Source organism: Streptomyces sp. NBC_00005 (genome assembly GCF_045160215.1).
Taxonomy (GTDB): domain Bacteria; phylum Actinomycetota; class Actinomycetes; order Streptomycetales; family Streptomycetaceae; genus Streptomyces.
Window position 1 is genome coordinate 6,094,136 of sequence record NZ_CP108316.1, and the last position, 56,550, is coordinate 6,150,685.

Genomic DNA, 56,550 nt, shown 5'->3' on the forward strand with positions numbered 1-56,550 from the left:
TGGGACGCGGCCGCCGAGGGCCGGCTGCTGATCCGCCGCTGCGGGGCCTGCGGGCGGGCCCACCACTACCCGCGCGAGTTCTGCCCGCACTGCTGGAGCGAGGACGTGGAGTGGGAGCGGGCGAGCGGGCGGGCCGTGCTCTACACGTGGTCCGTCGTCCACCGCAACGACCTGCCGCCCTTCGGGGAGCGGGTGCCGTACGTCGCCGCGGTCGTCGACCTCGCCGAGGGCCCGCGGATGATGACGGAGGTCGTGGGGTGCGGGGCGGGGGAGTTGCGGGCGGGGCTGGAGCTGGAGGTGGTGTTCCGGGAGAGGACGCCGGTGTTCCGGCCGCGCACCTGAGCCGTACGGACTTGAATGGGGCGATGGCCTCCGTCGACGAGCAGCACACCGCTTCTCCCTTTCCCGAACTGCACGGCCGCGGCATACGCCTGCGCCTGTGGGACGCCGACTCCGACGCCGACGTCGCGATCTGGCTGCGCGGTTTCACGGACCCGGAGTTCCGGCGCTGGAACACGCCGATCAGGCCGGTCGACGACCTCGCGACGGCGCGCAGGTCACTGCGCGCCAAGACGCTGGGTTCGGCGGAGGGGACCGCTGCCTCGTACTGCGTGGCCGACGCCGCCACCGGTACGCCCCTGGGGCACATCGGCGTCAACGCCATCAACCCCGTGCTGAGCAACGCGCGTGTGGGGTACTGGGTCCTGCCCGAGGCGCGGGGAAGGGGCGTCGCCACGCGGGCCCTGGCTGTGGCGTCGGGCTGGGCGCTGGGGGAGTTGGGGCTGCATCGCCTGGAGCTCGATCACGCGGTGGGGCACGAGGCGTCGTGCCGGATCGCCGAGCGATGCGGCTACCGGTACGAGGGGACGCTGCGCGGGGCGATGTTCGAGGCGGGGCGGCACGACGCGTTCCGGGACATGCATCTGCACGGGCGGTTGGGGACGGATCCGGAACCGCAACTCCCTTGATTCGACGGTGCTTGGAGCATCGTCGAGTGAAATTCGGAGGCGTCGGGGTCGCGGCGCGCGGGATCATGGAGCATGCATCCCGGAGACTGGCACCGCATCGACGACCTCGACCTCTTCCTCTCCCGTGCCGGGACCTTCCTGCACTCGCAACCCGCCCTGCACACCGTGCCGTTGACGGTGACCGAGGCGCTGCGGACGCGCGGTCCGCACGCGTACGGCGATGTGGCGCCCGTCTTCGGTGTGCTGGAGCGGGAGAGTGAGGTCCGGGCGGTCTACTTCCGCACCCCTCCGTTCCGTCTGAACCTCACTCGCCTCACTCCGGAGGAGGCCGACGCCCTGGCCGTCCACCTGGCCGCCGCCGACCACCCGCTGCCCGGTGTCTCCGGCGAGCGCGCCACCGCCGTCGCCTTCGCGGAGGCCTGGCAGCGGCACACCGGAGCGACGGCCGGGCTGCACGAGAGCCAGCGGCTGTACCGGCTCGGCACACTGACGGTTCCGGGCCCCGTTCCCGCGGGACGGCCGAGGATCGTCGAGAAGCGGGACCGTGACCAACTGGCTGGCTGGAAGGACGAGTTCTCGGTGGCGATCGGCGGGACGGCGGACTCGCGTGCGGGCGAGTGGGCCGACTTCCGCATCGCCTACGGCGGGATCACGTTCTGGGAGGACACCGACGGCAGCCCGGTCTCCATGGCCGGAGCGACCCCCATGGTGGCCGGTCAGGTGCGGGTCGCGCCCGTCTACACCCCGTCCCACCTGTGCGGCCGCGGCTACGCCGGGGCGGTGACGGCCGAGGTCAGCCGTGCCGCGCTCGCCTCCGGCGCGGACGAGGTCCTGCTGTTCACGGACCTCGCCAACCCGACGAGCAACGCGCTGTACCAACGGATCGGGTACCGGCCGGTGGCGGATTTCGCGGTGTACGACTTCACGGCGTGAACCTCTACGGCCACAGCAGTTCCGTCGACCAACCCCCTTCCCCGCGCCGGTAGTTCAGCCGCACATGCCGTCGCCGTTCGTCCCCCTGGAAGAACTCCACGGCGTCCGGCCGCAGGCGGTAGAGGGTCCAGGACGGGACCGGGGCGTCCGGCTCCTGCTGGGCACGGTCCCAGGCGGCCTGCGACCCCCGTGCCAACTCCTCGACGGATTCCAGGACTTCACTCTGCCTGCCGGTCAGGGCGGCAGCCAGCGCGCCGGTCGAGCGGGCGTGGAGGTCGCCCTGGGACTCGGCGGTCGGGGCGGCGGTGACCGGGCCGCGCACCCGGACCTGGCGGCCGAGGACCGGCCAGTAGAAGGCGAGCGCGGCATACGGGCGGGCCGCCAGCTGACCGCCCTTGCGGCTGGTGGAGTGCGTCGCGAAGGACCAGCCGTCGGCGTCGGCGCCGTGCAGCATCACGATCCGTACGTCCGGCAGGCCCGCCTCGTCCGACGTGGCCAGCGACATGGTGTGCGGCTCGGTCTGTCCCGCCGCCACCGCCTGGGCGAACCAGGTCGTGAAGAGGGGAAGGGGTTCGGCGGGGGCGGCCGCCGGGTCGAAGGGCGGCAGCTCGGTGACCGCCGGGTCCCATACGCGCAGTGACCTCAGCAGGTCGTGGAGATCGGTTCCCATACGCCGATTCTCACGTGCGGCACGGCTCAGACGGTACCGAGGTCCGACGACACCCACCGTTCGGGGCGCATCCGGACGATCACCTGCTCGCCGTGGTTCTTCCACGCGAAGTCGACGTAGCCGTCCACCTTCTCGGCAGGCAGGTAGCGCGCGGAGATCTCCCGGAGCTGCTCGATCGTGGCGGGCGTCGTCCCGATCACCGGGCCCTCCACCGACACGTACCGGATGGTGGGTTCGAGCCGGTCGATCATGAGGGAGAAGCGGCCCGCCGCAGCGATCAGTTCGTTCTTGCGGGAGTTCAGCCCGGTCATGATCCACACGGTGCCGTCGGACTCGTACTGGTACCAGATCGGCACGGTGAGCGGCGCGCGCCCCTCTCCCGCGTCCACCGCCAACGCGGCGACGTGCGGCTCGGCCAGGAACTGTTCGCGTTCTGCACGGGTCAGGGCCATACAGGTAGTAACGCCCGTTGCGCGGTGAGGTGTTCCCCCGTCCACGGGGCGGCCCGGGGCGGCGGTAGGTTGACCCACGTGTTGAGACGCTCGGTCTGCGCGGTGGTCACCGGTGTCGTGCTCGCGGCTCTCGCCTCCTGCAGTGTCGAGACCCCGAACCCGGCCCCGGCCACGCCCTCGATCACCGCGCCCCACACCTTCTACCTGCGCCCCGACGGCGACAAGTCCGGCCCGCACGACAAGGAGCCCTTCCACCTGCTCGCCGCCGACGATCCGGGAGAGGGCGTGCGCACGCTCACCGCGGACGTGCTGCCCGGTGCGGAAGGCGCCGTCCGTCTGCGCAGGAGCGGGGACTGCAAGGGCAGCTCCACGCATGTGGTCTGTGAGGTCGGGGCCGAGTACGACAACTGGTCCGACAGCCCCCGTGTCTCGCCGGTCGCCGCCAAGGGCAGCAAGGCCGGCGACAAGGGCACCGTCCGCTTCACGTACACCACGAAGAAGGGCCAGAAGCTCACCGCCCGCACCCGGGCCGTCGTGGGTGAGCCGGTGGTCGAGGTGCTGACCCCCACGTACCTCAAGGGCGTCCGCCCCGGCGCCGAGATGAGCGAGCCCGTCGTCGTCCGCAACACGGGTGAGGTACCGGTCAAGGGTCTCGGACTCGAACTCAGCGCCAACAACATGGAGTTCGTGGACGAGTACGCCAACTGCCGTTATCCGGGCTTCTCCCACGGTCACGTCGCGGTGTGCACCTTTCCTGACCTCCGGATCGGCCCGGGCGAGGCCGTCGTGCTCCGCCCCACCCTGAAGCTGCGCGCCTCGAAGACGGACATGTACACCTCGTTCGGTCATGACGTCTGGCCGCTGGACATGGGGCCGGGGCAGTACGGCAGCTACCAGAAGGGCGGCGACCACGGCGACGGCCCGACCCTCGTGGCCGAACCGGTCAAGGCCACGAAGGGCACCTACATCAAGGGCGGCGGAAGTACCTACGTGGTCCTGGACTCCCACGCCGACTACGAGGTCTTCGGCGTCGACCTGCACGGCTCCCCCGGCACCAAGCGCAGCTTCGACCTGACCGTCCGCAACAACGGCCCCGCCGACGGCGGCTCCTCCACACGGCTGATCTTCGAACCGCCGCTCGGCATGACGATGGTGAAGCAGCCGATGGACGAGTACGACGACGGCGTCTACGAGCCCTACTGCAAGAGCAACGGCTACACCTACACCTGCGACATCGGCGCGCTGAAGCCGGGCAGGTCCCGCACGTTCGAGTTCACCGTGCGACTGGGCGAACCGGGCAGGGGCAGGCTGAGCCTCCAGGACAAAGAGCCGACCAGCAGCGCCTGGTACGTCGGTCGCCAGGACCCGGATCCGGCCAACGACGAGGCCGTGATCACCGTCCGCAGGTGACGTCCGCGGCTCACCCCCGGCCCAGCACCACCGTCCCCGAGGAACAGAACCAGCCCCCGGTACCGGACGCCACCCCCAGCCGCGGCAACTCCCCGTCCCGTCCCCGCACTTGCCGTGCCCCGGCCTCCCCGCGCAACTGCCGCACCGCCTCCACGAGCAGGAACAGCCCCCGCATTCCCGGGTGTTGGGCCGACAGCCCGCCGCCGTCCGTGTTCACCGGCAGCTCCCCGCCCTCGACCCTGAGCCGCCCCTTCTCCACGAACGCCCCGCCCTCCCCCTTCCCGCAGAACCCGAGATCCTCCAGCGTCACCAGGGTCATGTACGTGAAGGCGTCGTAGATCTGCGCGAAGTCCATCTCCTCCGCCCGTACTCCCGCCCGCCCGAACGCCAGCCGCCCGCTCACCGCCGCCGGCGACACCGTGAAGTCCTCCCACTCCGACATCGCGGCGTGCGAGACGTGCTCCCCGGTGCCGAGCACCCAGACCGGAGCGGTACGGCAGTCCCGTACGAACTCCTCGGCCGCCAGGAGCACCGCCGCCCCGCCGTCGGAACGGATGCAGCAGTGCAGCTTGGTGAACGGGTCGGCGATCATTGGGCCGTCGAGCACGTCGTCCACCGTGATGGGGGTGCGGAACATCGCGTCCGGGTTCAGGGCCGCGTTCGCCCTGGCCTGTACGGCCACGGATGCCAACTGCTCGATCGTCGTGCCGTGTTCGACCATGTGGCGGCGGGCCGCCATCGCGTACTTGGCGATGAGCGTGTGGCCGTAGGGGACCTCGAACTGGAGCGGGCCGCGCGCGCCGAAGGAGAGGTTGCCGGTGCGGCGGCCCGCCCTGATGTCCGCGCGGGCGGTCGAGCCGTAGACCAGCAGCACCGCGTTCGCGTGCCCGGCGGCTATCGCGTCCGCCGCGTGGGCTGCCATCACCTCCCACGTCGAGCCCCCGACCGCCGTCGAGTCGACCCAGGTGGGGCGCAGGCCCAGATACTCGGCCACCTCGACGGGTGGCAGCGTGCCGAGCCCGGCGGACGCGAACCCGTCCACCACCTCGCGGCCGAGCCCCGCGTCGGACAGCGCGCGGCGGGCCGCCTGGGCGTGCAGGGCGTACGGGGTCGCGTCGTCCACGCGGCCGCAGTCGGAGAGGGCCACGCCGACCACGGCGACTTTCCGGCTCCCGGGAGTCATGAGAGGTCTCCTGCCTCTGTGCATATCGCTTCGACCCTCCTAATATGACGGACCGTCAGATCCCGAGGAAGAGGTAGCCAGGGAAGAGGTAGCCATGGATGCCGGCTTCACCGCGGAGCAGGACGAGATCCGCCGCACCCTGCGCGAACTGCTCCACAAACGCTGCGGCCCCGAGGAGTTGCGCGCCGCCCTCGACACCCCCGCCGGGTACGACCCGGTCCTGTGGAGCGCGCTCTCCGACCAGCTCGGCCTGCCCGGACTCGCCCTCCCGGAGGCGTACGGCGGGGTCGGCTGCTCGGTGACCGAACTCGCCCTGGCGGCTGAGGAGACGGGTCGTGCCCTCGCCCCTTCGCCCTTCCTCGCCACGGCTGTTCTCGCCGCACCCCTGATCCTCGCCCTCGGCACCGAGGCCCAGCGCGCCGCCCTGCTGCCCCGTATCGCCGCGGGCGCGCTCACCGCCGCGCTCGCGGTCCCGGGCACGGCCCTCGGCACCGCCCTCGCCCTCACCGGTACGGGTGACGGCGACTGGGCGGGCGGGGGCCGGGCGGGGGGCGTGCAGGCCAGGCGGGCGGGGGACGGCTGGCGGCTGTACGGGCAGGTCGACCAGGTGCTGGATGGGCACAGCGCCGAACTCCTGGTGGTCGCCGCGCACACCGGCGGTTTCGCCCGCTCGCGGACCCTCTTCTTCCTCGTGACGGGGGACGTGGCCGGGCTCGTCCGGGTACGGCAGACCGCGCTGGACGCGACCCGGCCGCAGGCGCGCGTCCAACTGCGGGACGTGGAGGCGCGGTTGCTGGGGGAGGAGGGGCCCGATGCGGCGGGTGCGCTCGCGGCTCTCGGTGATTCCGTGGCCGCCGTCCTCGCGTGCGAGGCCGTCGGGGCCGCCGGCCATGCGCTGGAACGGACCGTCGAACACGTCAAGCAGCGCGAGCAGTTCGGCCGGGCCATCGGGTCCTTCCAGGCCGTGAAGCACCGGCTGGCCGATGTGTACGTCCAGGTCCAGGCCGCGCGTTCGGCCGCCTACTTCGCGGCGTGGGGCGCCGCCCATGAATCAGGAGGTGCGGCGCGAAGCGCCTCCTTGGAAGGGCGGTGGCGGGAGACGGGCGGGCGGGTGGGCGGGCTCGCCCTCGCGCAGGGACTGGAGGCGTTGCGCGGTGCCGCCGCCGAGGGGATCCAGTTTCACGGCGGCATCGGGTTCACCTGGGAACACGAGGCCCATCTGTTCTTCAAGCGTGCCTCCGGCGACGAGTTGCTGTTCGGGCCGGTGCACCGGTTGCGGGCGCACGCGGCCGACGCGGCGCGGCTCTTCGAGGGCCGGGAGGTGGCGGTGTGATCGGCGAACGCGTGGTGCAGAAGGTGTCCTCGACCAGGGGCTTCGCCAAGGTGGCCCCGCATCTCGTGCCGGTGCTCGACCGTGCCGTCCACCGCCTCACCCGCGGCAGGGTCCTGCTCAGCGCGCAGATGCTGCCGGGCGTGATCCTGACCTCGATCGGTGCGAGGAGCGGGCAGGCCCGCCGTACTCCCCTCGCCTGCATGCCCGAGGACGGCGGACGCGGCTGGATCCTCATCGGCTCCAACTTCGGCCGTACCGACCACCCCGCCTGGACCCACAACCTTCTGGCCCACCCCGACGCCGAGGTCAACTGGAAGGGTGCGGACATCCCCGTCACGGCCCGGCTGCTGGAGGGTGAGGAACGGGCCGCGGTCTGGAGGGCGGCACTGGCCTTCTGGCCCCCGTACGCGACGTATCAGGCCCGGGTGGAGCGGGAGATACGGCTCTTCAGGATCGTACGGCGATAGTCCCTACAGCGTCCCCAGGCGCTGGACCAGCAAGAACGCACCGATCCCCAGCATCGCCGCCCCCGACGTGCGCGTCACCGCGCGGGCCGCGGTCGGGCGGGTGCCCAGGACGGCGCGGGCCGCGATGCCGACCGTGAGGTAGACGGCGGCGCAGCACGCCATGTGGAGCAGGCCCAGGGTGGCGGTCTGGACGGGAACGGACGGGCCGCCCCGGGTGGTCAGGAACTGCGGCAGGACCGAGAGGTAGAGCAGCAGGCCCTTGGGGTTCAGGCCGCTGATCGTCGCGCCCCGGAGAAAGACACGGCCCGCGGAGGTCTCGGCGGGCCCGTCCGTCTCGCCCGGGACGCCGGGGCGGCGCAGCACCCCCCACCCCAGCCACACCAGATACCCGGCGCCCGCCACCGTCAGCGCCGTGAGAAGTCGCGGCTCGCCCGCGACCAGCACCGCGAGCCCCGCCACCGCCAGCACCGTGTGCAGGGCGTACCCGGCCACCAGCCCTCCCACCGCCCACGCCACCGAGCGGCCGCGCAGGCCGGCCGAGATCGCGTACGCCCAGTCGGCGCCCGGTACGCACACCAGCAGCAGGTCGACGGCGAGGAAGGAAAGAAGGGTTCCCGAGTTCATGGTGGGGACATTAGGCGCGGATGGCCCGAAAGTGTTTCTGTATTTTGTCCATGATCGCGGATCTGGTGGAAGGATTTACCCCATGGACGACGTTGACCGGAAAATCCTTGCCGAGCTGCAGCAGGACGGGCGGCTGACCGTGACCGAGCTGGCCGCGCGGGTGCGGCTGAGCGTCTCGCCGTGCCACCGGCGGCTGCGGGAGCTGGAGCGGTCGGGGGCGATCAGCGGGTATCGCGCCGTGGTGGACCCGGCGGCCGTGGGGCTGACCTTCGAGGCGCTGGTCTTCGTGTCCATGCGGCAGGAGGACCGGGAGACGGTCGCCGAGTTCGAGCGGGCGCTCGGGGAGGTGGCGGAGGTGCTGGAGGCGCAGCGGCTGTTCGGGGAGCCCGACTATCTGCTGCGGGTCGTCGCCGCCGATCTCGCCGCCTACCAGCGGCTGTACGACGAGCGGCTCGCCACGCTGCCGGGCGTGCAGCGGCTGACCTCCACGCTGGTGATGAAGCACGTCGTCAAGGACCGGCCGCTGCCCGCACAGCACAGCAGGCGGTGACCCACGGGACTTGGCCGCGAACCACCGCCTGCGAGACAGGACTTGGGAGCTGGAAAGGTGTGTGCCGGCGCTCCGGCTACTTCGTCGGCTTCTTGCCGGTCACGCCCAGATGCACCAACAGTGCGAGATTCGGCTTGAGTTCAGCCTGCTTCACGCCCCACGTCTGGAACCCCTTCTGGTGCGAGGCGACGGCCGCGAGCATCGCGACCAGCGAACCGGCGACCGCCGCGGGGTTGACGTCCTTGTCGACCCTGCCCTTGGCCTGCAGTTCGGCGACCGAATCCACAAGGGAGTTGTTCACGGAGTTGAGGATCTTCATGCGGATCTTGTAGAAGCGCTTGTCGCCCTCGGCCGCACCGAGGTCGACGACGCGCAGGATCGCGTCGTTCCTGCGCCAGAACTCCAGGAATCCGTCCACGAGTTCCTGCGCGGTCTGCCAACCTGCCTTGCCGACCCACGACCGTCCCTCGAGCAGCTCGGTCAACCCGGCGCCCTCGGTGGCCATTTGCTCGGCGATCTCCAGGACGGCGCCTTCGACGTCCGGGAAGTACTGGTAGAAGGTGGCGGGCGAAGTGCCCGCCTTCCGGGCGACATCGATGACTTTGACGTCCCGGTAGGGGGAGGAGCTGAGCATCTCGCTGAGGCAGTCGAGCAGCTTCTGCCGGGTCGCCTGCCCACGCCGGCCGGCCACGCGGCCGTCGACGGTACGCACTTGTCCTGTCATGCCGTCAGCTTACCGAGGGGTGATCGGAGCGCGATTCGGCCGACTGCAAATGGGGTGCATGAGTGCCAGGAGGCGGGTGTGCAGGTCTGCGGGGTGCGTGCGACGCCGTTAGTTTGGCGTTATGGCCGAAAACAGGGCATCCGCGTACGGAGAGGGCGTCCCCTGCTGGGTGGACGCGCAGCTTTCCGATGTGGAGGCGGGCAAGCGGTTCTACGGTGAGCTCTTCGGGTGGACCTTCGAGGACGACCCGGAGAAGTACGGCGGCTACGCGTGGGCCCGCCTCCAGGGGGAGCCCGTCGCCGCGCTGGTGCGCAAGACGGACGGGCGGCTGCCCACCGTGTGGACCGTGTACTTCGCGACGCCGGACGCCGAGGCGCTGGCCGACCGGGTCTGGGCGGCCGGCGGACAGGTCGTGACGGCGCCGACGCCGGCCGCCGACCTGGGCACGGCCGCGCTGGTCACCGACCCGGAGGGCGCCGTCTTCGGCCTCTGGGAGCCGGGCCGCCACTCCGGCTTCGGCAGGCGGCACGAGACCGGCACCTTCGTCTGGGCCGAGCTGTACGCCCGCGACACCGTGGCCGCCGACGCCTTCTACGCCGACCTCTTCCACGACGCCCTGTTCGGGCCGGACGCCAGGCCCGACTTCGGCCGGGCGGCCGTCTCGGACGTCTTTCCGGCCGAGATGCCGCCCCACTTCCTCGTCCACTTCGGCGTCGACGACTGCGAGGCCGTGCTCGGGACGGTGAATCGTCTCGGCGGTCGGATCCAGGCGCCACCATTCGAGACGTCGTACGGAAGGGTGGCCGTCGTCACCGACAATCAAGGGGCGTCGTTCGCGCTTCTGGAGCGACGGAAACAGACCGAGCAGTGAAACGTACCGTTTTGGGGTGAGGCATCCCGACTTTCTCCCGGGTTCGCAACCAGTGCCCGGGACAGGAAGAATCGGGGTGCGTGCCGCCATGGCGGTGCGGTGGTGAGACGCTGCACGGGGTCGCGTACATATGTGGCTGGCGCGGCCCGTACGGGGAGGTGGCAGGCAAGTGGTGGATCAGCTGACACAGCACGATCCGCGGCGTATCGGTCCGTTCGAGGTGCTGGGACGGCTCGGTGCCGGCGGCATGGGGCTGGTCTATCTCGCGCGCTCGGCGTCCGGCCGGCGCGTGGCGATCAAGACGGTCCGTACGGAGCTCGCCGAGGACCAGCTGTTCCGCGTCCGCTTCTCGCGCGAGGTCGAGGCCGCTCGGGCGGTCTCCGGCTTCTACACGGCGGCCGTGGTCGACGCCGACGCGCGCGCCGCGGTGCCGTGGCTGGCCACCGCGTACGTCCCCGCGCCCTCCCTCGAAGAGATAGTGAACGAGTGCGGGCCGCTCCCGGCCCAGGCGGTGCGCTGGCTCGCGGCGGGTGTCGCGGAGGCGCTGCAGTCCATTCACGGCGCGGGTCTCGTTCACCGCGACCTGAAGCCCTCGAACGTCCTCGTCGTCGAGGACGGCCCCCGGGTCATCGACTTCGGTATCGCGTCCGGCGTCTCGAACACGCGTTTGACGATGACGAACGTGGCGGTGGGCACGCCCGCCTACATGTCGCCGGAGCAGGCGAAGGACTCCAGGAGCGTGACCGGCGCGAGCGACGTCTTCTCGCTCGGTTCGATGCTCGTCTTCGCCGCGACCGGCCACCCGCCCTTCCACGGCGCCAACCCGGTCGAGACGGTCTTCATGCTGCTGCGGGAGGGCCCGGACCTGGAGGGTCTCCCGGAAGAGCTGCGCCCGCTGATCGAATCCCTCATGCAGATGGAGGCCACCGGCCGCCCCAACCCGGCCGACCTCCAGGCCCAGCTGGCCCCCCACCTCTTCGGCTCGGGCTCCGACGACAGTGGTACGGCGTCGGCCTGGCTGCCCGAGCGTGCGGTGAGCCTGATCGAGGGGCGCCGCAACGGACGTCCGCCGGCGAAACCGGGGCAGGGCGGCGGCCGCAGCGGTGGCGGCGCGCGTCCTGCTCCTCTGCCGCCCCCGCCCTCGCACGACCCCGTGGTACCGGCGTCGCCGGTACCCGTCGGCGCCCCCGACACCGGCCCCGTCCGCCTCGCCGGCGCCCAGGTGCCCATCGGGCCCGGGCCGCGGGTCTCCGACGTCCGTGCCGCCGCCGTGAAGGCGCCCCCGCCGGAGGCCGCACTGGCCGCCTCCTGGTCCAAGGCGCGCCCCGGCGTCAACGGCGCCGACCCCGTCGTACCCCCGCCGCTGCCGGTGGCCCCGGAGGCCGCGGCGGGCTGGCGCCCCTGGCGTTTCCGCATGTCGAACGACGTGTGGGGCACCCCGTCCGTCGCCGGCGACCTCGTCTACGTCACTTCCTTCGAGGTCCACGCCCTGGACGTGGCCACCGGCCGCCGCCGCTTCAAGACGCGGGACGTCGCCTGGTCGATGGCGGTCGCGGACGGCCGTATCCACGCCTCCGACGGGCCGACGCTGTTCGCCCTGGACTGCCGTGAGGGCGCCGACCTGTGGCGGCTGTCCACGGACGCCTGGGTGTACTCGCTCCAGGCCGACCGCGGCACGGTCGTCACCGGCACGCGCGGCGGCGGCGTCCAGGCCTGGGAGGCGTCCGGCGGGCAGAAGCTGTGGGAGATCGGCGGGGCGCAGAGCGACTTCGAGTCCCCGGAGGCGGGGCCGGTCGTCCACGAGGGCACGGTGTACGTCTGGCAGGACGCCCGGCTGCGCGCCCTGGACGCCCGCACGGGCGACGAGCGCTGGTCGTACCCGATCGGCGACGCGGCCTCCTGCGGCGGGGTGCCGGTGCGGGTGACGCACGCGCCGGACGGCTACGCGTACGTGGCGGCGGGCACGCGGGTCCTGGCCATCGACGCGGCGAACGGCCACGTGAGGTGGCACTTCGAGGCCCCCGCCGTCTTCCTCTGTCCGCCCGCCTTCGTGCCGGGTCCCGCGGTGGCCGGCGGCGGGATCTACCTGGCCGACTACCTCGGCACGGTCTACGCCCTCGACGCGACCGACGGCCGCGACCGCTGGCGTATCGCCACCGAGTCCCGGGCGTCGATCGAGCCGGTCCTGGTGGCCGCCGGGCACGTCCACGTGGGCAGCGGCAAGGGGCTGTACACCCTGGACGCGGTCACCGGCACACCCAAGTGGCGCTTCCAGTCGGGCGGCGACATCGTGGGCTCCCCGGCGGTCGCGGACGGCCGTATCCACTTCGGGTCCACGGACCACCTGCTGTACACGCTGAAGGCCGACGACGGACGGCTGCGCTGGAAGCTCGCGACCGGCGGCGAGATCACCGGGTCGCCGGTGGTCAAGGACGGCGTCGTGTACGCGTGCAGCAAGGACCGGTGCGTGTATGCGCTGGACGCGGAGAAGGGCACGGGGACGGCCCGGACCGCGTAGGCGCGGCTTCCGCGGCTCCTTCGGGGTTCTTCGGCTTCCTCGGCTTCCTCGGTGTGACGGCCGTCGTACGGGTTCACGGAAAGGGCCGGACGGCGGCCGTCCCGGCCGACGCTACGCCGGGTACGCGGCGGTCGCTACGCAGTGACAGGGCCGTGACAGGTGATCGCTAGGGTGTCGGGCATGAAGACACGGGGGCGCAGTCTCAAGTTCACGGCTGTCATCGCGCTGGTGGTCCTGGCGCTGACCGGGTTCTCCACGGGACGGCATCACAGCAGCCGGCACGGGAGCAGCAGCGGCGGCGGGTGCAGCAGTTCCCGCCAGGATCACGACAGTTCGTCGTCGTCGACGACGTCCGGGGGCGGATCGTACGGCGGCAGCACGTACGACGACGATGACGACACCTATGGCAGCAGCGGGAGCAGCAGGAGCGGCGGGAGCTCGTACACCCGCCGGCCCACGCACCGCTCCACCTCCAGCGCGTCGAGCAGTGGTCTGCGGGACGGGACCGCGACGCTGGTGAGCTGTGCGACCGCGAAGAAGCCCTATGCGACGGTCGAGGTCGCGAACCCGAACGGCCGCGCGGGCACCTTCTCCGTCGACGTCACCTTCAAGGACGCCGGGGACAACGAGGTCGACTTCAACTACGAGGACGTCAAGGTCCCGGCGAACGGCAGGGCGACCGTCCGGGTGCCCGTGCTCGGCACCTCCACGGCGGTGGACCACTGCGAGGTCGACCCCCGGGCCACCCCCGCGGGCTGACCACCGTCCTCACCGCGTCCGGTGTCCGCCGCTCTTGCGGGCGGCGAACAGTTCGGCCTGCCGTTCGGCGGGCAGATTCCCCAGCGAGATGAGATGCGGCGCCTGCGCGTACGCCTGCGCGCGCGCCGCCTCTTTGACCGCCCACAGCGCTCGCACGGTGCCCTGGACGCCCTCGACCGGATACCCGGCGAGAACGGTCGCGCAGGCCACGGCCGCCGCCAACGCCCCGCCGGGCTCGGTGAGTTCGGAGACGAGTCCGATGTCGTACGCCCGTCGGGCCCCGATCCGTTCCGCCGTGCCCATGAGCATCATCCGGGCGGCCTCCCCGTACGGCATCCGCTGCGCCATGAGCACGGACTCGTAGGCGCTGACCATGCCGTAGGTGGTGTGCGGGTCGAAGAAGGAGGCGGTGGTGTCGGCGGTCAGGAAGTCGCTCTCGCCGAGCAGGTAGAAGGCGCCTCCGCAGGCCATGCCCCGCACGGCGGCGATCACCGGCTTCCAGAGGTCGTTGGACTTCGGGCCGACGTGCAGGAGCGGATCGTCCGCCATGTAGGGGGAGTTGGGCTGCGGAACGTCGGCGTCCCGGTCCAGGCCGGTGCTGAACGCCCGCTCGCCCGCGCCGGTCAGTACGACGGCGCGCACCGAGTCGTCGAACCGCAACTGCCGCCAGCACTCCCGCAGTTCGTCCCGCATGGCGAGGTCGATGGCGTTGAGCCGCTCGGGCCGGTCGAGGGTGACGACCGCGACGCCGGTGTCCTTGTCGGCCGTGAGGCGGACGGCGGTCGTCATGGGCGCTCCAGAACCCACTGCGGGAGACCCTCGCCGTCGAAGACCACCTGCACCTTGGCGCCGATCCGGATGCGCTCACGGGGGACGGAGTCGAGACGTGCGCCGGCCTCGGCGACCAGGTTGCCGACCATGCGGATGCGGGGCGCCTCGGTGAGCTCGACGACGATCACGTTGTACGGCGCCTGTTCCGCGTAGTCGGGCAGCAGGGGCGGGTGCGGGAGGACGTACGACCAGATGCGTCCGTGGCCGTCGACCCGGCGCCACTCGCTCTCGAAGGACTGGCAGTGGGGGCAGCACGGGCGGGGCGGGAAGCGGAGTTCGCCGCAGGCGGCGCAGGCCTGGACGCGCAGTTCGCCCTGGCGCGCGTAGCCCCAGAAGGGGGCGCCGTCGGTGTCGGTGACGGGGGTCAGCATGGTGGCTCAACTCCTGTTCGTCAGCAGCAGGGCGGACGTCGGGACTCCCTCGCCGGCGGTGACCAGGCAGGTGGCGGCGTCCGGGACCTGGGCGGTGCTGGTGCCCCGGAGCTGCTTCACGCCTTCGTTGATGAGGTTGAACCCGTGGACGTAGGCCTCACTGAGCCCGCCGCCACTGGTGTTCATGGGCAGCCGCCCGCCGATCTCCAGGGCCCCGTGTTCGGTGAACGCCCCGCCCTCGCCCCGGCCGCAGAAGCCGTAGCCCTCCAGGGAGAGCGGGATGAGCGCCGTGAACGCGTCGTAGATCTGGGCGACGTCCACGTCCTGGGGCGTGAAGTCCGCGTGTTTCCACAGGTGTCGGGCGGCGGTCCAGGCGGGACCGGTGAGCGGGTCGTCGTTCCAGTAGTTGACCATGCCGTGGTGCTGGGCGGGCAGGCCCTGGGCGGCGGAGTGGACGTAGACGGGCGGCCGCCGGCAGTCGCGCGCCCGCTCCCTGGACACGACCACACAGGCCAACGCCCCGTCCGTCTCCAGGCAGTTGTCGAAGAGGCACAGGGGCTCGCTGATCCAGCGGGAGGTCATGTACATCTCGCGGGTCAGGGGCCGCTCGTACATGACGGCGGCGGGATTCTGGTTGGCCCTGTTCCGGCAGGCGAGGGCGACGTGGAAGAGGTGGTCGCGGGTGGCGCCGTACTCGTGCATGTAGCGGCGGGTGAGCATGGCGATCTCGTCGGCGGGGCGGAGCAGGCCGAAGGGGCGGGTCCACTGGGCGGGGGTGGGGAGTTGGCGGGTGGTGTTCGTCCAGGGTCTGGCCCCCGAGCCGCGCTTGCGCGACCGCCAGGCGACGCCGACGGTGGCCTGACCGGCGGCGATGGCGGCGGCGAGATGCGCGACCGTGGCGCAGGAACCCCCGCCCCCGTAACCGACTTTGCTGAAGAAGGTCAGATCCCCGAAGCCGACGGCTTTCGCCAGCTCGACCTCGTCGGTCTCCTCCATGGTGTACGAGGCGAGGGCGTCGACCTCGCCGGGCGCGATGCCGGCGTCGTCGAGGGCGGCGAGGACGGCGCGGCAGGCCAGGGCCCGTTCGTCCTCGGGGAGTTGCTTGGCGAAGGCGGTCTGCCCTATGCCGACGATCGCGGTGGCGTCCTTGATTCCGGCCATGCTGGGGGACCTCCGCATGGTGACGGGGCGGCTGACAGGGCGTCAGGCTACAGCTAATCTGACGGTCAGTCAGCTATCGGTAGGGGGCTGTTGTGCGCGGTGACGTGGAGTGGGGCAGCATTCCGGGACTCGTCCGCTCGGCGGCCGAGCGGTACGCCGACGCCGAGGCGGTGGTGGAGGGCCGTACCCGGATCTCGTACGCCGAGTTGGGCGCCCGCGTCGAACGGTCGGCGGCGGCCTGCATCGCCACGGGCGTCTGTCCCGGCGACCGGGTCGCGATCTGGGCCCCGAACACGCTGGACTGGATCGTGGCGGCGCTCGGCGCGGTGTCGGCCGGGGCGGTGCTCGTGCCGATCAACACGCGCTTCAAGGGAGTTGAGGCGGCGGACGTGCTGCGCAGGAGCGGGGCCCGGCTGCTGTTCGTGACGGGGACGTTCCTGGGGACGTCGTACGTGGCCTCGCTGCGGCGGGCGGTCGCGGACGGGCCGGGGCTGCCCGCGCTGGAGCAGGTGGTGGTGCTGTCGGACGACGCGCCCGAGGACTACCGCACGTGGAAGGACTTCCTGGCGGGCGGGGACGCGGTGGGCGCGGCCGAGGTGCGGGCGCGCTCGGCGGCGGTGGACGGATCCTGGCCGTCGGACATCGTCTTCACGTCCGGCACGACGGGCCGTCCCAAGGGTGCCGTGATCACCCATGCGCAGACGCTCAGGGCGTACGAGATCTGGTGCGATCTCGCGGGATTGCGGCGGGGCGACCGCTATCTGATCGTCAACCCCTTCTTCCACACCTTCGGTTACAAGGCCGGGGTCCTGGCCTGTCTGATGCGCGGCGCGACGATGATTCCCCAGCCGGTGTTCAACATCGACACGGCCCTGGCCAACATCGCCGCGGAACGGGTGTCGGTGCTGCCGGGGCCGCCGACCCTCCACCAGTCCCTGCTGGACCACCCCTCCCGCGACCTGCACGACCTCTCGGAGCTGCGGCTGGTGGTGACGGGCGCGGCGGTGGTGCCGCTCAGGCTGGTGGAGCGGCTGCGCGGGGAGCTGGGCGTGGACACGGTCCTGACGGCGTACGGCCTCTCGGAGGCCAGCGGCATCGTGACGATGTGCCGGCGCGGCGACGACCCGACGGTGATCGCCGCGACGTCCGGGCGCGCGATACCGGGCACGCAGGTGCGGGTCGAGGCACCGCTCGGCGAGCCCGGCGAGGTCCTGGTCCGCGGCTTCAACGTCATGGGGGGCTACTACGAGGACCGGGCGGCCACCGCACAGACGCTGACCGCGGACGGCTGGCTGCGGACCGGGGACGTCGGCGTGCTGGACGAGGCGGGCAACCTGAGAATCACCGACCGCATCAAGGACATGTTCATCGTCGGCGGCTTCAACGCGTACCCGGCGGAGATAGAGCAACTCCTCGGCCTGCACCCCGATGTGGCCGACGTCGCGGTGATCGGCGTACCGGATCCACGGCTCGGTGAGGTCGGGAAGGCGTACGTGGTGCGGCGCGCGGGCGCGGTGCTCACGGGCGACGACCTGATCGCCTGGGCCCGGCGGGAGATGGCGAACTACAAGGTGCCGAGGGTGGTGGAGTTCGTCCGGGAGCTGCCGCGGAACGCGAGCGGGAAGGTGGTGAAGGGGGAGTTGCGGGGGTGAGCGGGCCCGGCTCCGGACACACATCGGCCGCGGTGGCTCCCCCTCCGAGCCACCGCGGCCGTTCCCCGTGCGTGGAGGCTTACGACTTCGTCGGCTTGAACGGCTCCGACGTGGCGTGCAGGTCCTTGGTCTCCAGGGGCTCGTCGGTGGCGTGCAGGTCGTCCGTCGTCACGGGCTCGTCGGTGGCGTGCAGGTCCTGCGTCGTCACCTCGCCGTCCGTGGTGGACGTGGCGTGCAGGTCCTCCGGCTTGAGCTCGTCGCTCATGGTCGTCAACTCCCCTTGGATGGATCACGTTGCTGGATCGGCAGGGCCCGCCCGGTCACTCCCCCGAGGGTGGCCGGACGGGCCCTTCTGGGGCGCTCACCCTAGTAAGTCGGTGCGAGAGCCTCGGCAGTGACCCGTCTGCCCCCCGACGCGACGGATCGACTGGGTTGAGCATGGCGCGAGGCGATAAACGAATGATGAACGCCTCGTCCCGGTCGGTCAGGCCGCGCGTACGGGCGTCAGCAGGGCCCGTACCTCCGCGGCCTCCGGGGAGCCCAACTCCTCGTAGATGGCCACGGCTTCCTGCCAGCAGACCTGCGCCCGGCCGGTCTGGCCGATGCCGCCGAGGGCGCGGCCCAGGACGGTGAGGACGTTGCCCCGCCGCCACTCCCCGCCGATGCCGCGCAACACGGTCAGCGCCATCTCGGCGTTGGTCGCGGCCCGCGCCGGGCGCCGGGCGGCGAGGTCGACCTCGGCCAGGCGGAACAGGCTCATGCCCTCCCAGAGGCGCTGGCGGCTGTCCCGGAACACGTCCAGGGCCTCGTGCAGCCGGGCGGTCGCGGAGTCCAGCTCGCCGCTCTGCGTGAGCGCCAGACCGAGCGCGTACCGGGCGTTCGCGCCACGCATGGAGTTGCCCATGGCGTCGTAGATGCCGATGCCCTCCTGGGCCAGCGCGACCGCGCTGTTCGTCCGGCCGGTGGCGAGGTGGATGCGGGACAGGTTGCACAGGGCGCTCGCCTCGCCGGGACGGTCTCCCAGCGTGCGGAAGTGCTCGATGGCCTGGGAGAGGTGCTCCTCGCCGTCCTCGTGGCGGTTCTGGTAGAGCGCGATGATGCCGCGTGCGTTTCGGGTCCAGCAGACCGGGAGGAGGTCGTCCGCCTCCTGTGCGAGGAGTGTGGCGCGCTCGGCCTCCTGATCCGCCTGCTCGAAACGGCCGCTCACGTGATGGACGTTCACCAAGGTCGTCAGGGCACGCGCCTCGGCCCGCGGAATGCCGAGCAGCCGGGACGACTCCAGCAGGGCTTCGGCGGTCGCCTCGTACCCCTTGGAGTTGGCCCCCGACTCGGACAGGTCGTGCGCGGCCCAGAGCAGGTCGATGGCCCGCGCGAGGGTCTCCGGGCGGCCCGCGGACTGCGTGACGCAGGCCAGGAGGCAGATCGCCTCCGCGTACAACCAGTCCTGAGCCGCATGCCGGTCGTCGAAGGTCAGGCCCGGGTAGCCGGTCGGTTCCAGGTGGTCGACCAGACGGTCGCCCGGGCGTTCGATCGCGTACACCCCGGCCGCCGTGGCCAGGTAGAAGTCCAGCAGGCGCGACAGGGCCGCATCCCGCTCGCTCGGCGGCCACTCGTCCCGTTCGGCGCAGGCACGCGCGTAGAGCCGGACCAGGTCGTGGTAGCGGTAGCGGCCGGGGGCCGCCGACTCCAGCAGGGAGGTGTCGACGAGGGACTCGAGCAGGTCCTCCGTCTCCTCCGTCGGAAGGTCCAGCATCGCGGCGGCCGCCGCCACGGACATGTCCGGGCCGTCCGCCAGGCCCAGCAGCCGGAACGCCCGTGCCTGGGCCGGCTCCAGCTGGCCGTAGCCCAGTTCGAAGGTCGCCTTGACCGCCAGGTCGCCGGCCTGCAGTTCGTCCAGGCGGCGGCGTTCGTCCGCCAGCTTGGCGGCGAGGACGGAGACGGTCCAGGTGCGGCGGGCCGCCAGGCGGGAGGCCGCGATGCGGATCGCGAGGGGCAGGAAGCCGCATGCCGCGACCACGTCCAGGGCCGCCTTGCGCTCGCTCGCCACCCTCTCCTCGCCCACGATCTTCGTGAACAGCGACAGCGCCTCGTCCGGCGACATCACGTCCAGGTCGACCAGGTGGGCCCCGGCCAGGTCCACCATGCGCACCCGCGAGGTCACCAGGGCCGCGCAGCCCTCCGTGCCGGGGAGCAGGGGCCGGATCTGGGCCGCGTCCCGGGCGTTGTCCAGCAGCACCAGCACCCGGCGGCCGTCCAGGACCGAGCGGTACAGCGCCGAGCGTTCCTCCAGGGAGTCCGGGATCGCCGAGTCCGCCGTGCCCAGCGCGCGCAGGAAGGACCCGAGGACCGTCTCCGGTTCCGCCGACCTCGCCCCCGCGCCCTGCAGGTCGACGTACAACTGCCCGTCCGGGAAGGCGGACCGGGCCCGGTGCGCGACGTGCACGGCGAGCGTCGTCTTGCCCACGCCCCCGATTCCGGCGAGCGCCGACACCGCCATCACCCGGCCCTCCGCCGAGGCCAGCACCTCGCCCAGCTCGGCCACGAAGGCCGTACGGCCCGTGAAGTCCGGGACGGTGGCCGGGAGTTGCGCCGGGCGGACCGGGACGGCGGCGGGCTCGGCGACCGGCGCCGACGGTTCCGCGAGGCCCGGGTCCGCCTGGAGGATCCGCTGCTGGAGCTCACGCAGTCCGGGCCGCGGGTCCACCCCCAGCTCGTCCGCCAGCAGCCGTCGCGTGTCCGCGTACACCGCGAGCGCTTCCGCCTGGCGGCCGCTGCGGTACAGCGCCAGCATCAGCAGCTCGCGCAGCCGCTCCCGCAGGGGGTGCGCGGCCGTCAGGGCGGTCAGTTCCGACACCGCCTCCGCGTGGCAGCCCTGTTCCAGGTCCATGTCCAGGCGGGACTCCAGCAGCGTCAGGCGCCACTCCTCGAGACGCACCCGCTGCGCCTCCGCGTACGGGCCCGGCACACCGGCCAGCACCTCGCCGTCCCACAGCGCCAGCGCCCGGCCCAGGACGTCCCGCGCATGGCACAGATCCCCGGCGGCCCGCGCCTTCTCCGCCTCGGCCGCCCACTCCTGCGCCACCGCCAGGTCCAGCGCGCCCTCGCCGAGCCCGCGCACCGCGTACCCGCCGGACTCGCTCACCAGGACCCCGGGGTCCAGCACCTTCCGCAGCCGGGAGGCGTACGTCCGCACCGCGGCGAGGGCCTGCGACGGCGGCTCCTCGCCCCATAGCGCGTCGATCAGCTCGGCGGCGGTCGCGGTGCGGCCCTCGCGCAGCAGCAGGGCGGCGAGCAGGGCACGTTGCTGCGGGGAGCCGGTGCTGAGCTGCTCCTCCCCACGTCGGGCCCGTACCGGACCGAGCACGCCGAAACTCAGCGCGGCAGGCTCCGCCGCGGAGCCGGCGCGCCTCTGCTCCGGCACTCGCGGTACACCGTCCATCGCCGTCCCCCTAGACACAGTGAGCAACTCCGTCAGTTTGCCTTGTTCATGGCGGATGCGTCAGCTGTGGAGAGCGCGCTCACAGCCAGACGCGCGGTATATCACAACGTCCTCACCTGGTCTTCGCACACTTCCGATCAGATCCGAGCGGTAAGAAGCCCCCAACCGCATAGCTGACGGACCGTCAGATCAGCGCTACCGTGGCGGCCATGGACACCCAACCCACCGCGCAGGCGGCGTTTCCGCTGATCATCTCCGTGGACGACCACACCGTCGAACCCCCGAACGTCTGGCAGGACCGCCTTCCGAAGAAGTACCTGGACACCGGACCGCGCACAGTGCGCGCACCGCTGAAGGAAATGTCCTTCCTGGGCGGCCGGTTCAAGCCAGTCATGGGCCGGCCCGGCGACGACGGCCCCCTCGGTGACTGGTGGATCTACGAGGACCTGCAGCGTCCCCTCACCAGGCTGGACACGGCGGTCGGCTACAGCAGGGACGAGATCAAGCTCGAGGTCATCACCTACGAGCAGATGCGGCCCGGTTCGTACGACGTGCCGCAGCGCCTCGCCGACATGGACGTCAACCACGTCCAGTCCGCCGTCTGTTTCCCGACCTTCCCCCGCTTCTGCGGCCAGACCTTCACCGAGGCCAAGGACCACGAGCTGGGCCTGCTCTGCGTGCAGGCCTACAACGACTGGATGGTGGAGGAATGGTGCGGTCGGCAGGCGCAGGGCCGGCTCATACCGCTGACCCTGATCCCCCTCTGGGACGCCGAGTTGGCGGCGGCGGAGGTGCGGCGCAACGCGGCCCGCGGCGTCCGCGCGGTCGCCTTCTCCGAGATACCCCCGCACCTCGGCCTCCCGTCCGTCCACACCGACGACTGGGACCCTTTCCTCGCCGCGTGCGACGAGACCGGCACCGTCATCGCCATGCACATCGGCTCCAGCAGCCGGATGCCGTCGACGTCGAAGGACGCCCCGCCCGCGGTCGGTTCGACCATCACCTTCGCCAACTGCTGTTTCTCGATGGTGGACTGGCTGATGAGCGGCAAGTTCGAGCGCTTCCCCCACCTGAAGGTGATGTACGCGGAAGGCCAGATCGGCTGGATCCCGTACATCCTCGAACGCGCCGACGTCGTCTGGGAGGAGAACCGCGGCTGGGGCGGCGTGGCCGACAAGGTGCACCGCCCGCCGTCCGAGCTGTTCGCCGAGCACGTCTACGGCTGCTTCTTCGACGACGCCTTCGGACTGAAGAACCTCGACGCGATCGGCGTCGGGAACGTCCTCTACGAGACCGACTACCCGCACTCCGACTCGACCTGGCCCAAGTCCCGCGAGGTCGGCGAGGCCCAGATGGGGCACCTGGAGGCGGACGTGGTGGAGCGGATCGTTCGGCGCAACGCCATCGAGTTGCTGGGTCTCACAGAGGACGGGCTGTGGCCGGGCGCGAAGTGAACTCGGGGCCTGCGAATTCCGAACCGGCGCATTCCCAACCGGCGAACTCCGGTCCGATGGACTCCGATCCGGTCAACTCCCGTCTGCTGTACGGGATGCAGCTGCCCGTCCAGTCCCAGAGCACGATCTACGCCGAGCCATGGGAGGCGGGTGCCGGTCCCGGGGACCTGGTGGAGATCGCCCGTACCGCCGACCGCGCGGGCTTCGACTACGTCGCGAGCTGCGACCACGTCGCCATCCCGCGCCGGCTGGCCTCCGCCATGAGCACGGTCTGGTACGACCCCGTCGCCACCCTCGCCTTTCTGGCGGGGGTGACCGAACGGGTCCGCCTGCTCAGCCACGTCGCCGTCGTGGGACTGCGGCACCCCCTTCTCACCGCCAAGCAGTACGCCACCCTCGATCACCTCAGCCAGGGGCGGCTGATCCTCGGGGTCGGGGCCGGGCACGTGCAGGAGGAGTTCGAGGCGCTCGGCGTCGACTTCGACCGGCGCGGGGCGGTGCTCGACGAGTCCGTCGACGCCCTGCGCGTAGCCCTCGGGCCGGACGAGTTCCCCGAACACCACGGCAAGCTCTACGACTTCGAGGGGCTCGGCCAGCGTCCGCGCCCCGCCCAGCCCCGCGTCCCCGTCTGGGTCGGCGGCTCCTCGCCCGCCGCCGTACGCCGGGCCGCGCTCAAGGGCGACGGCTGGCTGCCGCAGGGTGATCCGCGGGACCGGCTGCCCGCGCAGATCGGCCGGCTGAAACGGCTGCGCGCGGAGGCCGGCGTCGAGGAACCGCTCACCGTCGGGGCCATCGCGGAGCCCCTGTACATCGGCGCGAGCGCCTGGGACGTCGGGCGGCGGACCCTCACCGGCTCCCCGGACGCCCTCGCCGAATCCCTGCGGGCGTACCGCGCGATGGGGGTCCACCAGATCCAGGTGCGGTTCCGCAGCCGCAGCCGCACCGAACTCACCGACCAGATGGCCGCGTTCGGCGCCGACGTGGCGCCCCACCTCTGAGCCACCACCACTGACACTCCACCACCACTGACCTACCACCACCTCTGAGACTCCAAGACCTCCGAGACTCCAAGGAGAACGGAATGGGCAAGCTGGACGGACGCGTCGTGATCGTCACCGGAGCGGCGCGCGGGCAGGGGGAGCAGGAGGCCCGCCTCTTCAGAGCGGAGGGGGCCGAGGTCGTGGTCGCCGACGTCCTGGACGACCAGGGCGGGGCCCTCGCCAAGGAGCTGGGCGCGCGCTACGTCCACCTGGACGTGAGCCAGGAGGACCAGTGGCGGTCCGCCGTGAGCGCCGTCAAGAACGCGTTCGGCCGGATCGACGGCCTGGTCAACAACGCCGGCATCCTGCGCTTCAACTCCCTCCTCGACACGCCCCTCGACGAGTTCATGCAGGTCGTACAGGTCAACCAGGTCGGCTGCTTCCTCGGCATCAAGACCGTCGCGCCGGTGATGGAGGACGGCGGCACGATCGTCAACACCGCCTCCTATACGGCTGTGACCGGCATGGCGGCCGTGGGCACGTACGCCGCCACCAAGCACGCCATCCTCGGCCTCACCCGCGTCGCCGCCCTGGAGCTCGCGGACCGGCGCATACGGGTCAACGCGATGTGCCCCGGCGCCATCGACACGGCGATGTCCAACCCGGCCCAACTGGACCCGACGGCGGACGCGGAGGAGACCGGCCGGGCGCTGGACGAGCTGTACCGCAAGCTCGTGCCGCTCGGGCGGATCGGGAAGCCGGAGGAGGTGGCCCGCCTCGCCCTCTTCCTCACCTCCGACGACTCCTCCTACATCACCGGGCAGCCGTTCGTGATCGACGGGGGATGGCTGGCGGGGGTCTCCGTCTTCTGAATCGACGGAGCTCGTCGGGCTGTTCGCCGGACCTCCATATCTGACTGGCCGTCAGCTATTGACGGTGCATGCGGGCGGTGCAACAGTCGGGCGGCAGAGAATCTGACGGTTCGTCAGGAACGTAGGGATGGTGACCCGCCTTGGAATTCGGGCTCTTTGTACAGGGATACGTGGGCAAGCGCGCCGAGACCGACCCGCTCGCCGAGCACAAGGCACTGATGGAGGAGACCGAGTACGTCATCCAGGCGGACAAGTCGGGCTTCAAGTACGCCTGGGCGTCCGAGCACCACTTCCTGGAGGAGTACTCGCACCTCTCCGCCAACGACGTCTTCCTGGGCTATCTCGCCCACGCGACGGAGCGGATCCACCTGGGTTCGGGGATCTTCAATCCCCTCGCCCAGGTCAACCACCCCGTGAAGGTCGCCGAGAAGGTCGCCATGCTCGACCATCTCACCGGCAACCGCTTCGAGTTCGGCAGCGGGCGCGGGGCCGGCTCGCACGAGATCCTCGGCTTCCTCCCCGGCATCACCGACATGAACTACACGAAGGAGATCTGGGAGGAGACGATCGCCGAGTTCCCCAAGATGTGGCTGCAGGACGAGTACGTCGGCTTCCAGGGCAAGCACTGGCAGCTGCCGCCGAGGAAGATCCTGCCCAAGCCGTACGGGAAGTCGCACCCCGCGATGTGGTACGCCGCCGGGTCGCCGCCCTCGTACGCCATGGCCGCCCGCAAGGGACTCGGGGTGCTCGGGTTCAGCATCCAGAAGGTCTCCGACATGGAGTGGGTGCTGGAGCAGTACAAGACGGCGGTGGTGAACGCCGAGCCGGTCGGTGACTTCGTCAACGACAACGTGATGGTGACGACCACGGCGATCTGTGCGCCGACGCACGACGAGGCGATCCGGATCGCGACGAACGGCGGGCTGCACTATCTGCCGTCGCTGGTGTTCCGGTACCACGACACCTTCCCGCGGCCCGAGGGCTTCCCGGTGTGGCCGGAGACGCTGCCCGAGTACACCCCCGAGTTCGTCGAACTCCTCATCGAGGAGGAGCTGTTGATCTGCGGTGATCCGGACGAGGTGCTCACGCAGTGCAAGCGGTGGGAGCAGGCCGGGGCGGATCAGCTGAGCTTCGGGTTGCCGGTGGGGGTGCCGAAGGAGGAGACGTTGCAGACGATTCGGTTGATCGGGGAGCACGTGATTCCGAAGATCGATACGGATCCTGTGCATCGGACTTCCCGGTTCCGGGCTGCCGCGTAAGCGCCGCTGCGGGGTGCGGGGTGCGGGTTGACTGTGGCTGGTCGCGCCCACGCGGCGGAGCCGCATGTCGATACGGCCCCGCGCCCCCAGGGAGGTATGCCGCACGCATCTCAAGGAGTCACCGCATGCTTGATCACCTCATCAAAGGCGCGACCGTTGTCGACGGGACGGGAGCGCCTGCGCGCACTGCCGACGTGGGGATACGGGACGGTCGGATAGCCGTGATCGGCCTGATCACCGAGGAATCCCGGACCAGCGAGGATGCCACCGGTCTCGTCCTTGCCCCCGGGTTCGTCGATCCGCACACGCACTACGACGCCCAGTTGTTCTGGGATCCGTATGCGACCCCGTCTCTCAATCACGGAGTCACTACCGTCGCGGCGGGCAACTGTGGGTTCACGCTGGCCCCTTTGAACCCGTCGCGTCCCGACGACGCCGACTACACGCGCCGCATGATGTCCAAGGTCGAGGGCATGTCGCTGGTCGCGCTGGAGGAAGGGGCGCCCTGGAGTTGGAGTGGCTTCGGGGAGTATCTGGATGCCCTTGAGGGGCGTATCGCGGTCAACGCGGGGTTCATGGTGGGGCACTGTGCCCTGCGGCGTTACGTCATGGGGGCGGACGCGGTGGGCGGGCAGCCCAGTGAGGAGCAACTGGCCGAGATCGTACGGCTGTTGCACGCGGCCATGGACGCCGGTGCCTGGGGGTTCTCCACCACCCAGTCGTCCACCCACTCCGACGGCGACGGACAGCCCGTCGCCTCCCGGCACGCGAAGCCGGCCGAGCTGCTGGCCCTCTCGCGTGCCGTCGGCGAGCACGAGGGGACGCAGATCGAGGCGATCGTGGCCGGGTGCCTCGATCAGTTCAGCGATGCCGAGATCGATCTGTTCGTGGAGATGAGCGCGGCGGCCGGACGGCCCCTGAACTGGAACGTCCTGACCATCGACGCCTCCGTCCCCGAACGCGTGCCCCGGCAGCTGTTCGCGAGCGAGCAGGCGCGCAAGGCGGGCGGCCGGGTCGTCGCGCTGACCATGCCGATCCTCACGCCGATGAACATGTCCCTGGGCACCTTCTGCGCGCTGAACCTGATACCCGGGTGGGGCCCGATCCTGGGGCTGCCGGTCCCGGAGCGCATCGCGAAGCTGCGGGACGCGGACGTCCGGGCCGAGATGCTGCGCCGGGCCCGGTCCAAGGAGGCGGGCGTCTTCCGGCGGCTCGCGCACTTCGGGCGGTACGTCATCGGCGACACGTACAGCGAGGCGAACCGGGGGCTGCAGGGGCGGGTCGTCGACGACATCGCCGAGGAGCGCGGCCAGGACCCCTTCCACTGCCTGGTCGAGATCTGCGCCGCCGACGACCTGCGTACGGTCCTGTGGCCCATGCCGACGGACAACGACCCCGCCTCCTGGGCCCTGCGCGCGGAGACCTGGCAGCACGAGGACGTCATGCTCGGCGGGTCCGACGCCGGTGCGCACCTGGACCGCATGTGCGGAGCCCCGTACACGACCCGGTTCCTCGGCGACTGTCTGCGCCGCCGGAAGCTGGTCGGCCTGGAGCAGGCGGTGAAGATGCTGACCGACGACCCGGCCCGGCTCTTCGGGCTGCGTGAGCGGGGGCGGGTGGAGGAGGGCTTCCATGCGGACCTGGTGCTCTTCGACCCGGAACGGATCGACGCGGGCACGGCCACCCTGGTGCACGACCTGCCGGGTGACAGCCCGCGGCTCGACGCCAAGGCGATCGGGGTGCGGGCCGTGTGGGTCAACGGGGTCGAGGCGATGCGGGACGACGTGGTGAGCGGTGCGGTGCCCGGGAAGGTGCTGCGGTCCGGGCGGGACACGAGGACGGTGAGCACCAGGTGAGTCAAGTGGCCGACGGTCAGCGGCTGTTCGTCGGCGGTTCGTGGGTCGAGCCGGACGGGGGTCACTACGCCGTCGTCGACCCGGCGACCGAGGAGACCATCGGGTGGGCTCCGGAGGCCTCGCGGGATCAGGTGCACGCGGCTTGTGCCGCGGCCCGCGAGGCCTTCGGGCCGTGGTCGAGGACCTCGCCCGAGGAGCGCGCGGCGGTGCTCGGGCGGGCGGCCGACATCATCGCGAGCCGGTTCGCGCCGTACACCGAGCTGGCACAGGCGGAGACCGGGGCCACGACGGGGACGGCGCGGGCGATGCAGGTCGGGGTGGGCGTGGCCCGTTTCCGCCGGTACGCGCGCGTGGAGCCCGCCGAGTGGGCGATCCCGCCGCAGATCAACGAGGCGGGACCGATGGGGAAGGCGGCCGTGATGGGCGCGCTGGCCGTGCGCCAGCCCGTCGGCGTCGTCACCTGCATCACGTCGTACAACAACCCGTGGGCGAACCCGGTGGGCAAGATCGCCCCCGCGCTCGCGATGGGCAACACGGTGGTCGTGAAGCCCGCCCCGCAGGATCCGCTGTCGGTCTACCGGATGGCTCAGGCGCTGGAGGCGGCGGGTGCGCCGCCGGGCGTGATGAACGTGGTCACCGGCCGGTCGGTGGAGGTCGGCGAGGCGGCCGTCGCCTCCCCGGACGTCGACATGGTGAGCTTCACCGGCTCCACCGCGGTCGGGCAGCGGATCGCCGAGGTGTGCGGGCGGGACATGAAGCGGCAGTTGATGGAGCTGGGCGGGAAGGGGGCCGCGGTCGTCTTCGACGACGCCGACGTCGGCTCGGCGGTGGCCGGGATCGGCACCACCTTCTCCTTCTACAGCGGCCAGATCTGCACGGCACCGACGCGGGTACTGGCGCAGCGGGGCGTGTACGACCGGCTGGTCGAGCAACTGGCGGCCTACGCACGCCGGTTGAAGGTGGGCGACCCGAGGGAGCCGGACACGGTGGTCGGACCGGTGATCTCCGCGGCCCACCGGGAGCGCGTGGAGTCGTACGTCGAACTCGGCCGCAAGGAAGGCGCGGTGGTCGTGACGGGCGGTCGACGTCCGTCGCTGGAGCGCGGCTTCCACATCGCCCCGACCCTCCTCGCCGACTGCACCAACGACATGCGCGTGGCCCGGGAGGAGATCTTCGGCCCGGTGGTCACGGTCATCCCCTTCGAGGAGGAGGAAGAGGGGATCGCCCTGGCCAACGACAGCGACTACGGGCTCATCGACTACGTGTGGTCGGGGGACGTCGCCAGGGCGTTCCGGGTGGCGCGACAGCTGCGGGCCGGCGGGGTGGGCGTGAACACCGTCGGGCGCAACATGGAGGCGCCGTTCGGGGGGTTCAAGAAGAGCGGGGTCGGCCGGGACGTGGGGTCGTACGCGCTGCACGCGTACAGCGAGGTGCAGGCGATCGTCTGGCCGGGGTGACGTCACCCCTCACCCCTCACACCCTTCACCCCTGGCCCTCTCACTCCTGGCCCCTCACCCGTCCAGATCCACCCGCACCGTCAGCAGACTCGTCCCCAGTAGCCGTACCGCCGTGCTGTTGCCGCGGGGCAGGGTGCGCAGGCGGGCCACCGGGTCGTCGTCGGGCAGCAGGTGGGCCGTGCCCGTGTGCCAGCGGCCGCGGATCCGCACGCGTACCTTCGCGTCGGCCTTGATGTTGCGGACGTACTGCGAGCGCTCCCCGAACTCCGAGACCAGCCAGAAGGAGCCGTCGGTCCGGCGACCGCCCACCGGGGTGCGGCGGGGCAGGCCGGAGACGCGCCCGGTGGTCTCCAGCAGGGTCTGCAGGGGCATCCGGCGCATGAGCGGGTTGGCGACATGGCGCTGGAAGGCGGTGGTGGCGCGGAAACGGGGGTCGGTGGGGCGGGGCATCGTCGGTGCGGCTCCTTCAGGTCTCTGGTTTGTGTCTGTGGTTCATGTCCGTGCTTCATGTGTCCGGCTCGAACTGTTGCTTCAATGGTCTCCGACGCACGCGCGACGAAGGCGGGTGGCTGCGGATGCGGGTCGTGACCTGGAACGTGTGGTGGCGCTTCGGTCCCTGGGCCGAGCGGCAGAAGGCCGTCCTCGCCGTGCTGCGGGAGCTGCGCCCCGATGTCGTGGGGCTGCAGGAGGTGTGGGCCGCCGACGGCGAGAACCTCGCCGGATGGCTCGCCGGTGAGCTCGGGCTGCACTGGACGTGGGCCGCCTCGCCCGCCTCCGAACGGTGGCAGCGGCGGATCGGGGAGCCGGGCGTGGAGATCGGCAACGCGGTGCTCAGCCGGTGGCCGGTCGTCGAGCAGGACGTGCTGCGGCTGCCCGCTCCGGAGGACGTCGACGACGGACGGCTCGCCCTCTACGCGCGGCTCGACGCGCCCGGTGGTCAAGTGCCCTTCTTCACCGCCCACTTGACCTCGCACCTCCAGGCGTCCGCAATCCGCTGCGAGCAGGTCACCGCCCTCGCCGGGTTCGTCGCCGCCCGCCGCGACGGCACCGACTTCCCGCCCGTCGTCACCGGCGACTTCAACGCCTGGCCGGACTCGGACGAGATCCGGCTGTTCGGCGGGACCAGGACGTCGCCCGCCGCACCCGGACTGGTCTTCTTCGACGCCTGGGAGTACGCCGATCCGGCCGCCCCGTCGGCCACTTGGGACCATGCGAACCCGTATGTGCATCCCGGCCTGGGCCCGAGCACCCGCATCGACTACATCCACGTCGGCGCACCGGCCGGCCCCGGCGGGGCCGGCACCGTCCTGCATGTGCGGCGGGCCGGTGACGGCCCGGTCGGCGGGGTCTGGCCGTCCGACCACTCCGCGGTCGTGGCCGACCTGCAGTCCCTCACCGACGCCCCAGGAACACCGGGTTCGTGAACGCCGCCATGACCCCCGGAAGCGGGCCGAGCGCCGTCTCGTGCCGCAACTCCGCCCGTACGTAGGCCGCGTACGAGGCGGTCGTACGCCACTGCACCGTGCCCGAGCCCGTGACCGGCAGCGGGTCGCCGGTGAACAGGACGCCCTGGTCGGTGACGAGGCGGACGGTGCAGCGCGGGGCGCCCGAGGCCTCCACGCGGACGGTGACCGGGTCGTCGCCGTCGACCTCCAGCCGTTCCCCGATGCCGGCGCGCAGGCCCTGGTCGCCGGTGGCCGTCAAGGACAGCGAGACGCTCTTGGACTCGGCGACGTACGACCTCCCCGCCCGGATGCCGTCCTGGATCGCCTCCCGGGTCAGGTCGTCGGCGAGGACGACGGTCTGGGGAAGTCCGACCACGTCCGGATCGCGGTGCGCGTCACTGTTGCCCATGGCCGGAAGCCACCCCTGGTCCCGGTCCTGGCCCTCCCGCAGGGCCGCGACGAGCAGGTTGTCCCACTCCGCCAGCGTCACCTCGTCGTCGGGCGTCCAGGGCCCGTTCCACACCTCCACGGCGTCCGCCTCGGCGAAGCCGAACTTCCAGCCGCAGCCGATGCAGGTGGCGTGCGGGTGGGCCGGGACGACCAGGCCGCCGGCGCCGCGGATCCGGCGGGCGTACCTGCCGAAGCGGTGGTCGCGGGCCCGGTAGCGCCAGTCGACGAAGGTGCCGGGCTCGGTGCCGAGGGCGAGCACATGGCCGTTCCTCGTCGTCACCTCCTCGCCCAGCATGATCAGCAGGTCGTCGCCCGCCTCGGAGGCCCAGTGCGGGTGCGCGGAGTGCGTGTTGTGGTCCGAGGAGTTGATGAAGTCCAGGCCGGCCGCCCGCGCGAGCGCCGCGATCTCGGCCGGGGTGCGGCGGCCGTCGGAGTACCAGGAGTGCAGATGGCAGTCGCCGCGGTACCAGGCGCGGCCCCGGCCCCCCGCCCGCTCGGGCGGATGCACCGGCTCGGGCGTCGTGCCGGGCTCCCCGTACGTCAGCGTGACCGTGACCTCGTACGACAGACCCTGCGGGGCGACCGTGTACGGGCCCAGCGCGAGGTGCCAGGTGCCCTCGCGGACCGGACCGGGGAGGTACCCCGGCGTCGCGTCGTCCGCCCGCACGAAGAACTCCGTGCGCGCCCCGCCCGACCACCCCCGAAACCCCTCCCCGCCCGGCTCGGTGCCGCGCTCGTCGAAGAGACCGATGTCGAGGGCGTTGCCGGGGGTGCCGGGCGGGACGGACGGCTTGTCGTAGCGGTAGGAGACCCTCAACTCGCTTACGCCGGAGGGGACTTCGACGGGTACGTACACGTAGTCCGGGGAGCCCGGAGGCAGGGTGCCGCGGATCGTCGTCACGTTTCCAACGTAGGCCGACCGCCTCCGCGTGTCATGCCCCCGCCTGACGACCGACCAGTCGGTATGGACAGTTGGCGCTCGTACCGGTACAGATGGGGCATGCGAATCGCCGTCACGATCTTCCTCACCGACGAGACCATCGCGCCCGTCCGGCTCGCCCGTGAGCTGGAGCAGCGCGGTTTCGCCGGCCTGTACCTGCCCGAGCACACGCACATCCCGGTGGAGCGTGTGACGCCGTACCCGGCGGGCGGCGAGCTGCCGCCCGAGTACGGCCGCACCCTCGACCCCTTCGTCGCGCTCGGCCAGGCGGCCGCGGTGACCGAGCGGCTCGCCCTCGGCACCGGCATCACGCTGGTCGCCCAGCACGACCCGATCGACCTCGCCAAGCAGATCGCGACCCTCGACCACCTCTCCGGCGGCCGCTTCACCCTCGGCCTCGGTTTCGGCTGGAACGTCGAGGAGGCCGCCGACCACGGTGTGCAGTGGCGTACGCGGCGCGAGCTGGTCCGGGACCGGATGGCGTTGATGCGGGCGCTGTGGAGCGAGGAACCGACCGCGTACGACGGGCAGTTCGGGAGTGTGCGGGCCTCCTCCGCCCACCCCAAGCCCGTACAGAAGCCGCGCGGTCCGGTGGTCGGCCCCCGCACTCTCGTGGGTGGAGCGGCGGGCCCGAAGCTCTTCTCGCACATCTCCGAGTACGCGGACGGCTGGATGCCGATCGGCGGGCGCGGGCTGTCGGAGTCGCTGCCGGTGCTGCGCGCCGCCTGGGCCGACGCGGGCCGCGACCCGGCCACCCTCCAGGTCGTCCCGTACGCCGTGTACCCCACCCCCGGCAAGCTGGCGCACTACGCGGAGCTGGGCATCGAGGAGGTCGTGGTCCAGCTGCCGCCGGCGGGGGAGGCGGAGGTGCTGCGCGTCCTGGACTCCTATGCGGCCCATCTCCCGGCCACCAGTGACACCGTGTAACGGGGGGCGAGCGGGGACGAATGGGGCGGCGCCTGACTGCCCTGATCACCTCGCTCGTATGCTCGAAGGATGACGACTTCCGCGACCTCCGGAACCGGCCCGACCGAGAACTCCATGCGTCGCGCCCTCAAACGCGCTCGTGACGGTGTCGCCCTCGACGTCACCGAGGCGGCCGTCCTTCTGCAGGCCCGCGGCGAGGCCCTCGACGACCTCACCGCGTCCGCCGCCCGGGTCCGCGACGCGGGCCTGGAGGCGGCCGGCCGCTCCGGCGTCATCACGTACTCGAAGAGCGTCTTCATCCCCCTCACCCGGCTGTGCCGGGACAAGTGCCACTACTGCACCTTCGTCACCGTCCCCGGCAAGCTGCGCCGTGCGGGCCACGGGATGTTCATGTCCCCGGACGAGGTGCTCGACATCGCGCGCAAGGGTGCCGCCCTCGGCTGCAAGGAAGCCCTGATCACCCTGGGCGACAAGCCCGAGGACCGCTGGCCCGAGGCGCGCGAATGGCTCGACGCGCACGGCTACGACGACACGATCGCCTACGTCCGCGCCATCTCCATCCGCATCCTGGAGGAGACGGGCCTGCTGCCCCACCTGAACCCGGGCGTGATGTCCTGGACGGACTTCCAGCGCCTCAAGCCCGTGGCCCCCTCCATGGGCATGATGCTGGAGACGACGGCGACCCGCCTGTGGTCCGAGCCGGGCGGCCCGCACCACGGCTCCCCGGACAAGGAACCGGCCGTCCGCCTGCGCGTCCTGGAGGACGCGGGCCGCTCCTCGGTCCCCTTCACGTCCGGCGTCCTGATCGGAATCGGCGAGACGTACGAGGAGCGCGCGGAGTCCCTCTTCGCGCTGCGGAAGATCTCGAGGGCCTACCACGGCATCCAGGAACTGATCATCCAGAACTTCCGCGCCAAGCCGGACACCGCGATGCGCGGCATGCCGGACGCGGAGCTGGACGAGCTGGTGGCGACGGTGGCCGTCGCCCGGCACATCATGGGCCCGAGCGCCTGCCTCCAGGCCCCGCCCAACCTGGTCGACTCCGAGTACGAGCGGTTGATCGGCGCAGGCATCGACGACTGGGGCGGGGTCTCCCCGCTGACCATCGACCACGTCAACCCCGAGCGCCCCTGGCCGCAGATCGAGGAGCTCACCCAGCGCTCGCGCGCCGCCGGCTTCGAGCTGCGGGAACGGCTCTGCGTCTACCCGGAGTTCGTGGGGCGCGGCGAGCCCTGGCTGGACCCGCGCCTGCTCCCGCACGTACGCGCCCTGGCCGACCCGGAGACGGGCCTCGCCCGCCCGGACGCGGTGGTCGAGGGCCACGCCTGGCAGGAACCGGAGGAGGCGTTCGTCTCCTTCGGCCGTACGGATCTGCACGCGTCCATCGACACCGAGGGCCGTACGTCCGACCGCCGCGACGACTTCGACGAGGTGTACGGCGACTGGGCCGAACTGCGCGAGGCGGCGGCCCCCGGGATGGTGCCGCAGCGCATCGACACGGACGTACGGGCGGCGCTGGCGACGGCGGCCGACGACCCGACGCGTCTCACGGACGAGGAGGCCCTCGCCCTGCTGCACGCGGACGGCCCGGCGCTGGACGCGCTGACGCGGATCGCGGACGACGTACGCAAGTCGGTGGTCGGCGACGACGTGACCTACATCGTCACGCGCAACATCAACTTCACCAACGTCTGCTACACGGGCTGCCGCTTCTGCGCCTTCGCCCAGCGCCGCACGGACGCGGACGCCTACACCTTGTCGCTGGACCAGGTCGCCGACCGCGCCCAACAGGCCTGGGAGGTGGGCGCGGTGGAGGTCTGCATGCAGGGCGGCATCCATCCCGACCTGCCCGGGACGGCGTACTTCGACATCGCGAAGGCGGTCAAGGAGCGCGTCCCCGGGATGCACGTGCACGCCTTCTCCCCGATGGAGGTGGTCAACGGCGCGACCCGCACCGGCATGTCGATCAGGGAATGGCTGAGCGCCGCCAAGGAGGCGGGCCTCGACTCCATGCCCGGCACGGCCGCCGAGATCCTCGACGACGAGGTCCGCTGGATCCTGACCAAGGGCAAGCTGCCGGCGGCGACCTGGATCGAGGTGATCACGACGGCGCACGAGCTGGGCATCCGCTCGTCGTCGACGATGATGTACGGCCACGTGGACCAGCCGCGGCACTGGCTCGGGCACCTGCGAACCCTGGCCGGCATCCAGCAACGCACCGGCGGCTTCACGGAGTTCGTGACCCTGCCCTTCATCCACACGAACGCGCCCGTGTACCTGGCGGGCATCGCGCGCCCCGGCCCGACGATCCGCGACAACCGTGCGGTGACGGCGATGGCAAGGCTGCTGCTGCACCCGTGGATCCCCAACATCCAGACCAGCTGGGTGAAGCTGGGCACGGAGGGCGCGGCCGAGATGCTCCGCTCCGGCGCGAACGACCTGGGCGGCACGCTGATGGAGGAGACGATCTCCCGCATGGCGGGCTCCTCCTACGGCTCGTACAAGTCCGTCAAGGACCTGATCGCGGTCGCGGAGACGGCCGGCCGCCCGGCCAAGCCGCGCACGACGCTCTACGGCGAGGTGCCGCAGGAGCGGCAGCGGGCGGCGGCGGTGTCGGACGGGCATCTGCCGGAACTTCTGCCGGTGCTGGACTGAGTACGATGATCCGACCCCTGTTCGACGGGGATGGGGAGCTCGGGTAGCTGAGGAGATGCGTGCCGTGTCAGCCGCGAAGGTCTGGGTGACCGGTCTGACGGTAGGAGCGATCGCCGCCGTGGTCGTCCTCGCCGTACAGGCCGACAAGGGGCCGAAGCCCCACGCGGTCGCCGCCCGGCCCAGCGCCTCCGCGTCGGCGGGCGCGCATCCCACGCCCACGAAGTCCAAGGCACCGTCCGCGGTGCTGGACGGCTCCGGCACCGGGCGGCGCATCGTCTACTCCCTCGGGCGGAAGACGGTGTGGCTGGTCGACGCGAGCGACGCGGCCCGCCGTACGTTCGCGGTGTGGCCGGGGACGGTGAGCCCGGACCCGGGCACGTACACCGTGGGCGCGCGCACCGAGGGTCCCATCACCGGCTCGGACGGCGTGAAGATCGAGAACATCGTGTACTTCTCCACCAAGTCCGGCGCCAACATCGCCTTCTCGAACGCGGTCGACGGCGCCTCGCCGCCGCCGGTGTCGGGCGTGACGACGGGCGGCATCCGCATGCGGGTCGCCGACGGGACGGCGCTGTGGACGTTCGGATCGACGGGGACGAAGGTGACGGTGGTCAAGTAGCGTCCGGCCGGGCCGCGGGCGTCAGTCCAGCTCGTCGAGGATCGAGTCCTTGGGCCCGGTCGTGTCGACCGGGCCTGTCAACCGGCCGTGTCGGCCCGCCTGTCGGTCAGCTGGACGACGAGCAGCACGACCCCGCTCAGCACGAACACCCGCAGCGCCGCGTCGAGTCCGTTCCAGGTCTTCGACTGCCACATGGAGAACCACTCACCGCCGATGGCGATGAACCCGGCGCCGAAGAGAAGCATCAGCATGAGCAGGCCGTAGGTGGAGGTGGCGGCTGCGCGGCGGTCGTCGCGGCGGGCCCAGAGCCAGGTGCCGTAGATGAGGACGAGGGCCGCGACGGTCTCCCAGACGATGATCGCGACGTACGCGGTGTTCTGAAGTCCCTTGCTGGTGACGGCTCTCCACATCAGATCGTCGTCCTTGAACGTCGTGTCCATCGCCAGGACGTGCTGCACGAACGACTGGTTGGTACCGAAATCGGTGATGTTGCCGAAGGCTACGAGGGCTATGTAGAGGCCGACGGTCGCGGTGAGCAGGGTGCTGGTGAGGTGCAGAGCGCTTCGTGGGGGTGTCGATGCCATGACCGCCATCTTCCCTGCCCGGTGCTGCGGGTTCCAGATCGATTGAGCCAGAATGGTCGGCGGACGGGCCGCGACGAGGGGACTGACGTACACATGGCGCAGCCGGAGCCGTCGATGCAGCAGCTGAACGAGCAGCACACACGGGCCGGGTTCGTGGGACGCGAGTCCGAACGGACCGCGTTCCTGCGGAACTTCGACATCCCGCTCGGGGACAGCCGGCACCACTTCCGCTTCCACGTGCACGGCCCTTCCGGCGTGGGAAAGACCTTCCTGGTACGGGAGTTGCGGCATCTGGCGCGCGAGCGCGGCGCGTTGACGGTGTACGTCGGCGAGGGCGCCGGAAGCGTGCCGGACGCACTGGACGTGATGTGCCGTCAGTTCGCCGATCAGGGGCACCGGTTCAAGGGCCTGGAGCGGCGGCTCGCCACCTACCGTGACCGGCGCCGCGAGGCGGAGGCGGCCGCCCTCGCCGCGTTGTCCCCCGAGCCGCAGACGCCGTCGGCCGGCAGCAGGTTCGCGGTGGAGGTGGGCATCGGCGTGGCGGAAGCCGCCGTCCCGGGCTTCGGCATGTTCACGAGAGCCATCCCCGCGGACCAGCTCGCCCAGGTCGCGGACCGCGTGCGGGCCGGTCTCAGTGTCCGCTTCCACAACCAGGACGACGTGGACCTGGTGCTGACACCGGAGAAGGTGCTCACCCCGCTCCTGCTCCGGGAGCTGGGGGACGCCGCCTCCGCCGCCCCGTGGATCGTCCTGTTCTTCGACACGTACGAGCGGACCGGACCGTATCTCGAACCATGGCTGCACGAGATGCTCACGGGTGACGAGGCGGACCGTCGGCTGCCCGCCAACCTCGTCGTGGTCACGGCAGGGCAGCGCCCCCTGGACTTCGCCCGCCGCAGCGGCCTGCACTCCGTGGCGGAGGTGCCGCTCGAGCCCTTCACCGAGGCCGAGGCACGGCAACTGCTGGCCGGGCGGGGAGTCGTGGACGAGCCGGTCGTCGAGGAGGTGCTGCGGCTCACGGGCGGCCTGCCCGTTCTCGTCTCGACGCTCGCGCAGAACCCCCAAGCCGACGGGGAGAAGGTGCGGGACCTGAGCACCACCGCCGTGAGCCGGTTCCTGGACCGGGAACCCAAGGTCCGTCGGGACGTCGCCAAGGTCTGCGCGCTGCCCCGGTGGCTGGACATGGACGTGTTCCGGGTCCTGGTCGACCGCCCGGACGACGATCGGGACGAGCTGTACGAGTGGCTGACGGGGCTGCCGTTCGTCGACATGAGCGGGGAGCGGACGCAGTACCACGACGTCGTACGGGCGCAGATGCTGCGGCTGGAGCGACGCGAGTCCCCACGCACGTGGGTGGGCCGGCACCGGCGGCTGGCGCAGGCCTACGACGAGTGGCGCGCCGAAGCCGAGGACGGTCGGGAGGAGGGGGGCTCGTGGGCGGACGAGGAGTGGCGCGCACTGCTCCTGGAGGAGACCTACCACCTGCTCTGCGCCCGCCCTCCCGCGGCGCTCGCCGACGCGCTGCGGCGACTCGTCGAGGCCTGCCATGAGGACCAGGTCGTCGGCCGCCGCTGGGCGCGGATGCTGGAGGACGCGGGGTCCGCGACGGACCACCCGGTCCTGCGCGAGTGGGGCCGGGAGCTGGGCGAGATGCTCGCGGACGACGAAGCCGGAGTGACCAGGGCGATGGACCTGCTCCTGGCCCGCCCTGGGCTCGACACCGGCGGCCGGGCGCTGGCCCACACGATGCGGGGCAGGGAACTGCGCCGCATCGGGGAGTACGCACGGGCCCTGACGGAGTGCGACCAGGCGGTCGAGTTCGACCCGCAGCTGGACGTGGCCCACTACGGCCGCGGTCTCACCCTCCAGCTGATGGACGACTTCCCGTCCGCGCTCGCCGCCTTCGACCGGGCGGACGAACTGGCCCCCGATTGCGGGTGGATCATCGCCGAGCGCGGGGAGACGTACCGGCTGGCGGGCCGTTTCGAGGAGGCCGTCGCCGATTTCGACCGTGCCATCGCCCTCGATCCGACCGACGCCGGCGCGTTGACCGGGCGAGCCGTGAGCCGGCACAGCCTCGGGCAGCACGCCGCCGCGCTCGCCGACTTCAACCGGTCACTGAGCATCGACGAGGACGACCTGTGGACGCTGGTGCGCCGGGCTCGCCTGCGTCGTTCCATGGGTGAACTGGACGAGGCGTTCGCCGAGTTCGACCGGATCGTCTCGCTCGCGCCCGACCTGGCCTGGATCGCGTCGGAACGGGGCGACTGCTACCGGCTTGCGGGGCGGTACGAGGAAGCCGTCGCCGAACTCGGCCGGGCGGTCTCCCTCGACCCCGACTACGCCTCCGCCCTGGCGAGCCGTGGTGCGGCCCTCCATGAACTCGGCCGGGACGAGGAGGCACTGGCCGACCTCGACCGCGCCGTCGAGCTGAAGCCCGACTACGCCTGGGCGCTGGTGATGCGGGCCCGGGCGAAGAGGCAACTGGGCGACGAGACAGGCGTGTTCGCGGATCTGCACCGAGCCGTCGAGGCGGAACCGGACGCCGACTGGGTCCAGCTCGAACTGGCGGTGGACTACCGGGTCGCGGGGCGCTACGAGGAGTCGATCGCCATCCACCAGCGCGTCCTGGAACGCAATCCGGACAACGAGGAGGCGCTGGCCGGTATCGGATCGAACCACAGGTACCGGAAGGCCTACGGGGAGGCCCGCCAGTACCTGGACCGAGCCCTCGCACTGGCCCCGGACTACGGCTGGGCCTACGCCGACCGCGCCCGACTGTGGCTGGCGACCGGCCGGACCGAGCAGGCTCTGGCCGACCTGGACCGGTGCGTCGCCCTGGAGACCGAGACGGACTGGGCCCGCAGTACGGCCATCGACCTGCTGATGTTGTGCGAGCGCTGGGACGAGGCGTCCGTACGGCTGGCCGACGCGGAGCGGGCGGCGGCGACGCCCGACGACGACCTGGACTACGAGCGCAGCGCGATGCACCGGCACGACGGGCAGTGGGCGCAGGCCCGGCGGATCGCGGAGCGACTGCGCGAGACGAACCCGGTCGGCGGGCTCTTCCAGCTGGTGATGACCGTCACCCGCTCCGAGGGCCTGCGGGCCGCGGAACCCCTCTGGCGTGAGCTGCGCCCCCTCCTGGACGAGGACGGCGAACTGGCGGAGGGCGAACGCGCGGGGGGCCGGTGCTTCGCCAACTGCGCCCTCGCCGACTGGACGGAGGCCGACCGAGGACTGGCCGAACTCCTGGCCATGGACCCGGAGTGGGACGACCTGGCCGAGCTCGTCGGCATCCTCACCGAACTGCTCGAAAGCCCCGACTCGGACCGCTCGGCCCTCGCTCCCCGCCTGGCAGCGGCCACCGAGGCCCGCGACGCCGTACAGGCCCGCTACGCGGAATGACCCGCGAAGGCCACGAACTCGGTCCACGAGGCGTCCGCGACCCGTCGAGGAGCCCGGTTCGCCTGTGCACTCGTGTGCACCTGGTACGGGTGATAGCTGACCATTCGGGATCACTCCCACCACACCTGGCATACCAAGCCACCCCCTGAACCCACCGTTCCTGTTCGATTACAGTGCTGAGCTGTCATGCGTCGGGCGGTGTCATCAGGGAGGTCTTGGTGAGTGCGACAGCCGGGGCCATATGGGGCCGGGTCGAGCAGCAGGATTTTCGGAGTCGGGTGCGGGGGACGTTGCTCGGGGCCGCCCTCGGGGACGCGCTGGGAGCGCCCGTCGATCCGTTGGATCTCGACGGGATCCGGGAGGCGTACGGCGCCGAGGGCGTCGTGGATCTCGGCTTCGCGTACGGCAGACGCGGCGCCGTCACCCACCTCACGCAGCTCACCCTGTTCACCGTGGACGGGCTGATACGCGCCCAGGTGCGCCGTGACACCGGCGCCTGGCATCCGCCGACCGATCTGCACCGCGCGTATCTGCGCTGGGCGGCCACCCAGCACGACTGGGGGCCCGACGAGCGTCGCAAGGATGACGGCTGGCTGGCCCGGGAGGAGTGGCTGTACGCCCGGCGGGATCCCGCCCGCTCGCTGCTGCTCGGCTTCGGCGACGAGAACATGGGGACCCTGGACGCGCCCAAGAACCCCGGCGAGGTCGGGCCCGAGGCGACCGTCCGTTCCGCGCCCTTCGGGCTGCTGGTCGGCTGGGAGCCGCAACTGGTCCTCCAGCTGGCGGTGGAGTGCGCGGCGCAGACCCACGGGCACCCGATGGGCTACGTCCCGGCGGGCGCGTACGCCGTGATCGTGCACGCTCTGGCCCGCGGCGAGAGCCTCGACGGAGCCGTGCAGCGGGCGCTCGCGCTGCTCGCCGCGCGGCCGGGCCACCAGTCGGTCTCGGACGCGCTCCAGCACGCGCTGGGCGCGGTACGGCAGGGGATGCCCACGCCCGCCCGGGTCGCCGAGCTGGCGGGTGACGGTACGGCCGAGGGGGCGCTGGCCGCCGCCGTGTACTGCGCGCTGGTGGGCGAGGACGTCCGGCACGGGCTGTGCCTGGCCGTGAACCACGACGGGCCGTCGGGGGCGACCGGCGCCCTGACCGGCGGCCTCCTCGGCGCCCTGCACGGCGAAACGGCCCTCCCGCCGGCCTGGCTGGCCGAACTGGAAGGCCGCCCCACCCTCCTGGAACTCGCGGACGACTTCGCCATGGAGATGACCCAGGGCCCGGCCCTGCACGGGCCGGCGGGGTCCGCACCGGGGTGGCTGGCGCGGTATCCGCGCGGCTAGGCCGGCCCGCCCTACCGCGCCTTGCGGGCCGCCTCCTCGGCCACCTGCTCGAGCCGCTCCCGGTGCTCCGCCCACCACGCCGGATCGCTCGACGGCACGCTCGTGTTGTCCTCGCGCATGCCCACCGCGCCGTCGAGGCCTTCCCGGAGGATGTCGGCGTGCCCGGCGTGGCGGTGGGTGTCGGCGATCACCCGTACCAGCGCGTGGTGCAGCGTGATCTCGTCGGAGTCGGCGGGCCACCAGGGCACTCTGGCGACCGTGTCGAGGGGCAGCGCTTCGACGGTCGCGTCCGCGTGGGTCCATGCCCCGCGGTAGAGGGTGACGATGTCGTCCCGCGATTCCTCGGCGGTGGCCCACATGTCGGCGTTGGGATCGCCACCGTCCGCGCCCCACGGGGCCGGTCTGCCGGAGGGCCGGCCGAACGTGTCGCCCAGGTAGCCCAGTTCGACGAAGGCCACGTGCTTGACCAGGCCCAGGAGGTTGGTGCCGGTCGGCGTCAGCGGGCGGCGGATGTCGTACTCCGAGAGGCCCTCGAGCTTCCACAGCAGGGCGTCACGGGCGTCCTGCAGATAGCGGTGGAGGTCGGCCTTGGGGTCGGAAGGCGTGGGTGGGGTCATACGGCCAGTCTGCCGCTGGGGCGATCTTCGGGCACGGCCTTTTCGGCGCCGTGGAAAACGCCTAGGGAGGACCCGGGCCCGGGTGCGGGCCCGAATCCTCCCAAGGTCGGTCAATGGCACTCAATGGTCAGTCAATGGGCAATGAGTGATGGGTAGTTGAGTCGGCGGGTCGGTGAGTCGGTGAGTTGAAGGGTCAGTCCTTCACCGCGGTCCGTCCCACCACGTCATCGACGTCGCCCGCCGGGGCCGGCACCGCGACCGCCGCACTGTCGTCGTCCGTGTTGATCTTTTCGATGATCGCCAGCCGGCCTGCGGTGTCCTCCGGCTTCAGGTAGCCGATGGCGATGTAGAGGGTCAGGGAGACGGCCAGCGGGATCGAGACCTGGTACTCGAGCGGGACTCCGCCGTCGACGTTCCAGTTGATCGGGTAGTTGACCAGCCAGAAGGCCAGCAGACCCATCGACCAGCTGGTGAGCGCCGCCGTCGGGCCGGAGCGGCGGAACGGGCGCAGCAGGCCCAGCATCATCGGGATGGCGATCGGGCCCATCAGACCGGCGACCCACTTGATGACGACGGTGATGATGTCCTTGAAGGCGGGGGAGTTGACCTGCGTCGCCACCGCCATGGACAGGCCGAGGAAGACGACCGTGGTCACCCGCGCAGCGATCAGGCCGGAGCGTTCGCCCCAGGACCGGGCCCGCTGCGAGAGCACCGGAGCCACGTCCCGGGTGAAGACGGCCGCGATCGCGTTGGCGTCGGAGGAGCACATGGCCATGGTGTGCGAGAAGAAGCCGACGATGACCAGGCCCAACAGGCCGTGCGGCAGCAGCTGTTCGGTCATCAGGCCGTACGAGTCGGAGCCGTCCGGCTTCTGGGCGTGGACCAGGAGCGGGGACATCCACATGGGGAAGAACAGCACGACCGGCCAGACCAGCCACAGCGCCGCCGACAGGCGCGCCGAGCGCTCGGCCTCCCGGGGGCTTGCCGTCGCCATGTAGCGCTGGGCCTGGTTGAGCATGCCGCCGTTGTACTCGAAGAGCTTGATGAAGAGGAAGGCCAGCAGGAAGACCGTGCCGTAGGGGCTGATCAGGGGCTTTCCATGGCCGTGCAGGGCCGGCTCGTCCCAGGCTCCGAGGAAGCCGATGCCCTTGTCGTTCAGCTTCAGTACGACGGCGACGAACATCGAGATGCCCGCCAGCAACTGGATGATGAACTGGCCCAGTTCGGTCAGCGCGTCCGCCCACAGACCGCCGATGGTGCAGTAGACGGCGGTGATCGCGCCGGTGATGAGGATGCCCTGGTTGAGCGAGATGCCGGTGAACACCGACAGCAGCGTGGCGATCGCCGCCCACTTCGCGCCCACGTCCACGATCTTCAGCAGCATGCCCGACCAGGCCAGCGCCTGCTGGGTCTTCAGGTCGTAACGGTTCTTCAAGTACTCGAGGGGCGAGGCCACATGGAGCCGGGAGCGCAGCCGGTTGATGCGCGGCGCGAACAGTTTCGAGCCGATGGCGATGCCCAGCGCGATCGGGAAGGACCAGGTGACGAAGGACGTCACGCCGTAGGTGTAGGCGATGCCCGCGTAACCCGTGAACATCACCGCGCTGTAGCCCGACATGTGGTGGGAGATGCCGGACAGCCACCACGGCATCTTCCCGCCTGCCGTGAAGAAGTCGCTGACGTCGTCCACACGCTTGTGCGACCAGACGCCGATCGCGACCATCACGCCGAAGTACCCGATGAGTACGACCCAGTCGAGACTGTTCATGTGCCCCCTTCCAGGGTCCGCCTTGTGAACTCCGCTCAGTTGGTTGGCACTTCGCCTGAGCGGGGTAGGGGCGAGGGAAGCCGGGAGAGGCCGCGAAGTGCCCGCTCATCGTGGGTGTGATTGCGCGGACACGACAAGCGGACGTAAGGTCAAGAGCGAGTAAAGATGTTCGACTTACTGACCTCGGTTCATGGACATGAACAAGTGGGCGTGGCTGAAACGGACCCTTCAGCGCATCAGCTCCCCGGCGTTGACCAGCAGCGACTGTCCCGTGATCGCCCGCGCCCGGTCCGAGGCCAGGAACACCGCCGCGTCGGCCACGTCCCCGTCCGTCGCCAGGTCCGGCAGCGCCATCCGCTCCGTGAGCCGCTTCAGTACGTCGGCCTCCGGTACACCCTCCGTGTGCGCCGTGAACTGGACGTACGCCTGCACCGGCGGCCCCCACATCCAGCCCGGCAGCACGGTGTTGACCCGGATGCGATGGGGTCCGAGCTCCCGCGCCAGCGAGTACATCGCGCTCGTCAGTGCCCCCTTCGAGGCCGCGTACGCCGCCTGCTTCACCTGCGTGGGGGCCCCCACCGAGGACTGCGTGCCGATGAACACCACCGAGCCCCCGCACGTCTTCAGCGCCGGCAGGCACGCCCGCGTCATCCGCAGCGACCCCAGCAGGTTCACGTCGATCACCGACTGCCAGGTCGCGAAGTCGGCGTCCTCCAAGCCGCCGAAGTAGCTGTCCCAGGCGGCCACATGGACGACCGCGTCGATCCGTCCGAAGCGCTGCTGTGCGAGCGCCGCGAGCGCGTCGCACTGCGCCTCGTCGGTGATGTCGGTCGGACGGTACGCGGTGTGCGCCCCGTCCGGATCGATCTCGCCGGCGCTCTTGGCGAGGTTGGCCTCCGTGCGCGCCCCGAGCACGGCGTTGCCGCCGTCGCGCACGACCGCCGCCGCGACCTGATGGCCGAGCCCGGCGCCGACCCCCGACACGACGACCGTCTTGCCCGTGAGCAGTGACATGGCAACCTCCCCGGATCAGGCGCCTCCCGGCCCTGGCGGTTTATCTGACGGGGCGTCAGAGTATGGGCGACCGCAGGAGGAAGGAAGGGGAGCGCCATGTCCGAAGAAACAGACACGCGCAGTGACGTGTACGCCGAGCTCGCCGCCGTCGGGCCGTACGGGGTCCGTCCCGGCCACGCGCTCATCACCATGGTCGAACCCCACCCCGGCCACGAGTACGCGTACAACCGCTGGTACGAGGACGACCACTACTACGCCGGCGCGATGGCCATGCCCTGGATGTACTCCGGGCGCCGCTGGGTGGCGACCCGCGACCTCCAACTCCTGCGCTATCCCGAGAAGTCGGCGATCGCCCAGCCGGTCACCGCCGGCTGCTACCTCTCGACGTACTGGATCACGGACGGCCGCTATGACGACCACATGAAGTGGACCGTCGCGATCAACAAGCGCCTCAACCGCGATGCGCGGGTCTACCAGGACCGTACGCACGTCTTCACGGCGTTCCAGGACCACGAGGCGACGGTCTACCGGGACGGGGCCGCCGGGCCCCGCGACTTCCACGCCCTCGACCACCCGTACGCGGGCCTGGTCGTCGAGGTGATCGACGCCGAATCGGCGGAGCAGCGTGCCGAGTTGCTGGAGTGGCTGCGCTCGCGCCACCTGCCGAAGCGGGTGGCGGGCTCGCCGGCCGCGATGGTGACCGTCTTTAGGCCGACCCCGCTGCCCGGCGACCGCATGACGTACGTCAAGCAGGTCGAGGGTGTCGATACGAGGCTGACCCTGCTGTGGTTCCTTCAGGCGGATCCGCGGGAGTGCTGGGAGGCGTATTACGCGGACCTGGATGCGCCGGTGCGCGAGGCCGGGCTGGGGAGGGTGGAGCTGGTGGCGCCGTTCGTCCCCACGGTGCCGGGGACGGACAAGTACGTCGACCGGCTGCGGTAGGGCGGTTGTCGGCATTTCACGGCAGTTGATGCCGGGGCACAAGCCGAGCCCCCTCGGCAAGGACGGCGGGCTGGTCGAGAGGGCTCTTCCTGTGCTGCTTGTGAAATTGTTGAAGGTGAACGTGGTCGAGGATCAGAAAGATCCTCCCCCTTACGCCTTGATCGAGCCGACGAAGGTGTTCCACGCGTTGGCCGGGAAGGCCAGAACCGGACCCTCGGGGACCTTGGAGTCCCGGACGGCCATTGCCGCGCGGACAGGTGACTTGATCTCGACGCACGCGCCGTTGCCCGTGGAGTACGAGGACTTGGTCCACGTGTCCGTGGCGCCCTGACGAATTGCCATTTTTGCTCCGGAATGCCAGTTGTGGAGTTGCTGTCACCACACGGCGAGTTCGACTCCGAACCCACAGCGCGGTTTGCGCCAACCCTTGGTGTGTGGTGGCGTGATCGACGCTACTCGCCAACCTCGATGCACGAAGCGACTATTCACTCGACCGGATGGCATATTCCAGGTGGGTCTTCCACTCCGCCCCCGGGAAGGTGTACGGTGCGGCACTTTCGTGGCGAAGGTGGTCCCGTGGGGCGGCCGGAGGCCGTTTTCAGCGCGCGTACTCCTTCGCGATGTCCGCGATGAACTGCCGTGACTGGTCCGGATTGAGGGCCTGTGCCCGCAGGTGCTCGTACATCACGCTGTACTTCTGGACGTCGTTCGCCTTCTCCAGGTACAGGTCGCTGGTGACGCCCTCGATGTAGACGACGCTGGAGTCCGCCGCGTCGGGGAACTCCAGGATCGCGTACTGACCGTTGAGACCGGGGTGCGCGCCCATGTCGAAGGGGATCACCTGCACGGTGACGTGCGGCAGTTGGGACTGCTCGACGAGGTACTCCAACTGGTCGCGCATGAGGGAACGGTTGCCCACCACCCGGCGCACCGCCGCCTCGTCCATCACCGTCCACAGCCGGAGCGGGTTCTCCGGGGCGGTGATTCGTTCCTGCCGGCGCAGGCGCACCTGGACGCGCTTCTCGACGTCGGCGGCGGCCGTCTCCGGCAACGCCCCCGCGATCAGGGCCTCCGCGTACTGCCGGGTCTGGAGCAGGCCGGGGACGACCTGGGGGTCGTACACCCGCAGGCTCGCCGCATCCGTCTCCAGCCCGATGTACACGCTGTAGGGAATGTCGCCGAAGGAATGCCACCAGCCTTGCTGGCGCGAGTCCTTGGCCATCTGCATCAGGGAGTCGACGATCCGGTGGTCCTCCACCTCGTACACCCCGCACAGGTCGCGGACGTCGCGCTGGCTGATACTGCGCCGTCCGTTCTCCAGCCGGCTGATCTTCGACTGCGAGACCAGCAGCCGCTCCGCCACTTCCTCGGCCGTCATGCCCTTGAGCTCGCGGAGCCGACGCAGCTCCTGGCCCAGCCGGCGTCGCCTGACGGTGGGATTGACATTGGACGCCACGGGACGTGCACCTCCGGCTGCGTGACTTAATTTGCCACTTTGCGTATCTGCTGTTGAGCAGACTGCCACCAAGGTGCTTACTACCGCTGGGAAACGGTGGATATGCGCTGCATACGCGCCAGATCGCGAAAAGCGGCCGCGCGGGGCGGCGGAACCGTTACGGCATCCGAATCGACGGATGGCGCGACGGCCCCGCCGCCCCGCGCGGACCAGCGGCTCCCGTACCGGGTCTTGGGGACTGCCTCTTCAGGCTCGGTGCGGCGGTGCTGCGGTGCGTGGTGCTGCGGTTCGTGTCGCTTGTCGCTCGTCGTGGTGCTGCGGCTCAGTGGGCCACGACGCGCGCCATCGAACCGCGGCGCGGCTGCATCGGAACGCCACGAGCGGGTTCCGGTGCGGACCTGGCCGGCCCGGGTCCTGGTCCGGCGGCCTGGCGGCCGACCGGGGCCGGGCTGCGGCGTGGCTGTGCCGCCACACCGTTCTGGACGTCCATCACGGCGTGTGCCACGAGGCCGCCCATCGGGTCGTGCCTGATCAGATCCCGCAACCGGGAACGCGAGGACCGGCCCTCGTTCCCTGGGTACAGGTGCTTGCCGAGGCCGACAGCGTGTGCCAGGGCGGCGAGCGCCGCGGTCCGCGGGTCCGGCGGTACGCCGGTGCGGATCGCTGAATCCAGCCGGGCCCTGATCTCCCGGCTGATTTCGGTGTCCGTCGCCTGGTAACGAGTCGTCGGCAGCACTCCGCACATCTGGCCCGCCACGGCATGCACCATGCCGCACCGCTCCAGATGCGAGAGATAGGTCTGGCGCAGCCCCAGCCGGGGTCCGCCAATCCAGTTGACCGCCCGCACGGGAGCGCCACGCCTTCGCAGCAACTCCAACGCGCAGTCCAATGTTGGATCTCCAGTCGGCCGTGGGGCTACCACGGCGATACGATCCCCGTCTGGGGCTATCCGTCCGGCCAGCGCCAGCTCCACTAGCTGTGCTCCGGCCAGACCGAGGTCGAGCGACTGCGGCTGTGCAGTGGTACCCGTGGTCGGGTCCAATGCCAGCAGCAGAAGCTCCTCCGGAAGTGTTCTGCGGCTCCTGCCCATCCATGCCTCCCCGCGTGGATGAAAGACAGGGTGACCCCTCTCACATTGGTCTGTCGAGGGTGCGTGACCTCTTTGTGAGGGAACCGGTAGGTATGTCGTTCTCGTCTACCGCAGAGGTTAAGCCCGCACACAGGACACTGGTACACGGTTCGGACAGCGCGTCGAGCGGTGTCCCGGGCGGCGATTCACGGTTCGGTTGACGGTTCGGCAGCCGCATGCGGGGCATGCGGCGGCACATGGAGGAGGCATCGGTGGCGGGCGAGTCCCCCGACAGGTCGAAGCAGCGTGAGTCGTCGGCAGAACCGACGTCGGGGAGCACGGGCCCGGTTCCCGAGGCCCGCACCGAGGAACGCGGATCACGCGATCCCCGCCTGGCCGTGGCACGGGATGCCGCGGAGGCGGGCGGGTCGTCGAGCGACTCGTCCGCCGATACGTCCGGTACGTCCAGTGCCTCCGGGGAGAGCGAGGCACGCGGCGGCGTGGACACGGCGACGCGGGTGTTCTCGGTACGGGATCTGAAGGTGGAGGCCGAGGGGTCCGGGGACGCCGGGGGCTCTGGAGCCGACGAGTCCGGGGCCGGCGGGTCGAAGTCCGACCGGTCCGAGGCGGTCGCCGCCACCGGCGACAGCGCCGACACCGCGGACGGTGACGATGCCGTCACGACCGGTGATGAAGCCGCTGTGGCAGCTGGGGGTAACGCTTCAGCAGACGGCGCGGCGACGAGTGACGGCGACGGTGCGACCGACAGTGGCGACGGCGACGCGCGCCTGCGGGCGGCTGTGGCGGCGTGGGTGCGGTCGGGGGACTCCAAGGGCCCCGGGGACTCCGGAGGCGAGGAGACGGCCGCTGAGGACGACGGAACCGAGGGCGACGCCGCCGAGGACGCGGGGAGCGCTGCGGCGGACGACGGCGAGCAGAGCGGCGAGGCCGTGGCGGACGCCGTCGACGACGATGATGACGACGATGACGACGTGGCTGACAAGGTTGCCGAGTCCGCGTCGCAGGCCGATGCCGGGTCCGAGACGGACGCCGAGCCGGAGTCCGACGCCGATGGGGACGAGCCCGAGGCGGCGGACGACGGTGAGCGCGCTGCCGGCGTCGACGAGGCTGCCTCCGGGGCCGACGACCCGGCAAAGGCCGACGCCGAGCCGGAATCCGGTACCGCTGCCGACAGCGACGTCACCGCTGACGAGGCCCCCGAGGCCCCGAAGGACACCACCGCCAAGGACCCCAGGACGGTGACGGCCGACGCCGCCGCTCCCGAAGCTGCGGCCGACGACACCGCTGCCGCTGAGACCCCCGAGGCCGACGGCGAAACCGAGCCCGACGACGGCGAACCCGCGGACACCGATGACTCCGCGGCCGCCGCCGACGAGACCGCGTCCGACGACGCCCCCGCACCCGCCGACGGCGAGGACACCCCGAAGGGGTCGCCCTCACCCGCCGACGAAAGCGGTACGGGTGGCGCGGATGCGAAGAAGACCACCCCGCGCGACGGCGAGGCCAAGCGGGTCGATCAGCCCACCGCCGTCTTCAAGCGGCCCGCGCCCCAGGTCGATCAGCCCACCACCATGCTCAAGCTCGGCGGTGCCCCCAAGGCGCCGAAGACCCCCGAGTCCGCGGCCGAGCGCACCAGCAAGTTCGTCGCCCTCAAGCCGCTCGACGAACCGCCCGCGAAAAAGCCCGCGGACGCCACGGGCCCGGTCCCCCAGGTCGGCCCCGAGCGCACCGCGCAGCAGCCCCTGCCGCCGAAGCCGCCGCTGGACCTGCTGGCCGAGCTGACGAACACGCCGCCGCCCCCGCAGACCCCGGTCCGCACGATCGTCCGCCGGGTCAAGATCTGGACCCCGCTGGTCCTCCTCCTGGCCGTCGCCTTTGCGATCGCGCAGGCGGTACGTCCGCTGCCCACGCCCAGCCTCACGCTGACCGCCGACGACTCGTACACCTTCGACGGCAGCAAGGCCGACCTCCCGTGGCCGAGCGAGGGCCAGGGCTGGATGGACGTCAACGGCATCGGCACGATGGGCGACTTCGGCAAGCAGACGCCCGTCGCCATCGGCTCCGTCGCCAAGGCGATGACCGCGTACCTCGTCCTCAAGGACCACCCGATGAAGTCGGGCGAAGAGGGCGAGAAGATCGCGGTCGACGCACTCGCGGAGAAGGAGGGCGGATACGACAAGGACGGCGAGTCCACCCTCAACACCGTCAAGAAGGGCGACACGCTCACCGAGAAGCAGGCGCTGTCGGCCATCATGATTCCGTCCGCGAACAACATCGCGCGGCTGCTGGCCCGTTGGGACGCGGGCTCCGAGGCGGCGTTCATCAAGAAGATGAACGACACCGCCAAGGACCTGGGGATGAAGAACACGACGTACACCGACGCCTCGGGCCTGAAGGAGACCACCGTCTCCACCGCCGAGGACCAGGTGAAGCTGGGCAACGAGCTGGTGAAGATCCCGGCGCTGATGGACATCACCAAGCTGCCGAACTGGATCGACCCCTCCGGCCAGAAGTGGCGCAACTACAACTCGCTCGTCCCCTACAACGGCGCCATCGGCATCAAGACGGGCACGACGACCAAGGCCGGCGGCAATCTCCTCTTCGCCGCCACCAAGGAGGTCGGCGGCGAGACCGTCACCGTGGTCGGCGCGATCCTCGGCCAGCACACGGCGCCGATCATCGACACCGTCAACGCGGTCAGCAAGACCGCGATGCTCGCCGCCCAGGACGAGCTGACCTCGAAAAAGATCCTCAAGAAGGGCGACGTGGTCGGGTACGTGGACGACCGGCTCGGCGGGCACACCCCGATCGTGCTCACCGAGGACGTCACGGCGGTCGGCTGGGCCGGCTTCAAGGTGAAGCTCTCCTTCGCCGCCGACAAGGTGCCGCACACCGCGAAGGCCGGCGCCAAGGTGGGCACGCTCACCGTGGGCGACGGCACGAGCGGCGCGGTCAAGGTCCCCGTCGCGCTGCAGAAGGACCTCGCCGAGCCCGGCTTCACGGCGAAGCTCAAGCGCCTCGGCTGATCCGCACGGCGACCCCGGGTCGCCGTGCCGGACGCCTCCGCACCCCGTCGGCGTGCCCACCCCGGGCGCTCGCCGGCGGGGTGCGTGCTAGCGTCACGAAACGGGGCAGGCCGCCGCTACCGGGTTGCGACCGGGTGATCCCCGGGGACACAGCCGCGAACGCGCGGGCAACGGGACGCGTCCCAGAACAGAAGACGGGACACCACGGGGAGTGCCTTCAGGTGGCCACTGCGGAGCCGACACGCGCCGACGACGCCGATCCGGGCCCGGGAACCGGCCCGCGAATACACGTGCCCGCACCCTGCACGGACGGCCGTGACACCGGCCGTACGACCGAGGTGCAGGGCGAGACGTCGCGCGCGAGAGGCGAGAGTTCACGCACGCAGGGCGAGACGTCGCGCGCGATGACCGCCGTTCTCGCCCTGCGCGAGCGGCTCCTGCGCCACCCGGTGCTCTCCATCACCGCCCTGGCCGGGATCCTCCACATCGTCTGGTTCTTCACCTTCGCGAACAGTGGCGGCGACCTCGCCGCGCAGGACGCGTGGGCCGAGTTCGTCGGCCGGCACCCGGACTCGGCATACAACCTGGCCTGGTACGGCGGCATGCACCCGGTGTCGTACAGCATGGTGTCGCCGTATCTGATGTCGGTGCTCGGCGTCCGTACGACGATGATGATCGCGGGGACGGTCTCGGCCGGTCTGCTGACGATGATCCTCATCCGCAGCCGGTCGGTGAAGAACCCGCTGTGGGCGTCGCTGGCGGGCGTTTTCGCGTTCCTGTGCAACGCGGCCTCGGGCCGGGTGACCTTCGGTCTGGGCACGGTGTTCGCGCTGGGCGCGGTCGCCGTCGTCTTCTGCTGGCCGTACAGGTGGCGCTACAAGCGCTGGGCGAAGGCCCTGTGCGCGGCCCCGCTGGCCGCGCTGGCGACGATGTCGTCACCGGTCGCCGGCCTGTTCGTGGGGCTGGTCGCGGTGGCCCTGTTCCTGCAGAGACGCCGTCCCGGCGCCTGGGCCCTCGGAATCGCCCCGGCCGTGGTGGTGGCCGTCTCGGCCTGGCTGTTCCCCTTCTCCGGCACCCAGCCGATGACGATCGCTTCGGTGATCATGCCGTTCCTGTCCGCGGTCCTCGTCTTCGCGCTCGTCCCGAAGGACTGGACGACAGTCCGTCTGACGTCCGCCGTGTACGGCCTCTCGGTGGTCGGGGTCTGGCTGGTCAACTCGCAGATCGGCTCCAACATCACGCGGCTGTCGATGCTGTTCGCCGGTGTCGCGCTGGTCGCCGCGCTCCCGTTCACCGTCCCGCGCTCGCGCAAGTGGTACGTCGCCGTGCTGGCCTTCCTCGGCTTCACCGGCTGGATCGGCTTCAAGGCGGTCTACGACGTCGTCCACACCACTCCGGCCGCGTCCTGGGCGCGTGAACTCGCGCCGCTGGTCAACGAGCTCCAGGACGTCGGCGCCGAGAAGGGCCGCGTCGAGGTCGTCCCCGCCCGCTCCCACCGCGAGGCCTCCGCCCTCGCCCCGTACGTCAATCTGGCCCGCGGCTGGAACCGCCAGGCCGACATGGAGCGCAACCCCCTCTTCTACGACGACACGCTCAACTCGGCGAACTACCACGAGTGGCTGCAGCGTTGGGCCGTCCACTTCGTCGTCGTGCCCAAGGACGAGCCGGACGACAACGGCGGCGAGCGCGAGCGGGAGCTCGTCCAGCGGGGCATGCCGTATCTCAAGCAGATCTGGGGCGACGCCAACTGGCAGCTGTTCCGCGTCACCGACCCCACGCCGCTCGCCGACTCGCCCGCCACCGTCGACCGCGCGGACCAGGGCGAGTTGACCATCGAGGTCAAGAAGCCCGGCCGCGTCCTCATCCGCGTCCCCTACTCCCCGTGGCTCGGGCTGGTCGACGCCAAGGGCAAGGGCGTCAAACCGCCGCAGGAGACGGAGGCCTCCAAGCACCGCGCCGAGGGCACGCCCAAGTCGTTCGACAACGTCAACGGCTGTCTGATGCAGACGGAAGAGGACGACAAGGGCGACAAGTGGACGCTCCTGCTGGCGCCGAAGGCGGGGACCTACCGGCTGGGGGCGCCGTACCAGCTGCCGAGGGGCACTCCGTGTCCGGACGAGCTGAAGTGACCGCCGGTTCGAGGTGACCGTCCGCCGATGCGGGCTACCTGGGGGCGGCAGCCCCCGGATACCCGCTTCGGCCTGAACGGCCTCGTCCTCGAACGCCGGACGGGCCGACACTGCTCACCGCGTCGACGGACCGAGAGTGCTCACCGCACCGGGAACGCCACGTCGCACACCGCGTCGTCCGGTCCCGCCGCGTCCCAGTCCGCGAAGTACACCTCCCGGCACGGGCCGGCGTACTCGAGACCCTCGGCGGCGATCCACTGCTCCACCGCCTCGAAGGCGGCCAGGATCTGCGGATGGGCCACCTGGGCCTTGGTGATCCTGGTGTACGCCAGCCGCTGGGCCGGCTCCACGCGGACCTTGGTCTGCCAGGCCCGCCCCTGCCGCTGGGCCCACTCCCGCGCCGCCGCCTCGTCGGCGACCGGCACGCACGACTCGGCCGGACCGTCGCTCTCCATCGACACCTCGGCGTGGTAGACCACGTACGGCGCCCCGGTCGTGCCCCCGCACTCGCGCGCCGCCGCCTCCAGCCGCCCGAGCGACCCCCCGATCCACGCCGGCAGTTCGTCCGCCAGCGTGTGCCGGGTCTCGGTGATCACCACCTGGGCGGGCACGTCCACCGTCTCGACCACGAACTTCCCGTACATCTCGGAGCTCCTCCCCGACAGTCGTCCACGGAGGTACTCGGCGAGCGTCCGCTGCCCGGCGACGCGTGTCTCGACGTCCGTCCAGTACGCGCTGAGCAGGTCGGCCGCGTCCGTGCCGTCCGCCTCGACCACCTCGGCGATCCGGGCGAGCGGCATGTCCAGCTGGCGCAGGAGTGCCACCAGCCGGGCCCGCTCCACCTGGTCGGCGCGGTAGTAGCGGTAGCCGCTGGTCCCGTCGACGTGTGCCGGTGCGAGCAGGCCGAGGCGGTCGTACAGGCGCAGCGCCTTCGCCGACAGGCGGGCCCGCGCCGCGAACGCACCGATGGTGAGCAGTTCGTCGTCCACCCCGGCAGCCCCTTCTGTCGTCGGCTCGTCCTCCGTCACCGGGCGGGTCCTTTCCGCCCGGTGACCAGGACGCTCAGCCCTGCCCCAGGGGCAAGGTCAACCCGTTCCTAGGCGAGGGCGCCCTCGACCGCGGCCACGACCTCGGCCGCCTCCGGCTCGGTCTGCGGCGAGAAGCGGGCGACGACCTTGCCGTCCCGCCCGATCAAGAACTTCTCGAAGTTCCAGCGGATGTCGCCGGTGTGCCCCTCGGCGTCGGCGAAGCCGGTCAGGCGGTCGTACAGGTCGTGCCGGTCGTCGCCGTTCACGTCGACCTTCTCGGTCAGCGGGAAGGTCACGCCGTACGTCGCCGAGCAGAACTCGGCGATCTCCTCGGCGCTGCCGGGCTCCTGCCCCATGAACTGGTTGCAGGGCACGCCGAGGACGGTGAAGCCCTGGCCGGCGTAGCGCTCGTGGAGGCGCTCGAGCCCGGTGTACTGCGGGGTCAGCCCGCACTTGGAGGCCACGTTCACAATGAGGACGGCCTTGCCCGCGTACTGGGACAGGTCCGCCGAACCACCCTTGAGGGCGCCGATCTCCACGTCGAGGGGAGCGGCACCGTTGCTGTCTGCAGTCGTCATAAGCGGATGCTAACTCCGGTACGTGTCGTGCCGGTTCGGGGCCTCCACCAGAACGTCCCCGGCGGCCGTGCGGGAGTAGAGGACCGAACGGCCCGCCCGGCGCCGTTCCACCAGGCCGGCGTCCAGCAGGACCTTCAGATGGCGGCCGACCGAGCCGAGCGCCTGCCCGGTCACGGCGGTCAGGTGGCTCGTGCTCATGGAGGAGCCCAGCAGGACGATCACCTCGGCGCGCGCGGTGCCGAGCAGGGCACCCAGGCTCGTGGGCACCGCCCGCCCGTCGCGGTCGGCGAGCGCCCCGTCGCAGGCGTAGACGACGGCGTACCGCTCCGGTGCCTCCCAGGAGACCCACCCGGACTTCGGCGTGACCGGCATGAGGAAGAGGTCGCCGGAGATCTCGCGCGGCGGGTACTCGTGGCGGTTGACCTGGAGGCGGTTCTCGCCGAGCCAACGGGTGCGGCCCGGGTGGATCGAGTCCAGGACCTCGGCCCAGCCGCCCCGGGCGACCCGGGCGGTCCGCGCGACGACGTCGGCCTCCAGGACACGGCGGCGCCGGGCCCAGTACGGCCGTACGGTCTCGGTCCAGACGTGGGTGAGGACCGCGGTCGCCCGCTCGGGCAGATCGCTCCGCTCCAGGACGGCGGGGAGCGGTCCGGCGAGTGAGACGCGGAGGTTGGCGCGGGCCTCCTCGGCGCCGGCGGCCCGGACGCGCGCCACGGTCTCCTCGAAGGTCTCCCCTTCGCACGGGGTGGGGCAGAAGAAGTCGGCGATCCAGGAGGTGCCGAGCCCGGCGCGGACGAGGGGCGCGGTCACCGGGTCGGCCGCCAGGAGCGCGCGGTAGGCCGGCAGGTGGGCACGGAGCCAGGCCTCCTCGCCCGGGTGGGCACCGGTCCCCGCGTGCAGCAGCTTGAGGCTCGCGAAGGTCTCGGCGAACGGGGAGACCATGAACCGGCTGCGGGCGAGGGTGTCGGCGTCGACCTGCCACCAGCCCATGCGCACCGCCCCCGACCTTTCGCGTGTGGGCGAAACAATAACCGCCGCTCCCCGGCCGCTCGGAGACTCCGGTGCATGCGCAGCTACCGAGACCTGTTCCGCACCCCGGAGTTCACCCCCTTCTTCCTGGCCACCGCCGCCCACACCGCGGCCCTGACGATCGGCGGTCTGGCGCTCGGCACACTGGTCTTCCGGGCCACCGGCTCGCCGCTGCTGTCGGCGGTGAGCATGTTCGGTCCGCAGCTGGCGCAGGTGCTCGGGGCCACGTTCCTCCTGTCGGGCGCCGACCGGCTGCCCCCGCGGGCGACGCTGGCCGGCATCGGGCTCGCCGCCGCGATCGGTACGGCGTTACTGGCGCTGCCCGGTCTGCCGATCGCGGCCGTCTTCGGCGTCGTCCTCGTGCAGGGCCTGATCGCCTCGCTGGGCACCGGAGTGCGCTGGGGCCTGCTGAACGAGATCCTCTCCAAGGGCGGCTATCTGCTGGGGCGTTCGGTGTTCAACATGCTCTCCGGGCTGATGCAGGTCATCGGATTCGCGACCGGCGGCATCCTGCTGACGCTCCTGTCCCCCCGCGCCTGCCTGCTCCTGGCGGCCGCGCTGTACGCCACGGCGGCCCTGGGCACCCGCCTGGGCCTGTCCGCCCGCCCGCCGCGCACCTCCGGCCGCCCCTCGGTCGCGGCGACCTGGCGCACCAACGCCCTGCTGTGGTCCTCGCGTTCCCGCCGCCTGACCTACCTGGGCCTGTGGATCCCCAAT

49 protein-coding genes (2 of these 49 only partly in view) are annotated in these 56,550 nt (G+C 71.2%); 27 read left to right on the forward strand and 22 right to left on the reverse strand.

From position 1 onward, the window contains the following. The 3 genes from OG303_RS28070 to OG303_RS28080 all read left to right on the forward strand — a co-directional run. Positions 1 to 342 carry the 3' portion of a Zn-ribbon domain-containing OB-fold protein gene (locus OG303_RS28070; RefSeq protein ID WP_405871769.1) on the forward strand. 51 nt of this gene lie to the left of the window's left edge, so only the last 342 of its 393 coding nucleotides appear in the window; its start codon lies off the left edge, out of view; the stop codon is at positions 340 to 342. Positions 343 to 365: 23 nt separating this feature from the next. Beyond that, complete coding sequence (locus OG303_RS28075; RefSeq protein ID WP_405871770.1) at positions 366 to 968, forward strand: GNAT family N-acetyltransferase; 603 nt, start codon at positions 366 to 368, stop codon at positions 966 to 968. A 72-nt stretch (positions 969 to 1,040) separates the two neighbouring features. Beyond that, positions 1,041 to 1,901 carry a GNAT family N-acetyltransferase gene (locus tag OG303_RS28080; protein WP_405871771.1) on the forward strand — a complete coding sequence of 287 codons (861 nt, stop codon included), beginning with the start codon at positions 1,041 to 1,043 and terminating at the stop codon, positions 1,899 to 1,901. Between the two features lie 4 nt (positions 1,902 to 1,905). On the opposite strand, the gene OG303_RS28085 is transcribed toward OG303_RS28080, so the two are convergent. Together OG303_RS28085 and OG303_RS28090 are read right to left on the reverse strand one after the other, a co-directional pair. After that, positions 1,906 to 2,571, reverse strand: coding sequence for a pyridoxal 5'-phosphate synthase (locus OG303_RS28085; RefSeq protein WP_405871772.1), 666 nt, complete (start codon positions 2,569 to 2,571; stop codon positions 1,906 to 1,908). A 26-nt stretch (positions 2,572 to 2,597) separates the two neighbouring features. After that, positions 2,598 to 3,023 (reverse strand): pyridoxamine 5'-phosphate oxidase family protein, encoded by a 426-nt coding sequence (locus tag OG303_RS28090; RefSeq protein ID WP_405871773.1) that lies wholly within the window; start codon positions 3,021 to 3,023, stop codon positions 2,598 to 2,600. 78 nt (positions 3,024 to 3,101) lie between these two features. Here OG303_RS28090 and OG303_RS28095 point away from each other — a divergent pair, with 78 nt between their 5' ends. Then, entirely contained in the window at positions 3,102 to 4,433 is a 1,332-nt protein-coding gene (locus tag OG303_RS28095) for a hypothetical protein (RefSeq protein ID WP_405871775.1), read from the forward strand. Positions 4,434 to 4,443: 10 nt separating this feature from the next. Here OG303_RS28095 and OG303_RS28100 read toward each other — a convergent pair whose 3' ends face one another. Beyond that, a complete protein-coding gene (locus OG303_RS28100; RefSeq protein WP_405871777.1) occupies positions 4,444 to 5,616 on the reverse strand; it encodes a thiolase C-terminal domain-containing protein in 1,173 nt (390 codons plus the stop codon). A gap of 94 nt (positions 5,617 to 5,710) precedes the next feature. Here OG303_RS28100 and OG303_RS28105 point away from each other — a divergent pair, with 94 nt between their 5' ends. Together OG303_RS28105 and OG303_RS28110 are read left to right on the forward strand one after the other, a co-directional pair. Next, on the forward strand, positions 5,711 to 6,949 hold the full coding sequence (locus tag OG303_RS28105; protein ID WP_405871779.1) for an acyl-CoA dehydrogenase family protein: 1,239 nt from the start codon (positions 5,711 to 5,713) through the stop codon (positions 6,947 to 6,949). Then, a complete protein-coding gene (locus tag OG303_RS28110) occupies positions 6,946 to 7,416 on the forward strand; it encodes a nitroreductase family deazaflavin-dependent oxidoreductase (protein WP_405871780.1) in 471 nt (156 codons plus the stop codon). The genes OG303_RS28105 and OG303_RS28110 overlap by 4 nt, the downstream gene beginning before the upstream one ends. 3 nt (positions 7,417 to 7,419) lie before the next feature. Here the strand turns inward: OG303_RS28110 and OG303_RS28115 are convergent, their stop codons facing one another. Beyond that, a complete protein-coding gene (locus tag OG303_RS28115; protein WP_405871781.1) occupies positions 7,420 to 8,040 on the reverse strand; it encodes a LysE family translocator in 621 nt (206 codons plus the stop codon). Positions 8,041 to 8,122: 82 nt separating this feature from the next. Here OG303_RS28115 and OG303_RS28120 point away from each other — a divergent pair, with 82 nt between their 5' ends. Beyond that, entirely contained in the window at positions 8,123 to 8,590 is a 468-nt protein-coding gene (locus OG303_RS28120; protein ID WP_405871783.1) for an Lrp/AsnC family transcriptional regulator, read from the forward strand. 76 nt (positions 8,591 to 8,666) lie between these two features. Here OG303_RS28120 and OG303_RS28125 read toward each other — a convergent pair whose 3' ends face one another. Further along, positions 8,667 to 9,302: a TetR family transcriptional regulator gene (locus tag OG303_RS28125; RefSeq protein WP_405877516.1), complete on the reverse strand. Its 636-nt coding sequence runs from the start codon at positions 9,300 to 9,302 to the stop codon at positions 8,667 to 8,669. 133 nt (positions 9,303 to 9,435) lie between these two features. Between OG303_RS28125 and OG303_RS28130 the strand changes: the two genes are divergently transcribed. The 3 genes from OG303_RS28130 (at position 9,436) to OG303_RS28140 (ending at position 13,462) form a co-directional block, all read left to right on the forward strand. Next, positions 9,436 to 10,185, forward strand: coding sequence for a VOC family protein (locus OG303_RS28130; RefSeq protein WP_405871785.1), 750 nt, complete (start codon positions 9,436 to 9,438; stop codon positions 10,183 to 10,185). 169 nt (positions 10,186 to 10,354) lie between these two features. Beyond that, a complete protein-coding gene (locus OG303_RS28135) occupies positions 10,355 to 12,703 on the forward strand; it encodes a PQQ-binding-like beta-propeller repeat protein (RefSeq protein ID WP_405871786.1) in 2,349 nt (782 codons plus the stop codon). Between the two features lie 180 nt (positions 12,704 to 12,883). Continuing rightward, positions 12,884 to 13,462 (forward strand): hypothetical protein, encoded by a 579-nt coding sequence (locus OG303_RS28140; RefSeq protein WP_405871787.1) that lies wholly within the window; start codon positions 12,884 to 12,886, stop codon positions 13,460 to 13,462. A 9-nt stretch (positions 13,463 to 13,471) separates the two neighbouring features. On the opposite strand, the gene OG303_RS28145 is transcribed toward OG303_RS28140, so the two are convergent. The 3 genes from OG303_RS28145 to OG303_RS28155 are packed head-to-tail and all read right to left on the reverse strand — an operon-like array spanning position 13,472 to position 15,825. Next, the gene (locus tag OG303_RS28145) at positions 13,472 to 14,251 is read right to left on the reverse strand and encodes an enoyl-CoA hydratase/isomerase family protein (RefSeq protein WP_405871789.1); all 780 of its coding nucleotides are present in this window, start codon (positions 14,249 to 14,251) and stop codon (positions 13,472 to 13,474) included. Then, positions 14,248 to 14,664, reverse strand: coding sequence for a Zn-ribbon domain-containing OB-fold protein (locus OG303_RS28150; protein WP_405871790.1), 417 nt, complete (start codon positions 14,662 to 14,664; stop codon positions 14,248 to 14,250). Before OG303_RS28150 ends, OG303_RS28145 begins: the two co-directional genes overlap by 4 nt. A gap of 6 nt (positions 14,665 to 14,670) precedes the next feature. Next, entirely contained in the window at positions 14,671 to 15,825 is a 1,155-nt protein-coding gene (locus tag OG303_RS28155) for a lipid-transfer protein (protein WP_405871791.1), read from the reverse strand. Positions 15,826 to 15,917: 92 nt separating this feature from the next. Between OG303_RS28155 and OG303_RS28160 the strand changes: the two genes are divergently transcribed. Continuing rightward, positions 15,918 to 17,477 (forward strand): FadD3 family acyl-CoA ligase, encoded by a 1,560-nt coding sequence (locus OG303_RS28160; protein WP_405871792.1) that lies wholly within the window; start codon positions 15,918 to 15,920, stop codon positions 17,475 to 17,477. A gap of 79 nt (positions 17,478 to 17,556) precedes the next feature. Here OG303_RS28160 and OG303_RS28165 read toward each other — a convergent pair whose 3' ends face one another. After that, positions 17,557 to 17,742: a hypothetical protein gene (locus tag OG303_RS28165; protein WP_405871793.1), complete on the reverse strand. Its 186-nt coding sequence runs from the start codon at positions 17,740 to 17,742 to the stop codon at positions 17,557 to 17,559. 219 nt (positions 17,743 to 17,961) lie between these two features. After that, entirely contained in the window at positions 17,962 to 20,916 is a 2,955-nt protein-coding gene (locus OG303_RS28170) for a BTAD domain-containing putative transcriptional regulator (RefSeq protein ID WP_405871795.1), read from the reverse strand. Between the two features lie 209 nt (positions 20,917 to 21,125). Between OG303_RS28170 and OG303_RS28175 the strand changes: the two genes are divergently transcribed. From OG303_RS28175 to OG303_RS28200, 6 genes are all read left to right on the forward strand, one after another. After that, positions 21,126 to 22,370, forward strand: a complete 1,245-nt coding sequence (locus OG303_RS28175) for an amidohydrolase family protein (protein ID WP_405871797.1) — start codon at positions 21,126 to 21,128, stop codon at positions 22,368 to 22,370. Between the two features lie 56 nt (positions 22,371 to 22,426). Continuing rightward, positions 22,427 to 23,368, forward strand: a complete 942-nt coding sequence (locus OG303_RS28180; protein WP_405871799.1) for an LLM class F420-dependent oxidoreductase — start codon at positions 22,427 to 22,429, stop codon at positions 23,366 to 23,368. Between the two features lie 83 nt (positions 23,369 to 23,451). Beyond that, a complete protein-coding gene (locus OG303_RS28185) occupies positions 23,452 to 24,222 on the forward strand; it encodes an SDR family NAD(P)-dependent oxidoreductase (RefSeq protein ID WP_405871800.1) in 771 nt (256 codons plus the stop codon). Between the two features lie 140 nt (positions 24,223 to 24,362). Beyond that, positions 24,363 to 25,481, forward strand: a complete 1,119-nt coding sequence (locus OG303_RS28190) for an LLM class flavin-dependent oxidoreductase (protein ID WP_405871802.1) — start codon at positions 24,363 to 24,365, stop codon at positions 25,479 to 25,481. 125 nt (positions 25,482 to 25,606) lie between these two features. After that, on the forward strand, positions 25,607 to 27,337 hold the full coding sequence (locus tag OG303_RS28195; protein ID WP_405871804.1) for an amidohydrolase family protein: 1,731 nt from the start codon (positions 25,607 to 25,609) through the stop codon (positions 27,335 to 27,337). Continuing rightward, entirely contained in the window at positions 27,334 to 28,794 is a 1,461-nt protein-coding gene (locus OG303_RS28200) for an aldehyde dehydrogenase family protein (protein ID WP_405871806.1), read from the forward strand. Before OG303_RS28195 ends, OG303_RS28200 begins: the two co-directional genes overlap by 4 nt. A 54-nt stretch (positions 28,795 to 28,848) precedes the next feature. On the opposite strand, the gene OG303_RS28205 is transcribed toward OG303_RS28200, so the two are convergent. Then, the gene (locus tag OG303_RS28205; RefSeq protein WP_405871807.1) at positions 28,849 to 29,244 is read right to left on the reverse strand and encodes a nitroreductase/quinone reductase family protein; all 396 of its coding nucleotides are present in this window, start codon (positions 29,242 to 29,244) and stop codon (positions 28,849 to 28,851) included. Between the two features lie 125 nt (positions 29,245 to 29,369). Here OG303_RS28205 and OG303_RS28210 point away from each other — a divergent pair, with 125 nt between their 5' ends. Beyond that, the gene (locus OG303_RS28210) at positions 29,370 to 30,218 is read left to right on the forward strand and encodes an endonuclease/exonuclease/phosphatase family protein (protein ID WP_405871808.1); all 849 of its coding nucleotides are present in this window, start codon (positions 29,370 to 29,372) and stop codon (positions 30,216 to 30,218) included. Here the strand turns inward: OG303_RS28210 and OG303_RS28215 are convergent. After that, a complete protein-coding gene (locus tag OG303_RS28215; protein ID WP_405871809.1) occupies positions 30,187 to 31,590 on the reverse strand; it encodes a CehA/McbA family metallohydrolase in 1,404 nt (467 codons plus the stop codon). The genes OG303_RS28210 and OG303_RS28215 overlap by 32 nt on opposite strands. A gap of 99 nt (positions 31,591 to 31,689) precedes the next feature. On the opposite strand from OG303_RS28215, the gene OG303_RS28220 reads away from it, so the two are divergent. The 3 genes from OG303_RS28220 to OG303_RS28230 all read left to right on the forward strand — a co-directional run bounded on the left by OG303_RS28220 (position 31,690) and on the right by OG303_RS28230 (position 35,830). Further along, the gene (locus OG303_RS28220) at positions 31,690 to 32,556 is read left to right on the forward strand and encodes an LLM class F420-dependent oxidoreductase (protein ID WP_405871810.1); all 867 of its coding nucleotides are present in this window, start codon (positions 31,690 to 31,692) and stop codon (positions 32,554 to 32,556) included. A 69-nt stretch (positions 32,557 to 32,625) separates the two neighbouring features. Beyond that, positions 32,626 to 35,211, forward strand: coding sequence for a bifunctional FO biosynthesis protein CofGH (locus OG303_RS28225; protein ID WP_405871812.1), 2,586 nt, complete (start codon positions 32,626 to 32,628; stop codon positions 35,209 to 35,211). A gap of 55 nt (positions 35,212 to 35,266) precedes the next feature. Continuing rightward, positions 35,267 to 35,830, forward strand: a complete 564-nt coding sequence (locus tag OG303_RS28230; protein WP_405871813.1) for a hypothetical protein — start codon at positions 35,267 to 35,269, stop codon at positions 35,828 to 35,830. A gap of 77 nt (positions 35,831 to 35,907) precedes the next feature. Here the strand turns inward: OG303_RS28230 and OG303_RS28235 are convergent, their stop codons facing one another. After that, on the reverse strand, positions 35,908 to 36,414 hold the full coding sequence (locus OG303_RS28235; protein WP_405871814.1) for a DUF2165 domain-containing protein: 507 nt from the start codon (positions 36,412 to 36,414) through the stop codon (positions 35,908 to 35,910). 114 nt (positions 36,415 to 36,528) lie between these two features. Between OG303_RS28235 and OG303_RS28240 the strand changes: the two genes are divergently transcribed. Both OG303_RS28240 and OG303_RS28245 read left to right on the forward strand, forming a co-directional pair. After that, on the forward strand, positions 36,529 to 39,822 hold the full coding sequence (locus OG303_RS28240; RefSeq protein WP_405871816.1) for a tetratricopeptide repeat protein: 3,294 nt from the start codon (positions 36,529 to 36,531) through the stop codon (positions 39,820 to 39,822). A gap of 218 nt (positions 39,823 to 40,040) precedes the next feature. After that, complete coding sequence (locus tag OG303_RS28245) at positions 40,041 to 41,156, forward strand: ADP-ribosylglycohydrolase family protein (RefSeq protein WP_405871818.1); 1,116 nt, start codon at positions 40,041 to 40,043, stop codon at positions 41,154 to 41,156. 11 nt (positions 41,157 to 41,167) lie between these two features. Here OG303_RS28245 and OG303_RS28250 read toward each other — a convergent pair whose 3' ends face one another. From OG303_RS28250 to OG303_RS28260, 3 genes are all read right to left on the reverse strand, one after another. Continuing rightward, positions 41,168 to 41,773 carry a DinB family protein gene (locus OG303_RS28250; RefSeq protein ID WP_405871819.1) on the reverse strand — a complete coding sequence of 202 codons (606 nt, stop codon included), beginning with the start codon at positions 41,771 to 41,773 and terminating at the stop codon, positions 41,168 to 41,170. Positions 41,774 to 41,966: 193 nt separating this feature from the next. After that, positions 41,967 to 43,541 carry a sodium:solute symporter family protein gene (locus OG303_RS28255; protein ID WP_405871821.1) on the reverse strand — a complete coding sequence of 525 codons (1,575 nt, stop codon included), beginning with the start codon at positions 43,539 to 43,541 and terminating at the stop codon, positions 41,967 to 41,969. Positions 43,542 to 43,769: 228 nt separating this feature from the next. After that, positions 43,770 to 44,555, reverse strand: coding sequence for an SDR family oxidoreductase (locus OG303_RS28260; protein WP_405871822.1), 786 nt, complete (start codon positions 44,553 to 44,555; stop codon positions 43,770 to 43,772). Between the two features lie 96 nt (positions 44,556 to 44,651). Between OG303_RS28260 and OG303_RS28265 the strand changes: the two genes are divergently transcribed. Further along, positions 44,652 to 45,497 carry a hypothetical protein gene (locus OG303_RS28265; protein ID WP_405871823.1) on the forward strand — a complete coding sequence of 282 codons (846 nt, stop codon included), beginning with the start codon at positions 44,652 to 44,654 and terminating at the stop codon, positions 45,495 to 45,497. 150 nt (positions 45,498 to 45,647) lie between these two features. On the opposite strand, the gene OG303_RS28270 is transcribed toward OG303_RS28265, so the two are convergent. From OG303_RS28270 to OG303_RS28280, 3 genes are all read right to left on the reverse strand, one after another. Then, positions 45,648 to 45,839: a DUF397 domain-containing protein gene (locus OG303_RS28270; protein ID WP_405871824.1), complete on the reverse strand. Its 192-nt coding sequence runs from the start codon at positions 45,837 to 45,839 to the stop codon at positions 45,648 to 45,650. 256 nt (positions 45,840 to 46,095) lie between these two features. Continuing rightward, positions 46,096 to 46,953 carry a helix-turn-helix domain-containing protein gene (locus OG303_RS28275; protein ID WP_405871825.1) on the reverse strand — a complete coding sequence of 286 codons (858 nt, stop codon included), beginning with the start codon at positions 46,951 to 46,953 and terminating at the stop codon, positions 46,096 to 46,098. A gap of 322 nt (positions 46,954 to 47,275) precedes the next feature. Then, the gene (locus OG303_RS28280) at positions 47,276 to 48,043 is read right to left on the reverse strand and encodes a GPP34 family phosphoprotein (RefSeq protein ID WP_405871826.1); all 768 of its coding nucleotides are present in this window, start codon (positions 48,041 to 48,043) and stop codon (positions 47,276 to 47,278) included. Between the two features lie 236 nt (positions 48,044 to 48,279). Between OG303_RS28280 and OG303_RS28285 the strand changes: the two genes are divergently transcribed. Together OG303_RS28285 and OG303_RS28290 are read left to right on the forward strand one after the other, a co-directional pair. Next, positions 48,280 to 51,069 (forward strand): D-alanyl-D-alanine carboxypeptidase, encoded by a 2,790-nt coding sequence (locus OG303_RS28285; RefSeq protein ID WP_405871827.1) that lies wholly within the window; start codon positions 48,280 to 48,282, stop codon positions 51,067 to 51,069. Between the two features lie 221 nt (positions 51,070 to 51,290). Continuing rightward, on the forward strand, positions 51,291 to 53,198 hold the full coding sequence (locus OG303_RS28290; RefSeq protein ID WP_405871828.1) for an MFS transporter: 1,908 nt from the start codon (positions 51,291 to 51,293) through the stop codon (positions 53,196 to 53,198). A 140-nt stretch (positions 53,199 to 53,338) separates the two neighbouring features. Here the strand turns inward: OG303_RS28290 and OG303_RS28295 are convergent, their stop codons facing one another. The 3 genes from OG303_RS28295 to OG303_RS28305 all read right to left on the reverse strand — a co-directional run bounded on the left by OG303_RS28295 (position 53,339) and on the right by OG303_RS28305 (position 55,794). Further along, positions 53,339 to 54,226 (reverse strand): MerR family transcriptional regulator, encoded by an 888-nt coding sequence (locus OG303_RS28295; protein WP_405871829.1) that lies wholly within the window; start codon positions 54,224 to 54,226, stop codon positions 53,339 to 53,341. A 68-nt stretch (positions 54,227 to 54,294) separates the two neighbouring features. Beyond that, positions 54,295 to 54,804: a glutathione peroxidase gene (locus tag OG303_RS28300; protein WP_405871831.1), complete on the reverse strand. Its 510-nt coding sequence runs from the start codon at positions 54,802 to 54,804 to the stop codon at positions 54,295 to 54,297. 9 nt (positions 54,805 to 54,813) lie between these two features. Then, positions 54,814 to 55,794, reverse strand: a complete 981-nt coding sequence (locus tag OG303_RS28305; protein ID WP_405871833.1) for an ArsR/SmtB family transcription factor — start codon at positions 55,792 to 55,794, stop codon at positions 54,814 to 54,816. Between the two features lie 75 nt (positions 55,795 to 55,869). On the opposite strand from OG303_RS28305, the gene OG303_RS28310 reads away from it, so the two are divergent. Further along, positions 55,870 to 56,550 carry the 5' portion of an MFS transporter gene (locus OG303_RS28310; RefSeq protein ID WP_405871834.1) on the forward strand. The gene runs 510 nt beyond the window's last position, so the window shows 681 of its 1,191 coding nt (coding positions 1–681); its start codon is at positions 55,870 to 55,872; the stop codon falls past the right edge of the window.

What these genes read in the sequence shown, in the direction of transcription:
- OG303_RS28075 (WP_405871770.1), top strand. Translation starts at nt 366, where the DNA reads ATGGCCTCCGTCGACGAGCAGCACACCGCTTCTCCCTTTCCCGAACTG.
- OG303_RS28080 (WP_405871771.1), top strand. Translation starts at nt 1,041, where the DNA reads ATGCATCCCGGAGACTGGCACCGCATCGACGACCTCGACCTCTTCCTC.
- OG303_RS28085 (WP_405871772.1), bottom strand. Translation starts at nt 2,571, where the DNA reads ATGGGAACCGATCTCCACGACCTGCTGAGGTCACTGCGCGTATGGGAC.
- OG303_RS28090 (WP_405871773.1), bottom strand. Translation starts at nt 3,023, where the DNA reads ATGGCCCTGACCCGTGCAGAACGCGAACAGTTCCTGGCCGAGCCGCAC.
- OG303_RS28100 (WP_405871777.1), bottom strand. Translation starts at nt 5,616, where the DNA reads ATGACTCCCGGGAGCCGGAAAGTCGCCGTGGTCGGCGTGGCCCTCTCC.
- OG303_RS28105 (WP_405871779.1), top strand. Translation starts at nt 5,711, where the DNA reads ATGGATGCCGGCTTCACCGCGGAGCAGGACGAGATCCGCCGCACCCTG.
- OG303_RS28115 (WP_405871781.1), bottom strand. Translation starts at nt 8,040, where the DNA reads ATGAACTCGGGAACCCTTCTTTCCTTCCTCGCCGTCGACCTGCTGCTG.
- OG303_RS28120 (WP_405871783.1), top strand. Translation starts at nt 8,123, where the DNA reads ATGGACGACGTTGACCGGAAAATCCTTGCCGAGCTGCAGCAGGACGGG.
- OG303_RS28130 (WP_405871785.1), top strand. Translation starts at nt 9,436, where the DNA reads ATGGCCGAAAACAGGGCATCCGCGTACGGAGAGGGCGTCCCCTGCTGG.
- OG303_RS28140 (WP_405871787.1), top strand. Translation starts at nt 12,884, where the DNA reads ATGAAGACACGGGGGCGCAGTCTCAAGTTCACGGCTGTCATCGCGCTG.
- OG303_RS28145 (WP_405871789.1), bottom strand. Translation starts at nt 14,251, where the DNA reads ATGACGACCGCCGTCCGCCTCACGGCCGACAAGGACACCGGCGTCGCG.
- OG303_RS28150 (WP_405871790.1), bottom strand. Translation starts at nt 14,664, where the DNA reads ATGCTGACCCCCGTCACCGACACCGACGGCGCCCCCTTCTGGGGCTAC.
- OG303_RS28155 (WP_405871791.1), bottom strand. Translation starts at nt 15,825, where the DNA reads ATGGCCGGAATCAAGGACGCCACCGCGATCGTCGGCATAGGGCAGACC.
- OG303_RS28165 (WP_405871793.1), bottom strand. Translation starts at nt 17,742, where the DNA reads ATGAGCGACGAGCTCAAGCCGGAGGACCTGCACGCCACGTCCACCACG.
- OG303_RS28170 (WP_405871795.1), bottom strand. Translation starts at nt 20,916, where the DNA reads ATGGACGGTGTACCGCGAGTGCCGGAGCAGAGGCGCGCCGGCTCCGCG.
- OG303_RS28175 (WP_405871797.1), top strand. Translation starts at nt 21,126, where the DNA reads ATGGACACCCAACCCACCGCGCAGGCGGCGTTTCCGCTGATCATCTCC.
- OG303_RS28180 (WP_405871799.1), top strand. Translation starts at nt 22,427, where the DNA reads ATGGACTCCGATCCGGTCAACTCCCGTCTGCTGTACGGGATGCAGCTG.
- OG303_RS28185 (WP_405871800.1), top strand. Translation starts at nt 23,452, where the DNA reads ATGGGCAAGCTGGACGGACGCGTCGTGATCGTCACCGGAGCGGCGCGC.
- OG303_RS28195 (WP_405871804.1), top strand. Translation starts at nt 25,607, where the DNA reads ATGCTTGATCACCTCATCAAAGGCGCGACCGTTGTCGACGGGACGGGA.
- OG303_RS28205 (WP_405871807.1), bottom strand. Translation starts at nt 29,244, where the DNA reads ATGCCCCGCCCCACCGACCCCCGTTTCCGCGCCACCACCGCCTTCCAG.
- OG303_RS28210 (WP_405871808.1), top strand. Translation starts at nt 29,370, where the DNA reads ATGCGGGTCGTGACCTGGAACGTGTGGTGGCGCTTCGGTCCCTGGGCC.
- OG303_RS28220 (WP_405871810.1), top strand. Translation starts at nt 31,690, where the DNA reads ATGCGAATCGCCGTCACGATCTTCCTCACCGACGAGACCATCGCGCCC.
- OG303_RS28225 (WP_405871812.1), top strand. Translation starts at nt 32,626, where the DNA reads ATGACGACTTCCGCGACCTCCGGAACCGGCCCGACCGAGAACTCCATG.
- OG303_RS28230 (WP_405871813.1), top strand. Translation starts at nt 35,267, where the DNA reads ATGCGTGCCGTGTCAGCCGCGAAGGTCTGGGTGACCGGTCTGACGGTA.
- OG303_RS28235 (WP_405871814.1), bottom strand. Translation starts at nt 36,414, where the DNA reads ATGGCATCGACACCCCCACGAAGCGCTCTGCACCTCACCAGCACCCTG.
- OG303_RS28240 (WP_405871816.1), top strand. Translation starts at nt 36,529, where the DNA reads ATGCAGCAGCTGAACGAGCAGCACACACGGGCCGGGTTCGTGGGACGC.
- OG303_RS28250 (WP_405871819.1), bottom strand. Translation starts at nt 41,773, where the DNA reads ATGACCCCACCCACGCCTTCCGACCCCAAGGCCGACCTCCACCGCTAT.
- OG303_RS28255 (WP_405871821.1), bottom strand. Translation starts at nt 43,541, where the DNA reads ATGAACAGTCTCGACTGGGTCGTACTCATCGGGTACTTCGGCGTGATG.
- OG303_RS28260 (WP_405871822.1), bottom strand. Translation starts at nt 44,555, where the DNA reads ATGTCACTGCTCACGGGCAAGACGGTCGTCGTGTCGGGGGTCGGCGCC.
- OG303_RS28265 (WP_405871823.1), top strand. Translation starts at nt 44,652, where the DNA reads ATGTCCGAAGAAACAGACACGCGCAGTGACGTGTACGCCGAGCTCGCC.
- OG303_RS28270 (WP_405871824.1), bottom strand. Translation starts at nt 45,839, where the DNA reads ATGGCAATTCGTCAGGGCGCCACGGACACGTGGACCAAGTCCTCGTAC.
- OG303_RS28280 (WP_405871826.1), bottom strand. Translation starts at nt 48,043, where the DNA reads ATGGGCAGGAGCCGCAGAACACTTCCGGAGGAGCTTCTGCTGCTGGCA.
- OG303_RS28285 (WP_405871827.1), top strand. Translation starts at nt 48,280, where the DNA reads ATGGAGGAGGCATCGGTGGCGGGCGAGTCCCCCGACAGGTCGAAGCAG.
- OG303_RS28300 (WP_405871831.1), bottom strand. Translation starts at nt 54,804, where the DNA reads ATGACGACTGCAGACAGCAACGGTGCCGCTCCCCTCGACGTGGAGATC.
- OG303_RS28305 (WP_405871833.1), bottom strand. Translation starts at nt 55,794, where the DNA reads ATGGGCTGGTGGCAGGTCGACGCCGACACCCTCGCCCGCAGCCGGTTC.